Here is a 56,873-nt window from a genome sequence, read left to right on the forward strand (position 1 = left end):
CGGCGCGGGGCCCGGGGTGGAGGAGCGCGGCGGGAGGTCCGGGTCCGGTGGGGAGGGCTCTGTGCCGGTGGCCGGCGAAGGCGTCCGCCGCGCGGAAACGGGTGCCGGGGTGCCGGGCCGGGGGACGGACGGGGACGGCGGCTGCGACGCCCCGCCCGGAGGCGGGGGCACCGCGGGAGAAGGCTGCCTCGTATCGGTCACGCGCGGGCAGCCCCGCTCCTGGTCTCGGGGCGCCGGGCCGGGCCCAGCGCCCACCACGCGGCCAGCCCGAACATCACGGCCGTCAGTACGGTGGAGGGCCCGCCGATGTCCGCGTAGCTGAAGTCCACGATCTGCCAGACCAGCAGTCCGGTGACGACGAGGGCGCAGCCGGCCCCGCGCTGTCCGTCGCGCCCGCGGCGGGTACCGGGCAGCCTGCGCAGGGTGAGGACGAGAAGCGCCGCCCAGCTTCCCGCCAGAGCGGTGAGCCCCAGCACCCCCTGCTCGCTGAGCACGAGCAGATACATGTTGTGCGGGGAGAGCAGCGGCTGACGCTGGAAGCCGAGGCCCGCGCCCGCGGTGTCGCTGCCCGAGGAGAGCCCCAGGGAGGCATGGCTGTCGCGGTACGCGGGGAAGCCCTTCAGCCCGACGCCGGTGACCGGCTTCTCCTGCCACATATGGGTGGCCGCGGCCCACATGGTGTACCGGTCGGCGACGGACTGGTCGGGCGCGTCGGTGACCTGGGTGATGCTGTCGAGCCGTTCGCCGATCATCTGTGAGCCGACACCGAGACCCACGACGAGGACGATCCCGAGCGCCCCGGCGGCGAGGGCGACCACGGCGGCCCTGCGCGGCCCGGAGAACAGGAGCTGGAGGACGACGGCGGCGGCGGTGGCGATCCAGGCGCCCCGGCTGAAGGACAGCGCGAGCGGCACGGTCAGCAGTGCGGCGCAGACCAGGGCGACGGCCCGCTGTGTGCCGGGCCCCCAGGGCCCGCGGAGCGCCCCGTACCAGCGAGGCCCCCCCGTGCCGTCGTCGCGGCCGGGTACGGCCGGCAGCGGAGCCAGCGCGAATCCGACCGCGATGACCAGTCCGTAGGCGACGACCGTGGCCATGCCCATCACATCGGTGGGTCCGAACGTGCCGACCGCCCGGATGTTCTCGCCCCGGTACGAGGCGCCGGTGCCGGTCAGATACTGGGTGACACCGATCGAGCCCTGCGCCAGCGCGAGAGCGACGACGGCCCCGGCGACGAGCCGGAAGTCCTTGCGGTCGCGGATCAGCAGCAGCAGCGCGCCCGGCACGAGGACGAAGATCTGGAGATAGCGCGCCATCCCCGGCAGGGTGGCCGCGGGTTCATCGGCGGTGAGGGCGGCGACGGTCACCCCCAGCACCGGAAGTCCCAGCACCAGCGCGGCGGTCCGGGTCAGCGGCCGGGCCCGCTCGCGCACCAGACGGACCAGGCAGTACAGGACGAGCACCGCGGAGGCCGCGTCGGCCACACTGCCCGACCCGGCGGAGCCGTCCCCCGCCGGAGTGGCGGGGACGGCGATGAGCGCGACGACGGCCACGGCCGGCAGCACCGGCGCGGACCGGTGCAGGAACGCCCGCCAGGGGCCCGCCGGACGCGCCGGTGCCGCCGCACGCGGCCGGCGGGCGCCCGGCAGCAGGCCGCCGACGGCAACGGCGCCGGCGACGGCGTCGGCGGCCATCAGCTTCCCGCCGGACGGACCAGGGAGGCGGCGGTCCGCAGCAGGATGCACACGTCCTGCCAGAGCGACCAGTGGTCGATGTAGTGGTTGTCGAACCGCGACCGGTCCTCGATGGAGGTGTCCCCGCGCAGCCCGTGGACCTGGGCGAGTCCGGTGATGCCGACGGGCATCCGGTGCCGGGCGGCGTAACCGGGGTGGGTCTTGCTGAAGTTGGCGACGAAGAAGGGGCGTTCCGGCCGGGGGCCGACCAGGCTCATGTCACCGCGCAGTACGTTCCAGAGCTGCGGCAGTTCGTCCAGCGACGTACGGCGCAGAAAGCCGCCCACCGCGCTCATCCGGAGGTCGTTGGCGATGTTCCAGCGGGTGGCGGCCTCGTGGTCGTCGGCCGGGCGCAGGGTACGGAACTTCAGCAGGGTGAAGGGGCGGCCGTGCTGGCCCACCCGTTCCTGGCGGAAGAGCACCCCGGGTCCGTCGCCGCACCGTACGGCGAGGGCGCAGCACAGCAGGACCGGCGAGATCGCCAGCAGAACGGGCACGGTGAGCACCACGTCCAGCAGGCGCTTGGCGACCGCGCCGCGGCGGCGCGCGGCCGGCGGCTCCACCCGGTGCCAGGTGAATCCCCACAGATGCCGCGCCATGCCGGGGGCGGGGGCGGTGGTGTCCCACCGGCCCGCGCCGATGAACGAGGTGGCGCAGCCGTACTCGTGGAAGAGCGCGACCAGGGCGGACCGGTCGGTGGTCTCGCGGGAGCCGGTGAACACGGGGCCGGTGAAGGCCGGTTCGGCCGGCCCGGCACCGGGATCGAGACGGGCGACGGACCCTGCATCGCGGGGGCCGAAGCCCGGACCCGAGCCGGAGTCCGGTCCCGGACCCGAGGCCGGCCCCAGTCCCGAGCCGGAGACCGGTCCCGATCCCGATCCGAAGCCGACGAACAGCGCCTCCTGGACACCGTTCTGGATGACGGCCCGGTGGATGCCCTCGGCGGAGGTCAGCACCGGCAGGGCGGGGGCGTCCGTACCGCCGCCGCCCCGGCCGCCGTGGGCGCCCTCGCCCCGGGGAGGAGCGACGATCCCGACGGGCCGCAGCCCGTACTCGGGGTGCTGGGCGAGCAGCGCCGTCAGCCGCCGGGCCGCCGGACCCGTACCGACGACCAGCGCGGACCGCAGCCGGTCGCCCGCCGTCGCCCGCCGTCGGGCGTGGACGAGCGAGCGTCCGCCGCACGCGAGGACGATCTGTACGGCGGCCCCGCCGAGCAGCACCGTGATGTCCAGGGCGCGGGAGGGGAGGAGCCCGGCGAGCACGGCCGCGGCGGCGCACCACGAGGCGGCGATCCGGGCGGCGAGCGCGGGCAGTTGGTCCAGCGCCGACAGGACGACACCGGACCGGTAGAGCCCGCCGAGCGCGTTGAGCGCGGTCACACCGACGACGAGCTGGACGGACAGGACGGCCTCGCGCCGTTCGTCGCCGAGGACGACCGCGGACAGTACGGCGGCGAGCGCGTCCACCACGAGCAGCGGCAGGACGACGCCCCGGGACCGGCTCGCGGGGCGCTGCCGCGGCGGCGGCGCGACCCGGTCGCGGGTGTCCCGGGGAGGGGCGACGAAGACGCGCCCGGTGCGCCGGCCGGTCGCCCTCGCGGGCCCGGACGGCGACGGGACGCTGGTGCTTTCCGTGGTCACTGGGGGATCGGCTCCCTGCGCTCGGGGCGCGGCACGGCGGCGACCTCGCGGTACACGTCCGCGATGGCCTGCGCGGTCTGCCGCACGTCATAGGTGCTGAGTACGTGTTGCCGGCCCTGGCGGCCGATGGTCTCGCGCAGAGCCCCGTCGCGGAGCAGCGTGCTCACGGCGGCGGCCAGCGCGGGCGGGTCCTCGGGCGGGGTGAGACAGAGGGCCTCGCGGCCGGGCGGCAGGCTCTCGCGGGCGCCGTCCACATCGCTGAGGACGACGGGCCTGCCGCTGGCCATGGCCTCCAGCGGGGCCACCGCCATGCCCTCCCAGCGGGACGGCAGGACGACCAGATCGGCCGCCCGGTACCACGGCGCGGTGTCCGGTACGGCTCCCGCGAAGAGCACCGACGGCGGGGCCGTGGCACGCAGGACGTCGGCGTCGGGGCCGTCCCCGACGAGCACCAGCCGTGCCTGCGGCAACTGCCGTACGACCGGCTGCCAGGCCCGCAGCAGGATGTCCTGCCCCTTCTGCCTGCACAGCCGTCCCACGCACACCACGACGGGAGCGGACGGCTCCAGCGTGGCGAGGAGGGGGAGGGAGGCGCGGGCCGCGGCGGTGTCGGCGAGGACGCCGTCGGCGAGCGCGGTGCCGCCGCGGCCGGGGGGCGCGCCGGCCGCCCGGCGGGTGACCGCGGTGCCGGTGTGTCCGCGGGACGTGCCGGCCGAGCGGGCGGCCGGTGGGCCGGCGCTGTCCGGTGTGGTGCCGTACGCGCCCGCGAACCGTCCGACGTCGACCCCGTTGTGGACGACGGACCAGGCGGCGTGGACTCCGGCCCGTTCGCCGGTGCGCCGCTCGGCCTCGCTGACACAGACGACCCGGTCGGTCCACCGGACCGCCCACCGCTCCCAGTGCCTGGCCAGCCGGCCGGTCACTCCGCCGACCGCCTCGAACGACCAGGCGTGCGGCTGGAAGACGGTGGGCACCCCGCCCCGGACGGCGAGCCGTCCCGCGAGACCGGCCTTCGCGCTGTGGGCGTGCAGCAGGTCCGGGCGGACCAGCCCGACCAGCCGCGTGACCTGCCGTACCTCGTCCAGCAGGCCCGGCCCGGGGGCGCGGCCGGCCCGCCAGACATGGACCTCGGCGCCCTGGCGCGCCGCCGCCCCGGCGAGCGGCCCCTCCGGGGGGCAGGCGACGACGACGCGGACCCCGGCGCCCACCTGGGCACCGACCAGATCGAGGACCACCCGGGCCACTCCGCCGTCGACCGGCTGAACGAGATGGAGCGCCGTGAAGCCGGTCCCCGGTCGGTGCCGCTGTGCCTGCACGCGCAACTCTTTCCACTCGTCACTACAGGAAAGCAATCTCTGGAGCGGGCTCAACCGCCCGGCGTCAACTCCGTGCTTCTGCTTCTACGAAAAACGCACCGAGCCACACGGAGTCACGCTTGCTGCTGAATCGAACGCTAAGCCGATCACCGCCAGAGGCAAAAGCACCACGCAGGTCGAACACGTCCGCGTCATAGCCGAGAGTGTTCGTATAAGACGGTTGTCGTTGAATCGGAGGAGCCCCGAACTCCGTAATGCTGGAATTCATCACATCATCTGATGGATTGGACTTGTTGGAGAGCGTCACGCGCTTGCCCCGATTCGTTTTCGCGGTCAGCGCGTCACCGGTGATTCCCCGGTCCCCGTCGTACGCGATCACCCCGAGCCGCCCGGCGCCCCGGGCCGGCACCCGTAGCCCGCGGACCTCGATGCCCGCCTTCGCCCGGCTCGTGGTGAGCGATTGGAATCCGTCCCAGACCGAGAGATGGCGCAGGGGGGCGTCGGCCTTCTTGTACGCGACCACCAGGCTCCAGCCGCCCCAGGAGCCGACCCTGGACCGCCCCATGGCCACATTGATCTGTGCCACGGTGTACATGCCAGGACCGCTCGCGCGGACGATCCGGGTGACATCCGCCGACGCCTGGTAGGCGTCCACGCCCCCTGCCTTACGGTGTCCGATCACCGTGTCGGCGCGTACCGCCTTGTACTGCCCGCCGGGTTCGGCGAGCAGCACCCGGCCGTTGTCCTTGGCCGGCTTCTGCTCACCGGCGAGGAGATTGCCGCCCCAGTACAGCCGGGCGTAGGTGACGCGCGCGCCGGCCGGCGTCCGGAGCTGCGCCCGGGTGGAGTTGTAGGTGTTCGGGTCTTTGTCGACATCCGCGTAGAACATGTCGAACGCCTGATTGGCCGCGGTGCCACCGGCACGGGCCGACGCACAGACCGAAGAGGTATTTCCCGCCGTGCCGCGGCAGGAGATGGCCGAATTGGCCGCGCGTACGATCCCGCCGTGCTGCACCACCTGATAGCGCCGCTCGAAGGGAATACGGGAATCCTCCTTGACCCCCGAGAAGGCTGTCGGCGCGGCGGGAAAAGCCGCTGCCGACAACACGAGAGAGAGCAGGCCGCACAACAAGCCGCGTCTCACAACAAGAACCGCTGAATTACGCATCCACACTCTCCGTCTCGAAAGGCCGAAACAAGAAGGCACCTTTACAGAGCGCGGAGTGAAAATCACGTGAGACGCGCTGAAAAGCGCTCACCGTACAAGAAGACTCCGGGTACGGCCGCTGGGGTTACGCCCCCGGTACCAGACCGGGACGCGCTCCGGGGGGAACGTCACTCATTCGGGTGCGCAACCGATTGCTCCGTACGGCGTTGATGCATGAGTCGGGCAAACGCGCCCGGCGCTTATGTCACCTCTCTTCACGACCGAGGAGCGCTACTCCATGTCGCGTATCGCCAAGGCTGTTGTTCTCTCCACCACGGCCGCAGCCGCTGTCGCCGGCGCCTCCGGCGTCGCCTTCGCCGACGCCGACGCGAAGGCCGCCGCCGTCGGTTCGCCCGGTGTCCTGTCCGGCAATGTCATCCAGATTCCGCTCCACGTGCCCCTGAACGTCTGCGGCAACACCATCGACGCCGTCGGCCTGCTGAACCCGGCCTTCGGGAACGCCTGCGTCAACCGCTGACCTGTTCCGCCGTCTTCGTAGACGTCACACGCGAGAGCCGCTCGTCCCCCCGGGGACTGAGCGGCTCTTCTGCTGGGGGCTGCTGGGGGCGCGGCATACGGAAATCCCTTTCCCGGCGGGGGACTTCGGATCCCAACGAGGCGGCGGCGCATTCGATACGAGAATCGGGCGGGTCCCCTTCATTCGGGTGGCCCGCCCAGAATTCCCCCTGGATGGAGTTTCCGCCGCGCCGAGGAATCGTTACCCATGGCGGGGCCGCACCGGGGAAAACCCAAGGTGCCCTGGCGGAACGAGAGTTGTTCCGCCGTCCGACACCGCAGAGACAGAGCAGAACAGAGAAGGATTCGGCACATGAAGCCCATGAAGCCCATGAAGTTCGCCGCGATCGTCGCCGGTTCCGTGATGGCTCTGGGGGCCGCCGCCCCGGCCTTCGCCGCCGAGGCCCACACCCCCAGCAGTCTGAACGGCGCCCTGGACACCGTGGCCAGCCATGGGCTGCGCGACGGCAAGCCGCTCAACACCAACGCGCTGGACACGGAGAACGAGGGCTCGGTCATCAACGTGGTCAAGAAGGCAACGGACGGGCTGAACCAGGGGAAGGGAAAGGCGAAGGGGAAAGGACAGGGCAAGGGGAAGGGAAAGGGAGGAGCGGGCAAGCTGCTCGGCGGGCTCTCGCTCGGCAAGTGACCCCCGTGGCTCCCGGGGCCGACGCCATGTCGCGGGCGCGGCCTACGCGTTGACCGTGACCGGCACAGTGACCCGGCGGTCGCTTCCGTCAGCGACCCGTCGGTCGCTCCCGTAGTCGCCGCCCGACGGAACGGGCCGGGCCCGCGAGGGCCCGGACCCCGTACCGGTCAACTCGTCCAGAAGTCCCACCAGCGCGTCAGGATCAGCATCCCGATGACACCGGTCCACAGCACGGGCGGCGCCCAGGGGAACTCGACCAGCACGGCGCGCGGACCGGCGGGCGCGGGCAGGATCCGGTGCTCGATGTTGTGAACCGTGACGGAGCAGAACATCACGAGGGTGGCGACCCAGGCCAGACAGCACCACAGGCAGAGCGAGTTGATGCTGTAGAGCGACTGGTACTGGAGCCAGGTGCAGAACCCGACACCGAACAGCGTGCCCGCGTTCAGCCCGAGCCAGAACCAGCGCCGGTACCGCGCCCCGGCCAGCAGCCCCGCACCCACCGCGATCACCACCGCGTACGCGACCAGACCCAGCATCGGATTCGGAAAACCGAACACCGACGCCTGCTCGCTCTTCATGATGTTGCCGCAGGACACCACCGGATTCAGACTGCACCCCGGCGTGAAACCCGGATCCTCCAGCAACTTGAACTTGTCCAGCGTGATCACCCACGCCGCCAGCAGCCCCGCCGCCCCCGTGACCACCAGCAGCAGCGCGAACCCCCGGCCACCGCCCGCCGCCCCGTCGTGACCGTGCGCCCGCTCCCCGACCGCCGTGGCGCGTTCCCGTACCGTCGTCATGGTGTCCGCTCCGTCTCAGCCGCGCAGACTGCGGACCGGTACGAGACAGTGCGCGGCCTCCGCGAGCATTTCCGCGTCCCCGACAAAGGCACGCAGCCGCTCCTCGGTCATCGGCCTGCCCGGAGCGCCGTCCGGCCAGGGACGGACGGCGACCATGAAATAGATCTGTCCGTGATCCCGCGCGTCCTGTTCCCACTCCGGCGGAACGGCGCACTGGGCATTCAGATAGGGCATGGTCAGTACCGCTCGCTGGGCCTCCACCAGCAGCTTGACGGGGATGTGGGGCGCGTGCGCGACATCGACCAGATCGCCGCCGGGACGCAGCCCGATCTCACGGAGGACCGACCTCATCGCCTCCTCGCCGGCCTCGGGACCGCCCCGGCCGTCACCGAGCGAATAGGCAAGCAGAAAAGGCGCGTTGCGCTCGCTGCTGGAGGAATCGGTGGTCCAGGGAATCACCGAGAGGGTGCCCAGAAGCGGCGCGTACCGAGCGCTGCCCGACGCGGTATGGGAAGAGGTCATGTTCCGGCACAGTAGTGGCCCACGGAGAATTTCCGTGAGTCCGCTTCACCCGCGTGGGCTAACGCTCCGGCGACTTCCGCATATCGACGCGGATATCGACGCGGCCCTTTCGTTCCCCAGTACGAGCGTACGAGCATTCTTCCTCTCTCCCTTGCGGGAAAGGGGAGTTGCGGCATTCCGGCCGGAGGGCGGTACGGGAACGGGCCGGTCGCCCGGCCTGTTCACGGGCCGGGCGACCGGCCCGTGAACAGACACCCTTGAACAGACACCCGTGAACAGACGTCCGTGAGCGGACTCCTGCGATCAGACGCCGGTGATCGCCCGGATGCTCTCCTGCACGGCGGCCACCAGGCCGAGCAGCGCCGTCGCGTTGCCCACGGCGGTACGCAGCCGCTCCAGGCGTCCGGCGATCCGCTCCTGGTCCACCTCGCCGCCGGAGGCGAGTTCCTCCTCCAGTTCCTGTGCGGCCGCCCTGGCTTCCCGCCTCCGCTCGGCGGGGAGGAGGTCCATGTCCGGCCCCGTCGCCGTGTCCGCTCCGGGGTCCGGCTCGTCCAGACGGCGCCTGAGTTCGGCGATCGTCTCCAGGGCCGCCCGTACGGCCTCGGCGCTCACGGCGGCCGGGTCCGCCCCCGTGTGGTGCGTGGTCGCCGTCGCTCCCCGGCCCGCCGCCAGCGCGCTGTCGCGCACCTGTGCGTTGCCACCGAGCACGATGCCTTCGTTCACCTGCGGGCCCTCGCCCATGGGACACCCTCCCCGTTCGTCCGACATGTCGTGCGACGTGCGATCCGGCTCCGCCGCCTCATCAGCCCGCCGCGGCCGCCGTGCCCGCCGGGCCGTGTCCGCCACCCCCGCCGAGGCCACCCCCGACACCCGTGGTCATGGCGGCCGCCCCGGCTCCGGCGGCGACGCTGCCGGTCATGGAACCGCCGTACATCATCACGCCGTTGTTCAGGATCGTCGTCCTGCGGGCGTCCAGATCGCTGGTGTCCAGACCGTGGTCCGCGAGGAAGTTCATGACGGAACCGAGCACCTGGAGCTCGACCTGCTTGCCCGCCCTGGTCACATCCACGAACTGGAAGAAGTTGCGGTAGTCGGGGGACGCGGCGACCTCCCGCAGACTGAGGGCCGCGCCGTAGTCGTACCGCGCGTCGTGGCGGATGGCCCAGCGCTGTTCCTCCTCCCACCGCCGCTGCCTCTTGGCCGCGCCCAGTTCCCCGATGACATGCGACACGGAGGCCATGGACACGGCGCCGGCGGCGAGCAGTGCCTCGCCGACCTTGCGCCACCTCTCCTCGTCGCCCTCCACGGCGCCGAGCGAGTCGGCCACCCGGTACTCCTCCCTGACCGGCGGCAGCACCCTGGTGTCCGACTGGAGGTAGAGCGTCCCGCCGTTCACCGCGACCTGGACGAAGACGGTGAGCACCAGATCCGTGCCCCAGCTGCGGATCTGCACGGACAGACAGTGCCGGACCGGGCCGTCGATACGTCCTCGTACGGACTCGACGGTCTTCTGCGGCAGGTGGTCCGTGGGGCGCCTCCGGCCGGGACCCCCTCCCGCGCCCGGCCAGATCTCGGCGCCGCGGAGCAGTTTGGTGTTCCGCACCTCCGAGCCGTGCACGAAGACCTTCTCCCGCACCTCCATGCCCGCGATACCGTCCGCCGAGGCCGGGGACTGGGCGCGCAGCTCCAGCAGATCGGCGCTGAGCCGCTCCACCAGCGCGGAGGATCTGAACGGCACCGCAGGCGGCTTCACGGCGGTGCCCGGGGTCGAGCCCTTCGGTACCAGACGGGTGGCGAACGACCAGGAGCTGGCCTCCACTCCGGACCCGACGAACGGCGAGAAACCGCTGTAGACGATCAGATTGGTGTCATCGGCCGCCTCGCCGCCGACCAGATCGGAGCCGGGCCGCAGCCATTCCCTGACCACCTTCCAGGCCGCCTCGCGCTGCCGGTGGACGCAGTACCAGGGGACACCGATCAGCAGGACCAGGCCCAGCGCGAAGGACGCGAGGCCCGGCAGCGACCAGAGCACGAACTGGCCGATCCAGCAGGCCGTGAACAGCAGGACGACCTGGAGGACCAGCGGGGCCAGGATGGCCGAGAGCACGGTGTCCGAGGGCTTGCTCAGATGCACGGGGCCTGCCGACCCGGCCGGATGGCGCCCCTGCGGGGGCAGGCGCCGGTAGAACTTCCCGCCCAGGAACGTCGACAGGAAGCCGTAGACGAGGGTGGCCACGGGCGACAGGACCAGCGAGAGCAGAAACGCCGTGGCGACGGACCGGTCCCGTACCCGCAGATCACGGAGGGATTCGTCGGCGTGCCGGCGCACATGGTCGAGGTCGACCCCGTACGAGGGGGCCCGCGCCTTGATCTTCTCCTGGCGCATCTCGTTCACCACGAGGCGCGCGAAGCCCTCGTAGAGGCGTACTCCGGTGCACATGTAGCGCGTGGCCGCGTTCTGGTCCTCGGGGACCTGGGGCGTCGGAACCCCGGTGGAGTCCTCCGGGTCCCCCGGCTGCCGCGGCAGGCGCGACGCGCTGCCTTCCCCGATGCCCTGGCCGCGGTCCGCGGATGGCGTGGTCATATTGTTCCCCCTTTTGATCCTCCTCACTGTGCCGCGCCTCATGCGCCTCGCACAGGCGAAATCACCTCAACTCCCCGGCGCATAGGCACATTGGCGGGCGCGCAAGGGGGCGCGGCGCCCTGCCCGGACAGGGCGGTCGCGGTCGGCCCGTCCGTCGTCGCGGGCCCGTGGACACGGACCGCCGGTCGACACGGACCGCCGGTCGACACGGCCGGCCCGTCGACGCGGGCGGGTGGTCAGCCCGTCCGCGTCGTCCGGTCGCGGAGTGCCTGCTCGACGGCGTCCTGTACGCGTGCGTCCTCCCGCAGCGCGCGCCGTACGCGGCCCCGGCGCCGGAGAACGAGCGCCCCGACGACCACGGCGACCAGGACGACGACCAGCAGCAACAGCGTCCACGGGACGGCCCAGCCGTGCGCCGTGGCCTCGACCGGCTTGAGTGGGGTGGTGGAGCCCGACGCCTCGGTGAGCACGGGCGTGAGGGTCGCGGTCGCGGCCAGGCTGACTCCGGGCGCCACGCCGTGCACGGGCACCTTCACCTTCCACTTCTCACCCGGAAGCAGTTCCGGCGGCGGGGCGATGTCGCCCGCCTCGGCCCGCAGCCACCCGAACGGGCCGGAGACGGAGACCGCCTGCCGGGCCGACAGGATGGCGTTGCCGGTGTTGTGGATCGTGTACGTGACGGTGGCGTCGCCCGTGGCGAACGGGTCGAACGTGCCGGCGTAGTCCACATGAAGGTCCTCGACCGCGAGGGCCGGCCTGAGTTCCCCGCTGACCCGCAGCTTGACGCGGATACCGAGGCGCCGGTCCACATTGATGCCCTCGGCCTCGTCGGACTGCTTCAGGGAGGTGAGGATGCCGCCCACATAGTCGCCCGGCGTGGCGTTGGCGGGGACACCGACCGTGAAGGGGACCTCGACGGACTTTCCGGGCTTGACCACGACGCTGCCGCTCCGGGCCCGGACCCAGGCGCCGACGCCGACGGACCTGGTGCCCTTGGTGAGCAGGTCGAGCTGGCCCGTGTCGGTCGTATAGCCGTCGGCGGCGTAGACGGCGAGTTCGAGCGGGGACGTGCCGTGGTTGGCGACGACCATGGCGTCCTTGAGCTGTCCGCCGGGGTTGACGGCGTAGCTGAAGCTGGATCGGTCGTCGCCGTAGCTGTTGGCGGCCGTCCTGACCGTCCAGGTGACGTCGCCGTCGGCGGCCAGAGCCGGGCCGGCGGACAGGCCGGCGGTCGCGAGGGCCAGGAGCAGGGCCAGGGCGACGGTACGGACGAGGGCGGTGACGCGGGTCTTCCGGGGCGGTACGGACGTGTGCATGTCGAGGTTCTCCTGGAACGGAAGGCGGGGCAGGCCACCCGAAGGCGCCTGCCCCGCCGGGTGGAACGGGTCCGGTCAGCTGCTCAGCGCGGTGATCGTGAGCGTGGCGCGGTAGCCACCCTTCTCGACGCTGTCCGGGATCTTCAGATCCAGGTCGGAGCCCAGCTTGGCCGTGCCCCGGGCGTGGCCCTGCTCGGCAGAACCGAGGCCGCGCGAGACGGACAGGCCCTTGCCCTGGTCGTCGAAGCCGGAGACCACCGGCGCGCCGGCCTTGGCACCGGCGCCGGCCACGAGCACGCGCGGCGTCCAGCCGAGGTAGGAGCCGGAGAACGTCTTGTCGGCGTCCTTGAAGTCACCCACGTTGGCCGAGATCGACCACGGGGCGAGCGAGCGGCGGCTGTCCGAGACGACGATCGGGTTGATCTTGCCGTCCGCCTCGAAGTGGTTGCCGTCGCGCTCCTCGGCGGTGCCGAGGTCCACCAGGCCGTTGTAGCCGTCGATCGTCCAGCCGAACTCGCCCGGAGCCGCGTTCGGCACGTTGACCTGGAGGTCCTGGCTGTCGCCGTGGTACGGGTGCACCGAGACCTTGTCGACGAGCGAGCCGACCGGCTGGTCGGCCGGCGTGTTGTTGCACCAGTTGCCGCGCTCGACGGCCGCGTTCGGGGCGGCGCAGGTGCCGCTGCGGACGTTCTCGACGACCAGCTTGTCGTTGCGCACCTGGACCTTGACGTAGGTGCGGACGTGCTCCTGGTTCTGGACCGAGTTGTACCAGTAGCTGTCCGGGTTCAGCGGGTCCGCGCCATTGCCGGCACCGCTCGTGCCGCTGCTGTCCGGCTGCGTGATGTCGTAGTACTTCGAGCCCGAGGCGGAGTTCGCCGTGACGTAGAGGACGCCGCCGGGACCGGGGTACACATCGGCGGCACCGGGCTGCTCGGCCGGGTTCGCCTTCTCACCGTTCTTGATCAGGTAGCTGCGCGAGTAGCTGTGGTCGTGGCCCTGGAGCACCAGGTCGACGCCGAGCTTGGAAAACGTTGTCGGGAAGTCGACCCGGCGGACCTTGTTGTCGGAGTCCTTGGCGTGGTCGGCCGGCGAGTAGATCGAGTGGTGGTAGACGAGGACCTTCCACTTGGCCTCGGTACCGTGCTGGTTGATGACGTCGCTCACGTACTTGATGTGCGCCGCGTCACCGCCGCCGCCCTGGGAGGTGGCGTAGCTGTTGCTGTTGAGGTCGATGAACAGCACATCCTTGTAGATGTACCAGTAGTCACCGCCGGACGTGTTGGACGCCGGGTTCCCGTTGGAGTACAGCGGGCCCGAGCGGTCCGTGTTCGGGGTGGAGAAGTGCTGCTCGTAGGCCTTGCCGCCGACGTCGTGGTTGCCGATGGTGGCGGCCCACGGGTACTGACGCAGCTTGTCGGGGGCCAGGAAGGAGTTCCACTGGGACTCGTTGTTGGCGCTCTCGACCTGGTCACCGCCCGACACCAGGAGTTCGGCGTTCGGGTTGGCCGTCAGCGAGACGTCCACGGTGTCCTGCCAGCCGGCCTGGTCCTTCGCCAGGTCGCCGGAGGAGCCGATCTGCGGGTCGCCGTAGAACAGGAAGTCGTAGTCGCCCTCGAAGTCCTGCGTCTTGAAGGAGTACGCCGAGGACCAGTTGCCCTCGGTGCCGACACGGTAGGAGTACGCCGTGTGCTCCTTGAGGCCGGTGATCGTCGCGTGGCGGTTGAAGCCGCCGCTGGTGGCGATGTTCGCCCCGCCGATGGCGTCGAAGGTGGCGGCGCCGGCGGGGAACCCGCCGTTGACGAGCTCCGCGGTCGGGGCGACCTGGAGCTGCTGCGCGGTGTCGGCGGAGGAGTACCACGTCACGGTCCGCTGGGACTCGTTGGCGCCCACACCGAGGATGATGCCGGTGAGCGTGGCGGGCTCGGCGGCGGCCGCGGGGGATGCCAGACCGCCCCCGAAGGCCACGGTCAGGCCCAGGACTACCGCCGTGACCCCTGTGGCCACGCGGCGCCGCACAGGCCCGGAGGTCTGTGTGGAGGTGCTCAATTTCATGAGTTTTTCGTTCCTTTGTGCACGAGGGGTGCATGAATAGCGATTTAAGGTCTCGCCGCTGGGTGAACCGGCCGCAAATAACGTGTAGGGGGCAGCTGAACTTCCGAGAGGTCTGACTCGGCCTCAGACCCTGAACAGCCGTTGCGCGAACCAGATAAGCCCCATAACGGACACACCGGCGGAGATCGCTCCGGTCGCCCAGAGGCCGGCCGTCGGCGAACGGCGCCGCACCACGGTCAGCAGGGGGAAGACGGCGGCGATGATCGCCAACTGCACGGCCTCGATGCCCACGTTGAACACCAGCAGGGACCAGAGCAGGGACCACGACCACGCGTCGTCGATGCCCAGCGCGCCCGCGAAGCCCAGGCCGTGCACCAGCCCGAAACAGAACACGACCCCGAGCCGGATCCAGCCCGCGCGGTCCAGGCTGAGGTGACCGTGTCCCGCCGTTTCGAGGTCGGCGGCCTGGTTGCCGCGCCGCCAGACCCGCCACAGGTACCAGCCGGCGACCACGGCGATCGACAGCGCGATGACGGGCTCCACGACCCTCGCGGGCACCTCGACCAGCCCGAGGGCGGCGAGCATGAACGTCACCGAGTGCGCCAGGGTGAAACTCGTGGCCGCGAGCACGATCTCCCGCAGCCGCCGTGACCCCGCGATGAGCGCCAGCAGGAACAGGATGTGGTCGATCCCGGTCAGCAGGTGCTCGGCGCCCAGACGGAAGAACTCCCAGAACCGCTCGTACCACGACTGACCGAACGAGAACGACGGATGGCCGGCGTCGAGCGCGGCGCTGCCCGAGCGGCCGTCGATCTCGTAGGTGACGATCGTCTTGGTGCCGGTGACGTACGTCTCGGCGTCGGGGAACAGTCCGCTGCGCAGCTCGTGGTCGTCGCCCGTGGCGGGGCAGTCCCAGTCCAGCAGCAGACCGGCGTACGGTACGCCCTCCCGCCTGCTCATCCTGAAGTTGCCGACCTGTGACGGCGTGCAGGCCTGGCCGCCCGAGGTGACCGAGAGACGCTCGGTGGCATACGTGACGACCGACCGCGCGTGGGAATTGAGCGCCGCGGCCTGCTCGCCGGTGTCACCGGCGTCGAACGCGTCGGTCCCCGCCCGGAAGAGGGGATCGTCGTCCTCGTAGTCGGCGGCGGAGACGACCAGGAGGTCGTACTCCAGCTCCAGCATCGTCCGTATATGACCCTCTTCGCCCGCGGTGGCGTGGAGGTACACGGTCGATGTGAACCCGTGGGCGGACGCCGACTGGCCGGCGCCCAGGAAAGCGATCAGTACCGCAGTGATCCCGACGAGGGTGCGGCGGACCCGTGGTGACATGTGGCTCCTTGAGGTTGCCAGTGCACGCTGCATGTCACGGGTGAACACGATCCGACCCATTGGCGAATTGCGGAAAAACAAGCGCGATAACGACACCCTTGGAGGAAGAGGGCAGGAAATCAGATAGGAGGATGTAGGCGCACCATCCACCACCACTCGGAGGACGATCGCCTTGCGCCCCCACCTTCGGGCCGTCGCCACGCTGGCCGCGGCCGCCGCGCTGGTCACCGGATGCGGCTCCGGCGACGACTGGGCAGAGCCGCACCCCAAGCCCACCGCCATCGGCACGCTCGGCCCGGAGTTCATCGACCCCGCCGCGCCGCCCGCCCCGGAGGCGACCGCCACACCCCGGCCCGGCTCCTGGGCCGGGGTCCACCCGTCGAAGGACTACCGGGTGGTGCTGCTCACCTCGGGGGACGACCGTCCGACCAAGGCCCTGGTGAAGGCGGTGAAGGACTGGGCCGAGGAGGAGCATGTCGACCTCAGAACGGTGGTCGCGGACGCCCCGTCCGATCTCCTCCCCAGCATCACCAAGGCGCTCGGGATGGCCCCCGACCTGATCGTCAGCGCGGGCAACGACCTTGTCGACCCCCTGGCGACGGTGACCCCGAACCACCTCTCGCAGCCGTTCCTCGTCGTGGGCGCGGAACTGGCCGAGCCCACCGACAACGTCACGGCGGTCGACTGGTCCGGCGCGTCGTTCCGCGGCGAAGGGCTCGGCATGTCCTCGACGTACAACCCCGCCACCTTCACCCCCGCCCGCTGCGCGGCCGCCATCAGAGCCGGCGCCGCGGCCGTACTCCACGACCTGACCGGCATCGTGATCTGGCTGGACGACTTCTGAGGCCACCCGCAACGGCCGTTCAAAGGCGGACGCACCCGGACGGCGAGACCACCGGGGCCGTTCGCCTCCCGGCAAACGACAAGATCCCGGTCAGACGGTGACCGTCTGACCGGGATCTCATGAACCGCTCCGGGGTGAACCCGCGAACGGCCTTGCGGTGGACCTGAGGGGATTTGAACCCCTGACCCCCTCGATGCGAACGAGGTGCGCTACCAGTCTGCGCCACAGGCCCTTGCAACGAGTGAAACCTTAGCACCCCCGGCGCCGTGCTCGGAAATCAGTTGGGGCCGGTCACGGGCGGCGGGGCGGGGCGGAGCTACTCGTTCGCGGCGCGGGGGCGGGACTCTTCGTCGTACTGGTCGAAGAGGGGGGTTCTGCCGCGCTCGCGGGGGCGGCGGGGGGCGGGCGGGCGCTGGGGGGCGGGGGCCTCCGGGGCGGGTTCCGCGGTGGAGGAGCGGGCCGCGCTCCAGGTCTCCGGGTCGCCCACCTCGACGCCGCTGGTGGCGCGCGGGGCCACCGGGGCCGTGACATAGGTGGGGAGCGGGACCGGTACCGGCTCCCAGCTCTCACCGCTCGCCGCCGGGCCGCGCTCGCGCTGCTGGTCCACCCACTCCGCGTGGTCGGTCTGCTCGACCAGGGCGCGCCGGCCGGCCTCCTGCGGGGAGACCGTGGGCTCGGGTTCCGGTTCGGGGCGGGGTTCGGGCTCCTCGTCGGGTTCGCCGACGGTGGCCGTCGAGGGCTGATGCCGGCGCGGGCGGTTCTCGCGGAGCCGCTGCGCGGCGGCCTCGGCCCGGCGCCGGTCCATCGTGAACGCGAAACGGCGCCGCTCCTGGGCGCGCAGATGCACGATGTACGTACTCAGGAGTATGGCCGGGACCGCCGGTGCCCAGAGGAAGCCGAGACCGCCGACCGCCGCGACGATCGTGCCCAGCGTGAAGGCGAGGAAGAGGATCACGGTGGTACGCCGGCGGCGCGCCAGGACCTGGAGGCGCTGCGCGCGCCGGGCACGCTCCGCCGCGGCGCCCGAGGGCCGTGCGCGCCGGGCGGGTCCGGAGGCGCGCGCCGGACGTGCCGGGGCGGGCCGGGGTGCCTGGCGCGACGGTGCGGACCTGGCCGGCGCGGGGATGTCCGCGCGGATCTCCACCCGGGCCTCCGTGCGGGCCGGGGGCGCGGCGAAGGCCCGGACGTCGACGGAGCTCATCGACTCCGTGCCGGCGTCCGTGTCCTCGTCGGACCCCGCCTCCTCGGCGGCGCGCCCCCGCAGTTCCTTGGCGTAACGGCGCTCCATGGCCGCCCTTCCGGACAGCAGCCGGATGGCGGTACTGAAGCGCTCCGTCGGACGTGCCTCATTCAGCTCGTCCTGCCTGCGGAGCCACATCGGCACCAAGTAGGCGGCCCAGGCCCCGACGATGACTGCGTAGATGAGGCCGCTGCTGCTCACGGTTCACACCGTAGAGGGGTTCGCACGAGGGCATCGGCCAATTGAGCCGGTGTGTCGCACGATCTGGCTGATATCACGGACTTTTTTTGTGACTGTTCAGATCAGTTTATAGTCATATGCCGATCAATATCGAACAGATATTTCATTTTCTGGGCGTTCCCGGGCGCGCCCGCCGCCACCGTCGCAGGAGCCCGTCGGGCACCTCCTCGGCCGTGAGCACGAACACGAGATGGTCCCGCCACGCCCCGTCGATATGCAGATAGCGCGGGCGCAGCCCCTCCTCACGGAATCCGAGTTTCTCGACGACCCGGCGGCTGGGCCCGTTCTCCGGGCGAATGCAGATCTCCACGCGGTGCAGCCCGACCATACGGAAGCAGTGGTCGACGGCGAGCGCCACCGCCGTCGGCATCACCCCGCGGCCCGCGACCTCGCGGTCCACCCAGTAGCCGACGTGCCCCGAGCACATCGACCCCCAGGTGATCCCGGCGACGGTGAGCTGGCCGACCAGCCGCCCCTGGTACTCGACGACGAAGGGGAGCATCCGGCCCGCGCCCGCCTCGGCGCGCAGATGGCGGACCATCTGGCGGTACGTCGGGCGCTGGGCGACCGGGCCGCCCGGGGGCGGCGGCGGGATCGTCGCCTCCCAGGGGCGCAGCCAGTCGCGGTTGCGCCGGTTCACCTCACGCCAGGCGCGCTGGTCGCGCAGTCTTATGGGGCGGAGGGTGATGTCGCCGTCCACCAGCGTCACGGGCCAGGTGGGGTTCATCCGGAGGTACGGGGGTGATCGCCGCCGTGGATCTGGTCCACGGCGTGGACGAGCAGCCGGCCGAGCACGGCGAGACCGTCGCGGACCCCGCCGGCCGAGCCCGGCAGGTTCACGATCAGGGTCCGCCCGGCCACCCCGGCCACGCCCCGGGACAGCGCGGCGGTCGGGACCTTCACGGCGCCCTCGGCGCGGATCGCCTCGGGGATGCCGGGGACCTCGTGGTCGAGCAGGCGCCGGGTGACGTCGGCGGTGCGGTCCGTCGGGGAGATGCCCGTACCACCGGTGGTCACGATGACGTCGTACGCGGCGGCGACGCCCGCGCGCAGGGCCCGTTCGACGGGCTCCCCGTCGGGGACGACCTCCGGTCCGTCGACCGAGAAGCCCAGCGCGGTCAGGCCCTGGGCGAGGATCGGGCCGCCCGTGTCGGCGTAGACGCCGGCGGCGGCGCGGTTCGACGCGGTGACGACCAGCGCGCGATAGCTCCTCGGCCGCCCCGGGCCGTCGGCGCCGGGGGTGCCGGGGGTGCCGCCGGGGGCGGTGTCCCGGGGGCCCTCGCCCGTGTGCGCGTTCATGACGCGTCCCCGTCCGCCTCACCGCGCGCCGCGTCGCCGGGTGTCTCCGGGCGCGTCCAGTGACCGGATCTGCCGCCGGTCTTCTCCTCGACCCGTACGTCCGTGATGACCGCGCCCTTGTCCACCGCCTTCACCATGTCGACCAGGGTGAGCGCGGCGACCGAGACGGCGGTCAGGGCCTCCATCTCGACGCCCGTGCGGTCCGTGGTCCGTACCGTCGCGAGGATCTCGACGGCGTCGTCCGCGACCGCCAGGTCGAGCGTGACACCCGAGACGGCCAGCGGATGGCAGAGCGGAATCAGCTCGGGGGTCCGCTTCGCGCCCATGATGCCCGCGATTCGGGCGGTGGCGAGCGCGTCCCCCTTGGGCACTCCCCCGCCCCTGAGCAGTTCGACGACGCGAGGCGACACCAGCACGCGGCCACTGGCACGTGCGGTGCGCGCCGTGATCTCCTTCGCCGAGACGTCGACCATACGGGCCGCGCCCGACGCGTCGATATGCGTCAGGTGGCCCTGCTGAGGCGGTCCGGGGGTCTCCCCCCGGGAAAACACGGTCATTGGCTGTGGCGCTCCCGGTCCCGGCCCGTCAGGGCCTGTGTGGGCAGACACGGTACCGCCACATGGGGTCATCAGCCGATCAGGACCACATCGACGTCCGTGCCCGGCTCGACCGAGACGGAGTCCTCGGGAACGACGATCAGCGCGTCGGCGTGGGCGAGTGCGGCGACCAGGTGGGATCCGGTGCCGCCGACGGGGGTGACCGAGCCCGTCCCCGCGTCGTACGCACCGCGCAGGAACTGGCGGCGGCCGGCCGGTGACGCGAGCGGCCTGTCCGCCGTGAGCGTGGCGCGGACCGTCGGCCGGTGCACGTCGTCCAGGCCCATCAGCCTGCGGATCGCGGGCCGTACGAACAGCTCGAAGGAGACGTACGACGAGACCGGGTTCCCCGGCAGGGCGAGCAGCGGGGTGTGCTCCCGGCCGATCGAGCCGAAGCCCTGCGGCTTGCCCGGCTGCATGGCGAGCTTGCGGAAATCGACTCCCCCGCCGTCCTCGTCCTCGTCACCGACGGAGGAGAGCGCCTCCTTGACGACGTCGTACGCCCCGACACTGACGCCGCCCGTGGTGACCACCATGTCGGCGCGGATGAGCTGGTCCTCGATGGTGGCGCGCAGGGTGTCCGCGTCATCGGTGACGGCGCCCACCCGGTAGGCGATCGCACCCGCGTCCCTGGCCGCGGCGGTGAGCGCGAAGCTGTTGGAGTCGTAGATCTGTCCCTCGCCGAGCTGCTCGCCGGGCTGGATCAGTTCGCTGCCGGTGGAGAGCACGACCACGCGCGGGCGCGGCCGGACCCGGACCGAACCGCGGCCGATGGCCGCCAGCAGCCCGATCTGCGGCGGGCCCAGGACCGTACCGGCCGCCAGGGCCAGATCACCGGCCCGCACATCGCTGCCCTGGGAGCGGACATGGCCCCCGGCCCCGACCGGGCGGTACACCCGGACCTCGCCGCCGGCTCCGCCGGGGCTCTCGCCGGCCGGGCGCATGGAGGTGGCCAGCCCGCCGCCCGCCCCGCCGTCGGTCCACTCCACCGGGACGACGGCCTCGGCGCCGGGCGGCAGCGCGGCACCGGTCATGATCCGGGCGGTCTGCCCGGGGCCGACCTCGGGGAGGACACCGCTGCCCGCCGCGACATCGCCGATGACGGTCAGCACGGCGGGGAACTCCTCGGTGGCGCCCGCGACATCGACCGTACGGACCGCGTAGCCGTCCATGGAGCTGTTGTCGAACGGCGGCAGTGCCACCGGCACCGTGACGTCCTCCACGAGCACGCACCCCTGCGCGTCGAGCAGTTGCAGCTCGATGGGGTCGAGCGGGTGCACCGCGGTCAGGATGTCCGCGAGATGGTCGTCCACCGACCAGAGCCGCTCATGGCCGTGGGCCGGTGCCGATTCCGCCGTACTGCTCACGTACTACATCTCCTCGCCGACGTAACTGCGCAGCCAGGCCCGGAAGTCCGGGCCCAGGTCCTCACGTTCGCATGCGAGTCTGACAATGGCACGCAGATAGTCGCCGCGGTCACCGGTGTCATAGCGGCGGCCCTTGAAGACCACACCGTGGACCGGGCCGCCGACCTTCTCGTCGGCGGAGAGCTGCTGGAGGGCGTCGGTGAGCTGGATCTCACCCCCGCGGCCCGGCTCGGTCGTGCGCAGTATGCCGAAGACGGCGGGGTCGAGGACATAGCGGCCGATGATCGCGTAGCTGCTGGGCGCGTCGGCGGCGTCCGGCTTCTCGACCAGGTCGTGCACCTTGACCACGTCCGCGTCGCGCGTGGGCTCGACCGCGGCGCATCCGTACAGATGGATCTGCGACGGGTCGACCTCCATGAGGGCAACGACGCTGCCGCCCTCACGCTCCTGGATCTCGACCATACGGGCCAGCAGCGGGTCACGCGGGTCGATCAGGTCGTCGCCCAGCAGGACCGCGAAGGGCTGGTCGCCGACGTGCGGGGCCGCGCACAGCACGGCGTGGCCGAGGCCCCTGGGGTCGCCCTGGCGGACGTAGTGCATGGTGGCGAGGTCGCTGGACTCCTGGACCTTGGCGAGGCGTTCGACGTCTCCCTTGCGGGTGAGCGCCTCCTCCAGTTCGTAGTTCCGGTCGAAGTGGTCCTCAAGAGGACGCTTGTTGCGGCCGGTCACCATGAGCACGTCGGAGAGCCCGGCCGCCACGGCCTCCTCGACCACGTACTGGATCGCCGGCTTGTCGACGACCGGCAGCATCTCCTTCGGAGTTGCCTTGGTGGCGGGCAGGAACCGGGTGCCCAGGCCGGCGGCGGGGATGACAGCCTTGCTGATCCTGGCGGGGCTGGTCCTGGAGGAGGGCGACTGAGTCATGCCGAACACACTATCTGCTGCATATGGGCAGAAGATGATGCTCCGGTTAACTTTCGCCCCATGCATACGCATACGAGAGGTTTGTGATGTCTGATGGGTGACGACATGCCCGGAAAGGACGCGCTGCGGAGCGAACTCCTCGCCGCGAGGGGCCTGCTGTCCGAGGAGGACGCGCGCGGTGCCGCGGCGGTTCTGGCGGGCCGCGCCCTGGATCTGCCGGAACTGGCCCGCGCCCGGACCGTCGCCGCGTATGTCTCGGTGGGGCGCGAGCCCGGGACGCGCGCGCTGCTGGACGCGCTGCGCGCGCGGGGGGTACGGGTGCTGCTGCCGGTGCTGATGGCGGACAACGACCTGGACTGGGCGCCGTACGAGGGCGCCGGACATCTGGTGCGCGCGGGACGGGGACTGCTGGAGCCGGACGGGGTACGGCTCGGCCCCGGCGCCGTCCTGGACGCGGAGGCCGTCCTGCTGCCCGGCCTCGCGGTGGACCGGCGCGGGATGCGGCTGGGCCGGGGCGGTGGCTCGTACGACCGGGTCCTCGGCCGGCTGGCCGCGGCGGGGGCCGAACCCGCCCTGACCGTCCTGCTGTACGACCACGAGGTGGTCGCGCGGGTCCCGGCGGAGCCCCATGACCGTCCCGTGCGGGCGGTGGTGACGCCGGGCGGTGTCCTGCGCTTCGGCGCCCGGACCGTACGGGCCCGGGGCGAGGGCACGCGGGACGCGCCGGACGAGCGGGGTCACCACGGCGGCTGACACCGCCCGGCGCACCGGCCCGCCGTGTGAGCCGCCGGGCGCGCGGCGCAGGCGGCACGAACGGCCCCGGCAGGAGGCACGGCACCGGTGACACAGGCGGCGTCGGCAACACCGGCGGCACGGGTGGTACCGGCGCCACGGGTGGTAGCGGCGGCCGGGCCGGGACCGTGGGGCGTCGGGTTCACCGCGTACGACCCCGGCCCGGGGGTGGTCCCCGGGCCGGAGGTCGCCGCCGATCGGCTCATCGTGTGCGTCCGTACCGCTACGGCGTCAGCCTGAGGGTGTCGGCCGTGGTGCGTTCCACCGCGTTGACGCCGTAGGACCAGTCGAGCAGCTCGCCCTTGGCCCACTTGTTCGTCTGGTCGGTGTAGTGCGAGCTGTACGCGTGCCCGGAGGCGCCCGTCAGATTGATCCAGCGGGACTTGTCCCAGTCACCGACGTTGACGACCATCCGCATCGACGGGACCCAGACAACCTCGTAGCCGCCCGCCGCGTTCCACCCCGTCGCGTTGACCGCTCCCTCGCCGCCGCCGAGATTCCACGGACCGCGGTTGAGCATCTCCTTGAGGAAACCGGGACCGCTGGTGCCGAGGGTCTGGTTGTCCAGCGTGAGCTGGTGCAGCCGGCCCCAGGTCCAGCTCGACACGTCCTTGCCGAGCTTGGCGGTCAGCTCCCAGCGGGCGTCACTCAGGGCACGTGCGAGCAGCTCGTCGCGGGTCTTGCCGGCCGAGTCCTTGCGGCTGGCGGGGATGCTCCACCAGGGGTTGTCCTGGTCCTCGATGATGCGCCGCACCACCTCGTACCAGCGGTCCCCGCCGTCCGGCTGCGCCAGATCCGGAGCGCGCTGCCCGCACTCCCGTACCCACTGGTCGAGATCGTCCAGCGGACCCGTGCTGGTGGCGGGACGGACGTTGAGGCACTCGCCCTTGACCCGCACCTCCTTGGGCAGCTTGTTGCCGAAGGCGAGCTTGAGGACGTTGCGCCAGACGGCGTTGAAGTAGGCGGCGGCCCCCGAGTCGGGCTCCTGGGTGTAGTCCCAGCCTTCGAGGAGCTTCTGCGCCTCGCGCACCGACGGGTCCTTGACGTCGATCTTGACCAGGATGGGCGCCAGCAGCTTGGCGATCTGGCTGCTGTTGTCCATCTGCATGGTCTGCATGTCGTCGGTCGAGATCTTCCCGCCGTCCTCGATCTTCGTCTCGATCAGGTCGTTGATCCGCTGGCTGCGGGCGCCGTAGCCCCAGTCCTCGGTCAGCGGGTACGGGTACTTCTTCGCGTCGACGACGGCCTGGTTGGCGGTGACGATGTAGCCGCGCTTCGGGTCGTACTCGTACGGCAGCTCGTCGAAGGGGATGTACCCCTCCCAGCGGTACTTGGGGTCCCAGCCCGGGGCCGGCATCCGGCCGTCGCCCTCGGCGCGGATCGGTATGCGGCCCGGTGCCTGGTAGCCGATGTGGCCCTTGGTGTCCGCGTAGATGAGGTTCTGCGAGGGGACCTCGAAGTGCTCGGCCGCCTTGCGGAACTGGGTGAAGTCCTTGGCCTTGTTCAGCTCGAAGACGGCGTCCATGGACCTGCCCGGCTGGAGCGCCGTCCACTGGAGCGAGACGGCGTAGCCGTCGCCGCGGTCGGGCGCGACATCGCCGACGGGGGCCTTCTCGCCGACCTTCGCCAGTTCGGTGTTGCGGTCGGAGACGACCGGACCGCGGTCGGTGGAGCGGACGGTGATCTTCTTGCTCTTGCCGCCCGCGACCTTGATGGTCTCCTCGCGGAGCTTGAACGGCTTCTCGCCGTCGCCGTACTGGTACGAGTCCCCGTCGACCTTCTCCAGATAGAGATCGGTCACATCGGCGCCGAGGTTGGTGAAGCCCCAGGCGATGTCCTGGTTGTGGCCGATGATGACGCCCGGCATTCCGGAGAAGGTGTAGCCCGCCACGTCGTACCGGCAGGTCTCCGAGACGCTGCGGCAGTGCAGGCCCATCTGGTACCAGAGCGAGGGGAGCTGCGGGGCCAGATGCGGGTCGTTGGCGAGCAGCGGCTTCCCGGTGGTCGTGTACGCGCCCGAGACGACCCAGGAGTTGGAGCCGATGCCGCTGCCGTTCGGACCGAGCAGGGCGGGGATCTCGTCGAGGCTGCCGGAGAGGGCTTCGAGCTGGGAGTCGAAGTTCTCGGTGGCCTCCGCCGGGCTGCCGCCGGCCGCGCTGTTCAGGACGGTGCCGGCTTCGCTGTCGGTGCCGGTGCCGGTGCCGGTGCCGGTCCCGTCTGTGCCGGTGCTTGTGCCGGTTCCGTCTGTGCCGAAGCCCGTGCCCGTACCGGTCCCGGTGCCGTCCGTGCCGGTCCCGGTGCCGTCCGTGCCGGTGCCGGTGCCGAGGCCCGGATCCGTGCCCGTACCGCCGCTCGTGCCGTCCGGCACCGTGTCGGTGGGCTCGGCCTCGGGGTCGTACTTCCCCGTGATCGGGTCGATCCCGCCCTCGCTGACGATGGGCTTGTTCCGGTCGTACGGGTACGACGGGTACAGCTCGTCGATCTGCTTCTCGGTCAGCCGGCTGGTCAGCAGCGAGCGGTCTATCTCCTCCTGCATATTGCCGCGCAGGTCCCAGGCCATCGCCTTGAGCCAGGCCACCGAGTCGACGGGGGTCCACTTGGCGGGCTTGTAGTCGTTGGTGAAGCTCAGCGCGGCGTACTCGACCGAGATGTCCTTGCCGTCGCGGCCTTCGAGATAGGCGTTGACGCCGTCCGCGTACGACTGGAGGTTCTTCTTGGTCTCGTCCGAGAGCTTGGTGTCGTACTCGCGCTGGGCCACCCCGCGCCAGTCGAGGGTGCGCAGGAAGGTGTCGGTCTTGACCTGACCCGCGCCGAACATCTCGGAGAGCCTGCCCGCCGTCATATGGCGGCGGACGTCCATCTCCCAGAAGCGGTCCTGGGCCTGGACATAGCCCTGGGCGCGGAACAGGTCCTCGTCGGAGTTCGCGTAGATCTGCGGGACGCCGTAGCTGTCCCGCCGGACGTCGACGGGTCCGGAGAGGCCCTTGAGCTGGATCGACCCCGTGGTCTGGGGGAAGGACGCACGGACGGTGCTGACCCCCCAGTAGGCCCCGTAGCCGACACCCGCGACAAGCGCCAGCACCAGGACGATCACGATCAGACGGGCGCGTCGCCCCTTCTTTTTGACGGAAGGGGGGGCTGTGTTGGCGGGCATCGCTGTCCTTCGAGGGGCAGGGTGGTCCTGGAATGCTGGAGCAACCATAGGCGCAGCCGCTCCCCGCCCCCGACGCGGTGTCATGTAGTGCGACTCATCGGACGGTCACACAGGGATACAAGCTGGTTTCCTGCCGAGATCATGCCGGAAAGTCGCGCCCTGTGGCGACGTGGATCACATCGTGGCTCGTACAGGCGATCGAACGCGTCAAGAAAACGTTAAAGATTAGGTAAGGTAACGAAGTACTGGCCGTCGGAGGAACGATCCGGCGTGCGCGAGGGGAAGGATCGGCCGCTGACTGTCCACCAGCTCAATGAACTCCTGCTCGTCAGCTCACTCGTGCTGCTGATCGCGGTCGCGGCCGTACGGATCTCGTCCCGGAGCGGCCTCCCCAGCCTGCTCCTGTACCTCGGCATCGGCGTCGTCATAGGGCAGGACGGCATCTTCCATGTCAAATTCGACAACGCCGGACTGACCCAGGTCATCGGCTATGCCGCGCTCGTGGTGATCCTCGCCGAGGGCGGTCTCGGCACCAAGTGGAAAGAAGTGAGACCGGCGCTGCCCGTGGCCGCCGCGCTGTCGACCGTCGGGGTCGGTGTGAGCGTCGGGGTGACCGCCGCAGGCGCCCACTACCTGGTCGGCCTGGAGTGGCGGCAGGCCCTGATCGTCGGCGCGGTCGTCTCCTCGACGGACGCGGCCGCGGTCTTCTCCGTCCTGCGCAAGGTGCCGCTGCCCAGCCGGGTGGCCGGGGCGCTGGAGGCGGAGTCGGGTTTCAACGACGCCCCCGTCGTGATCATCGTGGTGGCGCTCTCCGCCTCGGGCCCCGTCGAGCACTGGTACGTCCTCGTCGGCGAGATCGCCCTCGAACTGGCCATCGGCGCGTGCATCGGCCTGGCGGTCGGCTTCCTGGGCTCCTACGGGCTGCGGCATGTGGCCCTGCCCGCGTCCGGGCTCTACCCCATCGCGGTGATGGCCATCGCCGTCTCGGCCTACGCGCTCGGCGCCACGGCGCACGGCAGCGGCTTCCTCGCCGTCTACGTCGCCGCGATGATCCTCGGGAACTCCCGGCTGCCGCACGCGCCGGCCAACCGCGGCTTCGCGGAGGGGCTCGGCTGGATCGCGCAGATCGGCATGTTCGTGCTGCTCGGCCTGCTGGTGACCCCACACGAACTGGGCGACGACTTCCTGCCCGCCGTGATCGTCGGACTCGTGCTGACCGTGGTGGCACGGCCGCTGTCCGTGCTGGTCAGCCTGCTGCCGTTCCGTATCCCCTGGCAGGAGCAGGCGCTCATGTCCTGGGCGGGGCTGCGCGGCGCGGTGCCCATCATTCTCGCGACCATCCCGATGGTGTCGGAGATCGAGGGCAGCCTGCGGATCTTCAATATCGTCTTCATCCTGGTCGTGGTCTACACCCTGGTGCAGGGGCCGACGCTGCCCTGGCTGGCGAGGGCGCTGCAGCTGGGCAGTTCCTCGGCGGCCTCCGATCTGGGTATCGAGTCGGCGCCGCTGGAGCGGCTGCGCGGCCATCTGCTCTCCGTGGCGATCCCGGAGCGGTCGAAGATGCACGGGGTCGAGGTCGGCGAGCTGCGGCTGCCCGCGGGCTCCGCGGTGACCCTGGTCGTACGGGAGGGCAAGAGCTTCGTGCCCTCGCCCGCGACCGTGCTGCGCCGGGGCGACGAACTGCTGGTGGTGGCGACGGATCCGGTACGGGACGCGGCCGAACGCCGGCTGCGGGCGGTGGCCCAGGGCGGCAAGCTGGCCGGCTGGCTGGGGACGGGCACGTCCTCGGGTACGGGGACGGGGCCGGGGACTTCTTCGGGGAACGGCACCGGCACGGGTGCGGGAACAGGCGCGGGGATCGGCGGACGGTCCGGGTGACCCGATGACCGGGTGACGGGGTGACGGGGTGACCGTCGGCCGGCTCGGCGGCTGACTCGGCGGGCCCGCCCGCGTGACGGGGAGGGGCGTGGGCGCGGGGTGGTGCGTGTGGGGTGAGGCGGGCGGGGCGCGGCGGGTCCGCCGCTGGAGTGGGCCCGCCGGGTGGTGGGGCTGCGGTCCACGCAATCGCAGGTACGGAATCGCAGGTACCAGGACAGCGGCGCCGGGGTATTCCGAGGGTGACCGCTGTTCGTACCTGTACGATGAAGGCGCACCTGACTGATCGAACCACCCCTGCCTGACGCAGTGCTGGCGCGACCGTATGGCGGCCGTGGCGCTTCCCGTAGTGGGCCCTGGTATCTACCGCAGTTCCGCGCAAGAGGACAGCTCTCGGCTGCCCCCGTGACCCCGGGGCGCGCTACCAGGCGGCAGAAAGGCAAGGACCGTGTCCCGCAACACGGTCGGCACCGCCGCGCCATCCACGCGGAAGGCCCCGCCCCGCCCCGGCTACGGGCGGCTCCTGCGCACACCCGGTGCCTGGACCTTCCTCCTTCCCGGCTTCGCCGCTCGGCAGCCCTTCGCGATGCTGACGATCGGCATCGTCCTGCTCGTCCAGCACACCACCGGTTCGTACGGCAGCGCCGGGGCCGTCGCCGCGGTCACCGGTGTCTCCATGGCACTCTTCGCACCCCAGAGCGGCAAGCTCGCGGACCGGTTCGGCCAGCGCGCCGTACTCGTACCGGGTGTGCTGGCGCACACGGCCTCCGCGACGGCGCTGATCGTGCTCGCGCTGGCGGACGCTCCCCTGTGGGCGCTGTTCGTCGCGGCCGTCCCCACCGGTGCTTCCGTCCCGCAGATCGGCCCCATGGTCCGGTCCCGCTGGGCCGCCCTGCTGGGCGGCACCTCCGAGCGGGAGAGCCTGCTGCCGACCGCCGCCGCCTTCGAGTCCGTGACGGACGAGTTCACCTTTGTCATCGGCCCCGTCCTCGCGACCGCGCTGTGCACCGGCGTGCACCCGGCGGGCGGACTGATCGCCGAAGCCGCGCTCACCCTGGTGGGCGGGCTGCTCTTCGCCGCCCGGCGGAGGACGCAGCCGCCGACTGGTCTCCGTGGCGCCGCCGCCACGGGAGAGCCGCGTGCGTCCGCGCTGTCCGTCCCCGGGGTGCGGGTGCTGGCCGTGGCCTTCCTTGGCATCGGCTCGGTCTTCGGTGGCATGCAGGTCTCCCTCACCGCGTTCGCCGAGGAGATGGGCGCCCCCGGGGTGAACGGTCTGCTGTACGGGATCTTCGCCGCCGGCAACATGCTCGCCGGGGTCGTGTGCGGCGCCGTCGCCTGGAAGATCGGGCCCCGGCGCAGGCTGCTGCTCGGATACACGGGACTGACACTGGTCGCCTCCACTCTCTGGGCCGTGCACTCGGCGCCGCTGCTCGCGGCGCTCGGGCTGCTGGCCGGGCTCTGTATCGCACCCGCGCTGATCACGGGCTACACAGTGGTCGAGTCGCTGGTGCCCGCCTCGGCCCGCACCGAGGCGTTCACCTGGCTGACCGGCGCGGTCGCGCTGGGCCAGGCCGCGGCGGTGACCGTCGCGGGACAGCTCGCCGACGCCCAGGGCGCGAGCGCCGGATTCCTGGTGCCGCTGGTTGGTACGGTGCTGGCGCTCACCACCCTGGTGGCACTGCGTTCCCGGCTGGCCCCGAAGGGCTCGGGGCGGGTGGCCGCGCGTGGGATGGGTCACCGCGTGCCGACGGCAGTGGACTGATCGCGCGGAATACGTCACTATGGAGCGTCGTTAGCACTCATTGAGTGAGAGTGCCAGGAGGAGCAAGTGCCGACCTACCAGTACCAGTGCACCGAGTGCGGCGAGGGCCTTGAAGCGGTGCAGAAATTCACCGATGACGCCCTGACCGTATGCCCGAACTGCCAGGGACGCCTGAAGAAGGTGTTCTCCGCGGTCGGCATCGTCTTCAAGGGCTCCGGGTTCTACCGCAACGACAGCCGTGGCTCGTCGTCGAGCAGCGCGCCTGCTTCGACGAGTTCGTCCGGTTCGGCCTCCTCGGGGACCAAGTCGTCGTCGGAGTCCAAGGCCGCGGCGTCGGCCTCCTCCTCGGCCTCCGGTTCCTCCGCGTCCGGCTCGGGATCGAGCTCGGGCTCCGGGTCCTCGACGTCGAGCAGCGGCTCCAGCGGCTCTTCCGCCGCCTGATCCCGCGGCTGATCGCGTCCGTTCCCCTTCCGCCGGGACCCCGCCGTTCACCACGGCCGGGGTCCTTCGCGTATGCCTGTGACGTGCCGCTACTGTGACCGGATGGCGAACGCAGAGATCGGCGTGATCGGTGGCTCGGGTTTCTACTCCTTTCTGGAGGATGTGACCGAGGTCCGGGTGGACACTCCGTACGGACCGCCCAGCGACTCCCTCTTCCTCGGCGAGATCGCCGGCCGGCGGGTGGCGTTCCTTCCTCGGCACGGCCGCTCGCACGGCCTCGCCCCGCACCGCATCAACTACCGCGCCAATCTGTGGGCCCTGCGTTCCGTCGGTGTGAAGCAGGTCCTGGGACCGTGTGCGGTGGGCGGACTGCGCACGGAGTACGGGCCGGGCACGCTGCTCGTACCCGATCAGTTCGTGGACCGTACGAAGACACGGACCCAGACCTACTACGACGGGGTGCCGCTGCCGGACGGCAGCGCGTCCAAGGTCGTCCATATCTCGCTCGCCGACCCGTACTGCCCCGAGGGACGTCGGGCGGCGCTCGCGGCGGCGCGGGCGCACGACTGGGAGCCGGTGGACGGCGGGACGCTCGTGGTGATCGAGGGGCCGCGGTTCTCGACCCGGGCGGAGTCCCGGTGGCATGCGGCGATGGGCTGGTCGGTGGTCGGCATGACCGGACACCCCGAGGCCGTGCTCGCTCGTGAACTGGGCCTGTGCTACACCTCCATGACGCTCGTGACGGATCTGGACGCGGGTGCGGAGACGGGCGAGGGGGTCTCCCATGAGGAAGTCCTCCAGGTCTTCGCCGCCAATGTCGACCGGCTGCGCACCGTGCTCTTCGACGCGGTGGGCGGACTGCAGCCGAGTGAGACGCGGGACTGTCTCTGCTCGCATGCGCTGGACGGGATCGACACCGGGCTCAAACTGCCCTGATCAGGGGTTGCCCCGGTCCTCCGCCCAGCATGCGCGGAGAAACCGGATTCGGGCGGGCGAGGGCCCGAACCACTCGTGCGGGTGGCGGAGTTGTCCACAAGCGACAGCCCGTCCACAGCCCACGGCGGGATCGTGGCGGAGCGTGAATCGTGAGGAGCGATCGCAAGAACTCCTCACCTCAGGCGGTGGTCGCCCATGTCCCCTTCCTTCTCGTCCTTCTCGTCCTTCCCGCACGACCCGCGTGATCCGTCCGTTCCTCCCGCGGCTCCTCCCACGGTGTCTTCCGCGGCTCCTCCCTCCCGCTCTCCCCATTCCCATTCCCGACCGCTTCCTCTTCCTCTTCCTCCTCCCTCCGCGCCGGAGCCGCGCGGTGTGCCGCCGTTCGGTCCGCTGCGGGTGCGCCGTTCCGGACAGCGGCTGCGCCGGGCCCTGTTGAGACAGCGGCGCACGACCGCGGCCGGTCTGGCCATGACGGCCGCCGCGCTGGCCGCCACCGGCGCGAGCGGTGCGGTCGGTGCCTCGGCCGGTCCGGACACACCCGCGCAGCCCTCCGTCGACGCGGTGGCCGTGTCGCCGCCCTCGTCGCGTTCCTTGCCGTATCCGCCGCCTTCGCCGTCCGGGCGACAACCCGCGCGGCGGCCGGGGGAGTTGGTGTCGGCGGCGGTCCGTATCGCGGACGCGGAGACGGTCCGGCTGCTGCGGCGGGGCGACCGGGTCGATGTGATCGCCGCCGCGATCGCGCCTGGGCCGGCGGGGGTGGCGGACGCGGAGCCCGAGGCGCGGGTGGTGGCGGCAGGGGTCAGGGTGGCCGGGATCCCGAGGACACGGGGAACCGCTTCGGACGGCGGAGCGCTGATCGTGCTGTCCGTGCCCCGTGCCACCGCCACGGAACTGGCGGCGGCGAGCGCCACCTCCCGACTGGCGGTGACGGTGTGCTGAGCAGGGCGGCGCCGGGACACCGCACGCCGGGCCGGGGCGTGTTGGGTCGCACTGGCGAGCTGTGGCGTCGCCTGATCGCGGGGGCGGACTGGACAGCGCGGGTACGCGCCGCCTTAGGTGGCGGAGCAGATTGTCACTCGAACCGCACATGTGAAGAAAGGCTCACTCGTGGGCAAGGAAAAGGAGAGCGTGCTGGCGGGCTTCAAGGCCTTCCTGATGCGCGGCAACGTGATCGACCTCGCGGTCGCCGTTGTCATCGGCGCCGCGTTCACCAATGTCGTGAACTCGGTCGTCAAAGGGATCATCAATCCCCTGGTCGGCGCGTTCGGCACCAAGGATCTGAACAAGTACAGCTCGTGCCTCAAAGCGCCCTGCGAGACGAACGCCGCGGGCGAGGTCGTCACCGGCATTCCGATCATGTGGGGAACGGTGCTGAGCGCGGTCCTCACCTTTGTGATCACCGCGGCCGTCGTGTACTTCCTGATGGTCATGCCGATGGCCAAGTACCTCGCCAGGCGGGCCAGGCATCAGGCCGCCAAGGAGCAGGTCCAGGAGGTCATGGAGGTCAGCGAGCTGGAGGTGCTGAAGGAGATCAGGGACGCCCTGGTCGCCCAGCGCGGCGGGCCGGGACCGACCACCCCCTAGCTGCCGGGGCCGCAGAGGGCGGCGCTCAGATGTGGTGGGGCGGCTTCTCGTCCAGGAAGCGGGCCAGGTCGGCGGCGCTGTCCCCGCTCCCGGCGGGCCGCTCCCCCCAGCCGCCGTCCGTGTCGTCCGAGGACTGCTGGTCCAGCGGATCGTCGAAGATCAGCGCCGGATGGGGCCGGGGCGAGCGGGGCGGCGGGGACTGCTCCGCGGCGCGCGGTTCGGGGGTGGGGGCGGTGCTCATACCTCCAGGGTACGGGGGCGCGGCGCGCGTCCGGCCGGTCGCGGGACCCGGCCCGGCGGGTGGTGCCCAGGGCGGACGGCGCCGTGAAAGTCCCGGCGGCGCCGCTCCCGCGCACGGTCCGGTCGCCGCTGCGGCGGCGCCTCAGGAGCGGCGCGACACGACAACTCCTGCTGTCGGTATCCGCACTGGCGTACAACGCATGTACGTTCGTCGGGTCCTGGGCGGTTTTCGTCCCGGGGATGGTGGCGGCGGTGGCGGTCGGGGTGATACTCGCGGCCCGCCGAGGGACGCGTGGTACGGATGGGGTTCATGGCAATCAATGACGCACTGACCGATGTGGCGGGCCTGCGGGTCGGACACGCCCGGGTCACGGGGGCCCGTGCGCTCACCGGCACCACGGTCGTCCTCGCCCCGCAGGGCGGGGTGGTGGCCGCCGTGGACGTACGGGGCGGGGGGCCGGCCACCCGGGAGACGGACGCGCTCGACCCGCGCAATATCGTCCAGCGCATCGACGCGATCGTGCTGACGGGCGGCAGCGCGTACGGGCTGGACGCGGCGTCCGGCGTGATGGCCTGGCTGGAGGAGCGGCGGCGCGGGGTGCGGGTCGGTCCCGATCCGTCCCAGGTGGTGCCGGTCGTCCCGGCCGCCGGTGTCTTCGACCTGGGGCGCGGGGGTGACTGGCGGATACGCCCGGACGCGGAGACGGGCCGTGCGGCGGTGGAGGCCGCGGCCTTCACGGCGAGCGGGGCGCCGGTCGCGGAGGGCAGCGTGGGCGCGGGGACGGGTGCCCTCGTCGGTCCGCTCAAGGGCGGGGTCGGCACGGCGAGCACGGTCGTGGAGTCCGGCGTGACCGTCGCGGCCCTGGTCGTGGCCAACGCGGCGGGCTCGGCGGTCGATCCGCTGACGGGCGCGCTGTACGGGCGCTATTTCAGCGGTCGTACGGAGTATCCGAAGCCCGAGGTCCATGTGGCCGCTCAACTACGGCTGGCCGAACTGCGCGAGCGGAACACCCCGGCGCCGCTCAACACCACGCTCGCCGTCGTCGCCACCGACGCCGAACTCTCCCGCGCCCAGGCGCAGAAGCTCGCGGGGACGGCGCACGACGGTATCGCGCGCGCCGTCCGCCCTGTGCATCTCCTCAACGACGGGGACACCGTCTTCGCCCTATCGACGGGCAGACGGCCTCTCGCCGAGGGGGATCCGCTCGCTCTCAACGAGCTCCTGGCGGCGGGCGCGGACGTGGTGACCAGGGCGATCGTACGGGCCGTGGAGGCCGCGAAGAGCGTCCGGGGGCCCGGCGGGACCTTCCCCTCCTACAACGAGCTGTACGGGCTCGACTGACGGGCGCGGAAGCCGAGTTGATGGGGGGCGCACGGGAACTTGACGTCCGCCCCCTTCGTTTTCCCAAACCTGGGACGCGATGTCAGCCCCAGGCGCTACGTTATGCAATCACCAAGTGACATGTGGCGACGGCCTGGAGACCCATCTTGAACGATCCCTACGAGACAACCGAGACGCACCTCGAGCGACTCCTGGGTCGGGCACTCAACTCCTTCGACCTGCCCGACGCACTGGTCGAAAAGCTCGGCCATGCGCTGGCGCACGCCAGCTCGCTGTGTTCCGCGCACCACAGTGCCGGACTGCACCGCGAGACCTACCGGCACACCTATCTGCTCAACGACGGCGGCTCGCTCACCCTGTGGGAGCTGGTGCACAACACCGGCCGGGACGGCGCGCGGCTGCACGAGCTGTACGCGGAGGAGTCGGAGGTGCGGCTCGCCGCGTCCCGGCTCTTCCATCCCAGCGGTCCGGGAGCGGCCCGGACGGCCGGCGACGGATCCGACGGTTTACCGCCGGTGGCGGGACCCGAGGCACTGCCGTCCGACGACAGTCTGGCCATGGACGAGGTCGCGGCCGGTCTCCTCGCGGAACTCGAATCGGAGCGCACGGCCGAGATCGATGCCCATCTGGCCCTGCTCCGGGGGCTGCGTGCGCTGCCTCCGGTGCCGCGGCCCCGCAGATACTTCCCGGACAACTCCCCCGACCACGCCCGCCGGGTGCTGCGCCGGGCGGAGAACGACGACCGGCCGGGCGAGGAGACCGCGCGCCTGCTGCGCAGGGCCTTCGCGCACCACATCACCCAGGTCTTCGGCCGGCAGTGCCAGGTCGAGGGCAAGGACGCGGGGTTCATGCTCTACGAGCACGCGTTCCTGCTGATCGACGGCAGCGAGATGAGCCTCTGGGAGGTCGAGCACACCGCGACGCCGGACGGCCGGCACATGTGCGAGGTGTACGAGACGGAAAGCACCGCGCGCGAAGCCATGGAGCTTCGCGCACGGGTGCTGTGAGCCGGGACGGGAACGGAGCGTGGTGCGGTGAGGCCGGTGCGGTGAGACGGAAGCCCTGAGACGGAAGCGCTGAGATCTCCTCCGCGGTGGCCGACGACGGTCACAGGAGCGCCCTGAAGCCGCTCAGACAGCCACCGGGAGCTCGGCCCCGGCCCCGGCTCCACCGGCTGTCCCGTCCTCGGGCCGCGCGGCCTCCTCGCCCTGGCCGGGACGGCCCGTCTTCCGGGCGCCCTTGAGCAGGACGACCAGTCCGGTGCTCACCGCCGTACCGACCGCGATGGCGACCAGATAGAGGAACGGGTTGCCGATCAGCGGGATCACGAAGATGCCGCCGTGCGGTGCCCGCAGGGTGCACTCGAAGAGCATCGAGAGCCCGCCGGTGACCGCGCCGCCCGCCATCGCCGACGGGATCACCCGCAGCGGGTCGGCTGCGGCGAAGGGGATCGCGCCCTCGGTGATGAAGGAGGCGCCGAGCACCCAGGCCGCCTTGCCGTTCTCCCGCTCGGTACGGGTGAACAGCTTGCCGCGCGCGGTCGTGGCCAGCGCCATCGCGAGCGGCGGGACCATACCCGCGGCCATCACGGCGGCCATGACCTTGAGGCTGCCCTCGTTGGGGTTGGCGAGACCGCCGACGGCGAAGGCGTACGCGACCTTGTTCAGCGGGCCGCCCAGGTCGAAGCACATCATCAGGCCGAGCACGACACCGAGGATGATCGCGTTGGCCCCGGAGAGCCCGGACAGCCAGTCGGTGAGCGCCTTCTGGAGCGAGGCGATGGGCTTGCCGACCACCAGGAACATCAGGAAGCCGACGACCGCGGAGGAGATGAGCGGGATCACGACGACGGGCATGATGCCGCGCAGCGGGGCGGGCACGCGCACCCGCTGGATGGCCATCACGGCGCCACCGGCGATCAGACCGGCGGCCAGGCCGCCGAGGAAGCCCGCGTTGACGGTGAGGGCGATCGAACCGCCGACGAAGCCCGGCACCAGACCGGGACGGTCGGCCATGCCGTACGCGATATAGCCCGCGAGGACGGGCACGAGGAAGCTGAACGCCAGACCGCCGACCTGGAACAGCAGGGCCGCCCAGCTCGTGTGGTCCGTCCAGACGAAGTGCTCGGCGACGGAGGGCGCCTCGTTGATGGTGTAGCCGCCGATGGCGAAGCCGAGGGCTATCAGAAGCCCGCCCGCGGCCACGAAGGGGACCATGTAGCTGACGCCGGACATCAGCCACTTGCGCAGCTTGGTGCCATAGCCCTCGCCCGGCTCTCCGGCCCGGTCGACCGGCGTGGAGTGCGAGCCTCCGGCGCCGGCTCCACCGGCCGCGCCGGTGATCTCGCCGCGCTCGGCCCTGCCGCGCACCTCGGCGATCAGTTCGCCGGGCCGGTTGATACCGGCCTTGACGCCGACATCGACGGTCGGCTTGCCCGCGAAGCGTTCCTTCTCCCGTACCGGCACATCGTGCGCGAAGATCACGCCGTCGGCGGCGGCGATGACGGCGGGGTCGAGCCGGGTGAACCCGGCGGACCCCTGCGGCTCGACGATCACCTCGACACCGGTCTGCCGCCCGGCCTTCTCCAGGGCCTCGGCGGCCATATAGGTGTGCGCGATACCGGTGGGGCAGGAGGTGACGGCGACGATCCGGAAGACACGGCCGGCGCCGGGCTCGTCCGGCCCGGCGGCGGTGGCCCCCGGCCCGCCGACCGGCGCCCCCGGCCCGGCCCCGGTTCCGGCACCGGTTTCGGCACCGCTGTCAGCACTGGCATCGGTACTGGCATCGGTCCCGGTCCCGCTGTCAGCGTGGGCCTCGGTGTCGGTGTCGGTCCCGGTCCCGGCCGTCGGTCCGTCCGCCAGGGCGGCCGGTACGGCGGGCGGGTCCGGCACGGCCTCCGGCTCCGCGCCGGCGGCCGCAGCGTCAGCGGCCCCGGTGCCGGGGCGGGCGTCACCGCGGATCAGGAACGCCGCGTCCGCCGGGTCCGTCGCCGCGCGCAGGGCGGTGGTGAAGTCCTCGTCCATCAGCCGACGGGCCAGGGCCGAGAGGATCGTCAGATGGGCGTCGTCGGCGCCGGCCGGGGCCGCGATCAGAAAGATCAGATCCGCCGGGCCGTCGGGGGCGCCGAAGTCGACCCCCCGGGCCGAGCGGCCGAAGGCCAGGGTGGCCTCCGTCACATGGGTACTACGGCAGTGCGGAATGCCGATCCCCCCGTCGAGGCCCGTGGGCATCTGCGCCTCACGCGCGGCCACATCGGCCAGGAAGCCGTCCAGGTCGGTGACCCGGCCCAGGGTCACCATCCGTTCGGCCAGCGAGCGGGCCGCGGCTTCCTTCGTCTCGGCGGCCAGGTCGAGATCGACCAGGTCCGCGGTGATCATCTCGCTCATCGCGGGCTCCTTCGCTCGCATATCCGCCCGTCGCACAGCGCGCCGGACGGGGAAACCAGGGAAAACACAGAAACCGGAGGGAAGAGAAGGGAAAACAGGCGGGAGTGGGAAGAAGGCGGGGACGAGGAAGGCGGGGACGGGGGGCGGCTCATGAGGCGGGCTCCGTGAGAGGGCGGTCCATCGGTACATCGGCGGTCACCGTGACCGCCGACGGGTCCAGGTCCGCGGGCGAGGGCATCACGCTGCCGGGGAGCTGGACCGCCGCCGCGCCGTGCGCCACCGCGGACGCCAGCGCCTCCGGGCCCTCGCCGCCCGCCGTCAGAAAGCCGGCCAGCGAGGCGTCGCCCGCACCGACGTTACTGCGGACGGCGGTGACGGCGGCGGAGCCGAAGTACGTCCCCGCCTCCGCGACCAGGAGCTGGCCGTCGGTGCCGAGGCTGGCGAGGACGGCCCCGGCACCGTACGTACGCAGTTCCTCCGCCGCCTTGACGGCGTCGCCGACCGTGGCGAGGGGGCGTCCGACGGCCTGGGACAGTTCCTCGGCGTTCGGCTTGACGACATCGGGCCGCTCGCGCAGCGCCGCCAGCAGCGAGGGCCCCGAGGTGTCCAGCGCGATCCTGGCCCCGTCGAGATGGGCACGGGCGACCAGCTCGGCGTACCACTCGGGCGCGAGCCCGCGCGGCAGGCTGCCGCAGCAGGCGATCCACGCGGCGGCGCCGGCGTGGCTGCGGACCACGGAGAGCAGCGACCGCGACTCCACGGAGGTCAGCTCGGGGCCCGGGGCATTGATCTTCGTCAGGGTGCCGTCGGGTTCGGCGAGCGCGATATTGGAGCGGGTCGCGCCCGCGACCGGCACCGGCGCGACCTCGATCCCCTGCCCGGCCAGCAGTTCGGCGACGAGCGCGCCCGGCGCACCGCCCAGCGGCAGTACGGCGACGGTCCGCCGGCCGGCCGCGGCGACGGCGCGCGAGACATTGACGCCCTTGCCGCCGGGGTCCACGCGTTCGGCCGTGGCCCGCAGCACTTCGCCGCGGTCCAGGGCGGGGACCTCGTAGGTACGGTCCAGGCTCGGGTTCGGGGTGACGGTGAGGATCATCTCCGCACGCGCCCTAGACGCTCAGCACTTCGGTGCCCGCGGCCTCGACCGCCGCGGTCTCCGAAGGGCCGAGCCCGCTGTCGGTGATGAGCAGATCGACATCGGCGAGGGTGCCGAAGCGCGCGAAGTGCTCCTGGCCGTGCTTGGCCGAGTCCGCGAGCAGCACCACCCGCCGGGCGGCGCCGACGAGCGCGCGCTTGACGGCCGACTCGGCGAGATCAGGGGTGGTGAGACCGCCGTCGGGCGAGAAGCCGTTGGTGCCGAGGAAGACGACATCCGCGCGGATCTCCCCGTACGCCCGCAGGGCCCAGGCGTCGACGGCCGCGCGCGTACGGTGCCGTACCCGGCCGCCGACCAGATGGAGATCGATCCCGGGATGGTCGGCCAGCCGGGCGGCGGCGGGGAGCGCGTGGGTGACGACGGTGAGCCCGCAGTCCAGCGGGAGGGCCGCGGCGAGCCGGGCCACGGTCGAGCCGGCGTCGAGGATCACGCTGCCGTCCCGCGGCAGCTCGGCGAGCGCCGCGTGCGCGATACGGTCCTTCTCGTCGGCCGCCGTGGATTCGCGCTCCGCGAGATCGGGCTCGAAGTCGAGCCGCCCGGCCGGGATGGCCCCGCCGTGCACACGCCGTACGAGCCCGGCCCGGTCGAGGGCCTTGAGATCACGCCGTACGGTCTCGGCGGTGACCTGGAACTCCTCGGCCAGCGAGAGCACATCGACGCGCCCGCCCTCACGGGCCAGACGCAGGATCTCCTGCTGGCGCTCCGGTGCGTACATGTGGGTTTACGTCCGCTCTGTGCCCGAACCTGTGGTTTCGGCGCCACGCTACGCCGCGATTTCCAGAAAGTAAACAGATCCGGGCACGACACAGACGGGAACAGGACAGACGGGAACAGGAGGGAACAGACAGAAACAGACATGAGCAGGCAGGATCGGAGGTCCGCGCCATGCCGGAGGGGCGCGAGGGACGCCGGAGGGGCGCCCCTCGCGCCCCTGGGGGGCCGCTGGGGCCCCTAGTGGGCCTCGGCGCTCCGGTCCGGCCGGGAGGGCAGTGCGAACATCACCACGAAGATGACCGCGAGCACCGCCACCACCCACCACAGCGCGTGCTGGAATCCGGCCGCGAAGGCCGCGCCCGTGCCGGACACCGCCCCGGTCACCCCGGCCACCCCGGGCGCCCCGGCGCCCCCGGCCGCGAGCCGGTCGTCGACCACCCCGAAGAACACCACCGACACCAGTCCGAGCCCCAGCGCGTTGCCCATCTGCTGCGTGGTGTTGATGAGGCCGGACGCCGAGCCCGAGTGCTCACGTGGCACTCCGGACAGCACCGCGTCGGTCAGCGGCGCCACGATCAGGCCCATGCCGAGTCCCATCACGATCAGCGGCGGCGCCATCTGCCAGGAGTGGATCCCCGGGCCGTACCGCTCCGCCTCCCCGATGTAGAGCAGGAGCCCCGCCACCATCGTGAGCGTCCCGGCCTGGAGGACCTTGCGCCCGAAGCGCGGTACGAGCTTCTGTACGGAGAGTCCGGCCGCCACCGAGACCGCGACCGAGAACGGCACACCGGTCAGCCCGGCCCGGAGCGGGCTCCAGCCGAGGCCGATCTGCATATAGAGCGTCCAGACCAGGAAGAAGATGCCGAGCGCGACACCGAAGGTGAGCTGTACGGCGATCCCGGCGGCGAAGCTCTTCACCCTGAAGAGCGACAGTTCGACCAGGGGCGAACCGTCCCTGCGTGTCTTGCGCCTCTCGTACGCGACGAAGCCGGTGAGTACGACCAGGCTGCCGGCCATGCAGAGATGTCCCCACAGCGGCCAGCCCAGCTCACGGCCGCGCGTGAGCGGATAGATCAGCATCAGCAGGGCCGTGGTCACCAGCACCACCCCGACCAGATCGAGTCGGAGCGCCTTGGGAGCCCTGGACTCGACGATGAACTTCCGGCCCAGCACCACGCCCGCGACACCGACCGGGAGATTGATCAGGAAGATCGGACGCCACTCGAGGCCGAGAAGATTCCACTGGGTGAGCAGCGCGCCCAGCAGCGGTCCCGAGACCGCGCCCAGGCCGACGATCGCGCCGAACATCCCGAAGACCTTGCCGCGTTCATGCGCCGGGAAGGTGACATGGATGATCGCCAGCACCTGCGGCACCATCAGCGCGGCCATCGCGCCCTGGAGCAGCCGGGACGCGACCAGCATCTCCGGACCCGCGGCGAAGCCGCAGAGCGCGGAGGCGATCGTGAAGCCCGTGATACCGATCAGGAAGAGCCGCTTACGGCCGTATATGTCACCGAGCCTGCCGCCCGTGATCAGTCCGGCGGCGAAGGCCAGCGCGTATCCGGCGGTGATCCACTGGATCGCGCCGAACGAGGCCCCGAGATCCCGCTCGATGCTCGGAATGGCGATATTGACGATGGTGACATCGACCAGGTCCATGAAGGCCGCGGTCATGACGACGGCCAGAGCCAGCCAGCGACGACGGTCGGCGGCGCCCGAGGGGGCGGAGGAGCCCGAGGGACCGGAGGAACCCACGGCGTCGGAGACATCAGGGGCGGCAGAACCATCGGGGCCGGACCGGGGAGGCGCAGCGGAAGCCGTATCCAGTACGGCGCGGGAAGAACTCATACGGAGCACGCTAGAAACCATCTGGGCCAGATCATGTCCTAGATACGGCGCACCATGGATCCCATGACCGATACCCCGGCACGGCTCCTCAGTCTGCTCTCCCTCCTCCAGACGCCCCGCGAATGGCCGGGCAGCGAGCTGGCGGAACGGCTCGGGGTCAGCCCGCGCACCATCCGCCGCGACATCGACCGGCTGCGCGATCTCGGCTACCCCGTCGAGGCGTCCAAGGGGGCCATCGGCGGCTACCGGCTGGTCGCCGGTACGGCCATGCCGCCCCTGCTCCTCGACGACGAGGAGGCCGTCGCCATCGCGGTCGGCCTGCGCGCCGGGGCGGGCCATGCGATCGAGGGCGTCGACGAGGCCTCCGTACGCGCCCTCGCCAAACTGGAGCAGGTGCTTCCGTCCCGGCTGCGGCACCGGGTCTCCACCCTCCAGGCCGCCACGATCCCGGTCACCCGGGGCGACGGCGCGACCATCGACCCCCGCACCCTGACGGTGATGGCCGGCGCCGTCACGGGCGGCGAGCGGCTGCGCTTCGGCTACCGCTCCGGGGACGGTACGGAGACGAAACGGCAGGTCGAGCCCTACCGGCTCGTCTCCACCGGCTGGCGCTGGTATCTGGTCGCCTATGACCTCGGGCGCGAGGACTGGCGTACGTTCCGGGTGGACCGGGTCAGTGAGCCCTTCGCCACCGGCGCCCGGTTCACCCCGCGTGAGCTGCCCGACGGGGACGCGGCGCAGTTCCTGAGACGGTCGATGGCGCGCAGGGGGCGGCAGGCGGAGACGGAGGTGGACGTGGAGGTGAGCTTCGCGGCGCCCGTGGAATTCGTGAGGGCCCGGCTTCCCGGCTATCTCGGCACGCCGGAGCCGACCGGGCCCGGCTCCTGCCGGCTGCGCACCACGACCAGTGACTCCCTGGAGTGGCTGGCCCTGCGGCTGGCGCTGGTCGGCTGCGAGTTCACCGTGCGTCAGCCGGGCCCGCTGGCGGACTGTCTGCGCACGCTGGGAGCCGCGCTCATCCGCGCGGCACGGCCCGAGGGAGGGGCGGTTGCCCAGGGGACCGAGGCCGGACAGAGGTGAGCGCCGGACAGAGGTGAGCGCCGGACAGAGGTGAGCCCCGGCACCTGGGGGGGGTTGGTGCCGGGGCTCGTCTATGGGGGCCGACGAATCGACCGGTGCGTACGAAGAGACAGTACGAGTAAGGGGGACACTACGGCTACTGGACGGCGACGTCACGCCGCCGCGTCGAAAAGACCTCACGCCGCCGCGTCGAACCCTGTATCCCGGGCCATCTTCTTCAGCTCCAGCAGAGCGTGCTTCTCTATCTGCCGGATCCGCTCACGCGTCAGACCATGCTGCTTGCCGACCTCGGTCAGCGTCCGCTCACGGCCGTCCTCGATGCCGTACCGCATCTTGATGATCGAGGCCGTCCGCTGGTCCAGCTTGCCTATCAGGTCCTCCAGCTCCTCACTGCGCAGCAGCGTGAGCACGGACTGTTCGGGCGACACCGCCGAGGTGTCCTCCAGCAGATCACCGAACTGGGTGTCGCCGTCGTCGTCCACCGACATGTTCAGACTGACCGGGTCACGCGCCCAGTCGAGCACATCGTTGATCCGCGCCGGGTTCGTGCCCAGCTCGGCGGCCACTTCTTCGGGCTCGGGATCCCGTCCGTTCTCCCGGTTGAACTCCCGCTGCACACGGCGGATCCTGCCCAGCTCCTCCACCAGATGGACCGGCAGCCGGATCGTGCGGGACTGGTCCGCTATGGAGCGCGTGATGGCCTGACGGATCCACCAGGTGGCGTACGTCGAGAACTTGAAGCCCTTGGCGTAGTCGAATTTCTCCACCGCGCGCACCAGGCCGGCGTTGCCTTCCTGGATCAGGTCGAGCAGCGGCAGACCACTGCGCGGATAGCGGCGCGCCACGGCGACCACCAGACGGAGGTTCGACCGTATGAAGATGTCCTTCGCGCGCTCACCGGCGGCGACCAGCGCCTCCAGCTCCTCACGCGAAGCCCCACCGGCCTCGCTCTCGACCTCTCCGTCGAGGATCTGCCGGGCGTACACCCCGGCCTCGATGGTCTGGGACAGCTCGACTTCCTTTGCGGCGTCGAGCAGCGGCGTACGCGCTATCTCGTCGAGGTACATGCCGACCAGGTCGCGGTCGGCGATCTCCCCGCCTACAGCGCGAACACTGCTTGCCGCTTTCGTGCCGCCGGAGGCGGCGGTACGACGGGCGACGGCACGGGTTGCCATGCGAGCTCCCTTACTGAACTGAGTAGGTCGCGACACCCATTCGGGTGCCCTGCATCCGAAGGAAACAACGACTGGAATCCGGACAGAATTCCCATGGCGTACATGCATTTTCTGATCATGCAGTACCCTGTGCCGCCGACCGGGGTGGACAGAAGCCTCAGAGGGGGACAGAAGCGCAGGTCAGGGCGGAATCGAAGGCTGCCCGGAGCGCTCTCGCCGACGTTTGCGACCGCCGCGCCCATGAGACGGCCGTCACATTCGGCGGGAGCCCGACCGGCGGTCGGCGCCTTCACCGCCGGCACCCTCGCCAACGCCTTCATCTCCGCATCCACCTCCCCCGAGGAGCGACCGCCCGTGAGCGGTCGACTGATCCGCTCCTACCCCGGAAGACGGCCCGTGCCTCCCCCGGGTTGAGCGGACGGCTGCCCGGACGGCCCCCTCCGGGGACCTTCGCGCACAGGCCCTCCACGCACGGTTCCTCCTCGGAGAGGCCCTCCGCGCACGGTCTCTCCTCGTACAGGCCCTCCTCGCACAGCGCGCCGACCCTCCTCAGTGACAACGCGCGAACTCAGCCGAATTGCACCGACCTCTTCGCCAGACCCATCCAGAAGCCGTCGATGACGCTCCTGCCACTGTCCAGCTCACCCTCCGCGGCACCGAGCGTCACGAACAGCGGCGCGAAGTGTTCGGTACGGGGATGGGCCAGCCGCCCCGCCGGGGCCTTCTTCTCGAAGTCGAGCAAGGCATCGATGTCCTGCGCCAGCAGCGCCCGCGTTCCCCAGTCGTCGAACTCGGCCGACCAGCCGGGCACCCCCTCGCCCAGATGCCGCAGCGCCGCCAGATTGTGGGTGAAGAACCCGCTGCCGACGATCAGCACGCCCTCGTCACGCAGCGGCGCCAGCCTGCGTCCGATCTCCAGCAGCTCACGCGGGTCGAGCGTGGGCATGGAGACCTGGAGTACGGGAACGTCGGCCGCCGGGAACATCTCCACCAGCGGCACATACGCCCCGTGGTCGAGCCCCCGGTCCGGCACGTCCACCACGGGCCTGCCCGCGCCGCGCAGCAACTTCCGCACGGACTCGGCGAGTTCCGGAGCGCCCGGGGCGGCGTACCGTACCGCGTAGTAGTGCTCGGGGAAGCCCCAGAAGTCGTAGACCAGGGGGACGGACTCGGTCGCGCCCAGCGCGAGCGGGGCCTCTTCCCAGTGCGCGGAGACCACCAGGATCGCCCTGGGGCGGGGCAGCTCGGCGGACCAGGCGGCCAGTTCCGCGGGCCAGACGGGATCGTCGGCGAGCGGTGGGGCCCCATGGGAGAGATAGAGGGCGGGCATACGCTCCGCGACGGCGTTCATGGCGACTCCCGGACTGTGTCGGCTGCGGCTCGGTCTTCCCGCTCAGGGCAATTCGCTTGAAACCTCAAGCATTCAACTCATACAAGCCTATCCGCGTCTAGTTTAACTTTCAAGAATGAGTAGAGTGGAATACATGACCACGGCATCCACCGGCAACGACGCCGGTACGGGCGGGGAGCCACGCTGGCTCAACGACGAGGAACAGCGCGTCTGGCAGGCATACCTCCAGGCCACCACGCTGCTGGAGGACCATCTCGACCGCCAGTTGCAGCGCGACGCCGGGATGCCGCACATCTACTACGCGCTGCTCGTGCATCTCGCGCGGGCGCCCCGGCGCCGTATGCGGATGACCCAGCTCGCCAAGGACGCCAAGATCACCAGATCGCGGCTCTCCCACGCGGTGGCCAGGCTGGAGCAGCACGGCTGGGTGCGGCGCGAGGACTGTCCCTCCGACAAGCGCGGGCAGAACGCCTTTCTGACGGACCAGGGCAATGACGTGCTGAAGCGGTCCGCGCCGGGTCATGTCGCCGCCGTACGTCAGGCGATCTTCGACCGGCTCAGCCCCGAGCAGGTCAAGCAGCTCGGCGAGATCATGCGGGTGATGGCGGAGGGACTCCAGCCGGAGGGTACGGGCGCGGATCTGCCCTGGCGCCGCTGAACCACGGCGGCACCAGGGCAGGTGACCACGAGAGCCGTCGGCCGGCGACGGCCGGCCGACCCGCGAGGGCCGACGGCCGACCGCCGACGCGCCAGGACCGATGCGCGAGGGGCGACGCGCCAGGACCGATGCGCAAGGGCCGCTGCGCGAGAGCCGACGCGCCAGGGCCGGTGCGCGAGAGCCGACGCGCGAGAGCCGAAGGCCGCCGGCCGACCGGGCGTCAGTGCATCACGACCGGCACCTTCGCCGCGTCCTCCGCGCTGTCGGCCCCCGAGGTGACCGTGGAGGCACCCGGACGGCCGGTGTTGATGAAGGTCACGGCGATCGCCGCGGCGACCGCCAGGATGCCGACCGCCCACCAGATGGCGCTGGAGTAGCCCTCCACCATCGCCCGCAGCTCAAGGAGCTGACGGTTGTCCGTGGTGGCCGCGTGCGAGGTGACGTACGCCGTCGTGGCCGAGGCCGCGATCGTGTTCAGCAGCGCCGTACCGATCGCGCCGCCCACCTGCTGCGAGGTGTTCACCATCGCCGAGGCGACCCCCGCGTCCCGCGGCTCGATGCCGTAGGTGGCGAGCGACATGGCCGGCATGAACGCCGTACCCATGCCCAGACCCAGCAGGATCTGCGCCGGCAGGATCAGGCCCGCGTACGAGGAACCGATCTCCATCTGCGTCAGCAGCAGCATGCCGAGCGCGGCGACCAGGAAGCCGGGGCCCATCAGCAGCCGCGGCGGCACCCGGGTCATCAGCCGCGCGCCGATCTGGGTCGAGCCCGTGATCATGCCGGCGATCATCGGCAGGAACGCGAAGCCGGTCTTGAGCGCCGAGTACTCCTTCACGACCTGGAGGTAGTAGGTCAGGAAGAGGAAGAGCCCGAACATCGCGATGATGGCGAGGCCCAGCGAGAGATAGACACCGCCGCGGTTGCGGTCGGCGATGACCCGCAGGGGCAGCAGCGGCGACTTGACCTTCGACTCGACCCCGACGAACGCCAGCAGCAGGACGACGGAGGCGACGAAGAGCGAGATGGTCATGGAGTCGGACCAGCCGTGGGACTCGGCGCGCGTGAAGCCGTAGACCAGCGACACCAGGCCCAGCGTGGAGAGCACGACACCGGGGATGTCCAGCGGGGAGCGGTTGCGGGTGCCCACGGGCTCACGGATCACGAAGTACGCGCCCAGGGCGGCCACGATGGCGAACGGGATGTTGACGAAGAACGTCCAGCGCCAGTCCAGGTACTCGGTGAGCACACCGCCGAGGATCAGGCCCACGGCGCCGCCACCGCCGGCGATGGCTCCGTAGATGCCGAACGCCTTCGCCCGCTCCTTGGCGTCGGTGAACATCACCGCGAGCAGCGACAGCGCGGCGGGCGCGAGCAGCGCGCCGAAGAGGCCCTGGAGCGCGCGGGAGCCGAGGAGCATCGCCTCACCGGAGGCGGCGCCGCCGAGTGCCGACGCGGCGGCGAAGCCGAGCAGACCGACGACAAAGGTGCGCTGGCGTCCCCACAGGTCGGCGATGCGTCCGCCGAACAGGAGCAGACCGCCGAAGGCGAGCGCGTAGGCGGTGATGACCCACTGACGGTTGCCGTCGGATATGCCCAGGTCCCGCTGGGCGGAGGGCAGCGCGATATTCACGATGGTCGCGTCGAGCACGACCATGAGCTGCGCGAGCGCGATGAAGACGAGCGCTTTCCACCGGGCGGGGTCCGGGAGTGGCGCTCCGGAGGGCTCCGCTGACATGGCCGGTTCGGCCGAGGCCGCTGATTTTGACATGGAGGTATCCACCTAAGGGTGCGGTAAGACGAAAATGTCGGTAAGCACAGGCGACGCTGCCGCACTTACGAGGTCATGGAGTCACCACGGCCACCGGGTGGCCGAGTGATGGACAGAGAGGTCTGGGGAAGCCGGTACGGGAGGCGAACCGGTGCGGTGGACCAGTGCGGCGCACCGCCACGGACCGCGGGTACGGACCGCCGCGGCCGGCCGCTGGTGCGGACCGCTCACGGGTCACTCGGTACGGAGCACTGGGTACGGAGCGCGGGGCGCCGGGTACGGAGTGCCGGGGTACGGATCGGATCGCCCGGCACCCGCCGGGGCGGCGCCGGCGCTTCGGGACGTCCGGGACGTTCCGCGGCCGGTTCCGCCCGGGTGCCTGGGCGGCCCGTACGGGCTTCGGTTCACGGCCGCCGGGCTGGGCCTCCGGGGCCGGAGTTTCATGGTTCAGGGGCGCGTCACGGAGCGGCGCGGCGCAAATCCTCCAGTGTCGCGGCCGAGCCGGGCAGTGCGGACCGGGCGGGCGCCTCCAGGCCGTCGAGGAAGAGCTGGAGATGCCGGTGGGTGAACCGGTCCATGTTCAGGCAGCCGGTGCCGGGCAGCGGGCGGGTGAGCTGGGACAGCGCGACCATCAGATCGCCGACGGCGACATCCTCACGGAGCTGTCCCGCCTGCCGCGCCCTCTCCATCAGCGCTTCGACGGCCTTTTCGAGGCGTTCACGCCCGGCGTCCAGATCAGGACGCCCCCGGCCGAACGCGCTCGAAAGCATGGGGCAGAGCGCCCCGATCCGCTCGTCCGCCGCCGTGTGCACGAAGGTACGCAGCGCGGTGAACGGGTCGGGCTCCTCGACGACGATCCGCTCCGCGTGGTGTGCGGCGCGGGCCATGACGAAGAGCACGACATCGTGGACGAGGGCGTGCCGGTCGGGGAAGTGCCGGTAGAGCGTGGCGTTGCCGATCCCGGCACGACGGGCGATCTCGTCGAGCGGGGCGTCGGCCCCGTACTCCACGAACATCTCACGGGCCGCCGCGACGATCCGCTCCCGGTTGCGCAGAGCGTCCGCGCGCGGCCGGGTGGCACGGCGCGCTTCGGGTTCGGCGGCGATGGTCGCGGCGGTGGTCACGTCGGGCCCTTCCCTCGGTTCTCGTCGGTTCTGGTTGGTCTGGTTGGTCTGGTTGGTTCTGGCTGGTCTGGCTGGTTCTGGTGGGCGGCGGGCCCCGTCTTCCGAGGACTCCGTCCCCGTTTTCGTCGGGACGTAGATGCAAACGGGGAAGCCGTCCCCGGTTATTTCGATCGCCCGTGTGACCTGAGCCACACATACCTGCGCAGGGGAGAGAACCCACGATCGGGCGCACCCAGCGAGCGCCGACACGCCGACCGGCGGAGGGTGATTCGAACGGAGTGCAGTCAGGACGGCCGACTGCCGCGGACCCGAGGGCGACCGCATGAAGCAGACGCGTCGGATACGCAGAACCGGCGGCAGTGCCGGAAACACGGGCCATGCCACCGGTGGCGGCGGTGCCGCCGACGACGACGGCAGTGGCAGTGGCAGACCCGGCGGCGGCCGTGGCGGACCCGGCGGCGGAAGCAGCCGCTGGGGCGGCTGGGGCGGCCACACGGGTGACATAGGTGACACGGCTGACACCAGTGACGCAGGTGACATAGGTGACGCGGGCGATACGGGTGATACGGGTGACGACGACGGCGCGGGCCGGCCCGACGGTGGCGGGGACGGTACGGCCGTCGCGGACCGCGGCGGCGGACGGCACAGGGCTTCCCACCGTCCCCGCCGTCTCAGCGCCCTGGCCGGGCTCACCGCCCTCACCCTCGCCGCGCTGACCACGGCCAGCGGCACGCTCCCCGGCCCCAGCCGTGCCTCGGCGGGCTCCGTGGCCGCGGGCCGGGACGCCTCCCTCGCCTCCTGCCGCATAGCGCCCGCCACGACCGTGCAGATGTCGGAGGGGCTGCCCACCCCGCCCGGCTACTCCCCCTCCACCGGCACGGTCCGGGCGCTCAATCTCATGATCGACTTCCCGGACGCGCAAGGCCCGGGAAAGGCGCTCGACCGGCTCGGCGAGTTCTTCCCGAAGACGTCGCAGTGGTTCAGGACCAGTTCGTACGGGCGGCTCGACTACCGCGCCGAGGCCCCCCTGACCGAGTGGCTGCGGATGCCGCTGGCGTTCGCGGCGTACGGGATAGAGCGCGGGGCACCGTACGAGCCCGGCTACCGGCGGCTCGTCGAGGACATCGTGACCGCCGCCGACAGCCGCATCGACTTCGCGGCGTACGACCTGGTCAATGTCCTGGTCACGCCCAACGCCGGCCCGTCGGCGCTCGACACCGTCCTGTCCGTCACCTTCTCCGGCAACGCGGACGCCCCCGAGGCCGACGGCGCGCCGCTCGCCAACACGTCCTTCGTCTACAGCCGCCAGGACGACGGCTCGGGTTCGTACCGCGAGACCGGCTACCGGGTGCTGCCGCACGAGAACGGCCATGTCTTCGGGCTTCCCGACCTCTACACGATGGACGGCGGCAGCTCGGTCGGGCACTGGGACATCATGTCCGAGGACTGGGGGGCCAACAACGATCTGCTGGGCTGGCACAAGTGGAAGCTCGGGTGGCTCGACGACGAGCAGATCCGCTGCGCGTCGGTGTCCGGGGTCAGTGAGTATCTGCTGGAGCCGCTGGCGAGGACCGGCGGCCCCAAGGTGACCTTCGTACCGGTCTCCAAGGAGTCCGGGTACGCGGTGGAGGTGCGGACCCGGGAGGGCAACGACGAGGCGGTCTGCGAGCCCGGCGTCCTGATCTACCGGGTGGACTCCACGGTCGACACCGGGCACGGCCCGATAGCCGTCGCGGACAGCCGCGAGCACAGCGGCGGCTGCACCCGGCGCCCCAATGTGCACGCGGAGCTGTCGGACGCGCCGTACCGGCCGGGCGAGAGCTTCGTCGACAGCGAACACGACATCCGGATCACGGTGATGGCGAAGGAGCCCGGCGGCAACTTCAGGGTGCGGGTGTCCCGGCCCTGAACACGCCGTCGGTCCTGGGTGCCCCGTCGGTCCCACGCACCCCGTCGGCCCCGGGCCCCCCGCCGGTCCTCAGCGCCTCGACGGCCTCGATCACCTCGGTCCGCAGCTCGCCCTTGAGGATCTTGCCCGCCGGATTGCGCGGCAGAGGGTCCTCCCGTACGAGCACATGGGCCGGGACCTTGAAGGCGGCGAGACGGGCGGCGACCCGCGCCCGCAGCTCCTCGACGACCGGCCCCGCGACCGGCCCCGCGACCGGCCCTGCGTCCTCCCCGGCGACCGGCCCCGCGACCGCCCCGCCGCGCGTCCCCGCGCCGGCCCCGGCGTCCTCCCGGGCACTCGCACCGGTGTCCGGCCTGAGCCGTACCACCGCCACGACCTCCTCGCCCAGCACGGGGTGGGGAACGCCCAGCACGGCGGCGTCGGCCACCTCGGGCTGGTCGTGGAGCACGGCCTCGACCTCCACGCAGTAGACGTTCTCACCGCCCCTGACGATCATGTCCTTGATCCGGTCCACCACCGTGACCCGCCCGTCGCGCACCGTCGCGAGGTCCCCGGTCCTGAACCAGCCGTCGGGTGTGAAGGCCTCCGCGGTGGCGGCCTCGTCGCGCCAGTAGCCGCGGACGAGCGCCTGGCCGCGCAGCCACAGCTCACCGACCCGCCCCTCCGGCACGGGCCCGCCCCCGGGAGCCGCGATCCGCACCTCGGTGGCGGGCGTCGGCCCGCCGACGCTGTCGGGGAACCGCCGGTACTCGTCACCGAAGGCCGCCAGCACTCCGCCGCAGGTCTCCGTGAGGCCGTAGCCGTTGCGCGGCTCGACGCGCTCGCCGTAGCGGGCGGTGAGCCGGCCGACCAGCGCGGGCGGGGCGGCGGCGCCCCCGGTGCTGAGCAGCGTGAGCGACTCCAGCGCGTCGTGCTCGGCCGCCGTGCCCTGAGTAGCCGTGCCCTGCGCGGTCGTGTCCTGCGCGGCTGTGCCCTGCGCGGCCGTGTCCTCCTGCGCGGCCGTGTCCTCCTCCTCCGCCGCGTCCAGAAGCTGGAGCGCGGTGGCCGGGACACCCACGTAGTACGTCACCCCGTGGGCGCGGATCAGCCTCAGGGCCCGGCGCGCGTCCCAGCTCCGCATGAGGACGAGCGTGCCGCCGACGGACATGGCCGAGTAGAGACTGGTGAACGCCGCCGCGTGGAAGAAGGGGTACGTCATCAGCGTGACGGGCGCGGGCCCCTGACCGGGGATCCGTCCGCGCGCGAGGGCGGAGGCGGCGGCGTGGAAGCGCGGATTCATGGCCGCGCCGGCCTGAGCGAGCTGGGTGGCGACGGCGCCCTTGGGCCGCCCGGTGGTCCCCGACGTGTAGAGGATGGTGGCGTCGTCCTCGGCCCGTACCTCGACATCGGGCGGCGCGGCGTACGGATCGGGGGCGGGCAGGTCCTCGTACCGCTCGGTCAGCTCCCCCGCACCTCCGGAGCCCGCACCTCCGGAGCCCGGACCTCCGGCGCCCGGACCTCCGGCGCCCTGGTCACCGTCGCCCGGATCACCGTCGCCCGGGGCACTGTCACCCAGGTCACCGTCGCCCTGGTGGAAGACGAGGGTCCGGACGCCCTCGCGCGCGGCCCAGCGCGCGACGCGCGGCAGCCGCTCACCGTCCACGAGCAGGACGCGCGGTGCGCAGTCGTCCAGGGCGTACGTGAACTCGTCCTCCGTCCACCAGGCGTTGAGGGGTACGGCGACCAGCCCGGCCAACTGGGCCGCCCAGAAGGCGATCTGCCACTCGGGGTGATTGCGCATGGCGACGACGGCCCGGTCGCCGGGGCGCAGCCCGTAGACGTCGAGCAGACGGTTGGCCAGGGCGGAGGCGGCGGCGAAGAACTCGCCGTAGGTGTACGTCCCGCTCTCCGCCACCAGGAACGGCCGGTCGCCGTAGGCCCAGGTCGTCTCGACGAACTCGCGCAGGGTGCGGGGTCCGTCGGCGTACATGAGCGAACCGTTCTCGGCCCGTACGACGGCGAAGGGCGCACCCGGCGCGGTCAGGATGTGCGGCTCGGGCACCTCGGTACCTCTCTCAGCGTCCGGAGGGCTGCTCAGCCCGCCGCGACGCTACTCCACCGCCGGCTCAGGGTCGAAACGGTCCCCGCGGCCGACTCAGTCGACCTCGCTGCCGCACGTGATGTTGAACGCGGTCGCGGTCATCGACCGGGCGCGGTCGGAGGCGGCGAAGGCGGCCACATCGGCGACGTCCTGCCGCGTCGCGGCCCGCTGGAGCAGGGTCCGCCGCACGATGTCCTCGACGATGGCCGCGCCGCCCTCGAAGTCCTCGGGAAGGGTGTCCACGATGCCCGACGTCTGGATGGTCAGCGCGCGGATCCCGTACCGCCCCAGCTCCGCGGCGAGCTGTCTGCGCAGCGCTTCGACGGCCTGGAACGCCACTTGCAGCCCGCCCAGATTCCACTCGGGGCTCGGGTCGCCGTACCCCCCGAACATCAGGATCACGCCCGACCGGCGGGGGATCATATGGCGCGCGGCGGCCCGTGAGGTCAGGAAGTTGGTCCGCAGGGCGTTCATGACGGGCTGCTGGAAGTCGGCGAACGGCATCTCCACGAGCGGGGTGCCCTGCACATCGCCGTGCGAGATCAGATTGAACGAGATGTCGATCCCGCCGGTCCGCGCGGCCACCTCGGCCGCGTGCGCGTCCACGGCCCGTTCGTCGAGCGCGTCCACCACGGCGGCCTCGACGGCGCCTCCCTCCTCCCCGATCTCGGTGGCGACCCTCTCCAGTGGCACGGGGGTCCTGGCGGCGAGGAAGACACGTGCCCCTTCCCGTGCGAAGGTCCGGGCCACCGCGCTGCCGATGGCCCCGCTGCCGCCGTAGATCACCGCGGTCTTGTCCTTGAGCAACATGGGTCCGCTCTCGTCGGGGCGTCCGGCTTTTGCCTCTGGGGCAACGCCGCGTACGGAGATCATTACCGGGTGTGAGGATCCCGTAACTCCGCTTTATTCCGGATGACTCGATTCGGCAATCGCCGCTGGCTGAAGTTGTAGTCACAAGCAGCGGCGAGGTGTCACCACCTCGGCGCCTCGCCCGGAGGACTTCATGCCTGAGATCTATTTTCATGTGCGCTGGCCCGATGGCGCGACCCAGCGCTGCTACTCCCCGTCCACGGTGGTCGAGGACTACTTCACGGCGGGCGGTGAGTACGAGCTCGCCGACTTCGTGGAGCGTAGCCGGACGGCGCTCGGTATCGCCGGTGAACGGGTACGGGAGAAGTTCGGGTTCCACTGCACCGGCGCGTCCGAGCAGCTCGCCGTGATCGAGCGGACCGCCGCCGGCTACGCCTCCGCCGCCCGGACTGCCGGGGCCGCGGGGGCCGTCCGAGCCACCCGAGCCGCCGGGCCTACCGGGGCTACCGGAGCTGCCGGGGCCAGGGTCACCGTCGAATCGCTCGTCAACGCCGACGGGAGCCCGCGATGAGCCCGGCGGCGCGGCTCGCCGGGGCCCCGCGCCTCACCGAGGTCCCGCGACTGGCCGAGGCCCCGCGACTGGCCGAGGCCCCGCGACCGGCTGAGGCCCCGCGACCGGCTGAGGCCCCGCGGGGGGCCGGCGCCCCGCGGCTCGCCGGGGCCCACTATCCGGTGGCGGTGGTCGGCGGCGGACAGGCCGGTCTGTCGGTCAGCTATCACCTGACCCGCCACGGAATCGGTCATGTCGTGGTCGAGGCGGACCGGGTCGGCCACGAGTGGCGTGAGCGCCGCTGGGACTCCTTCTGTCTGGTCACCCCGAACTGGCAGTGCAAGCTGCCCGGCTTCCCCTATCAGGGGGACGACCCCGACGGATTCATGGTCCGTGACGAGATCGTCCGGTACCTCCAGGACTACGTGGCCTTCTTCCGGCCGCCGCTGGTGGAGGGCGTAGCGGTCACCGGGCTGCGGCGCGCCACCGACGGGCGCTTCGAGCTGACCACCGACGGGGGGAGGTTCACCGCCGACCAGGTGGTGGTGGCCACCGGTCCCTACCACCGTCCGTCCGTCCCCCGGATGGCCGAGCGCCTGCCCGCCGGCGTCACACAGATCCACTCCTCCCGCTACCGCAACCCGGACCGGCTCCCCGAGGGCGCCGTCCTGGTCGTCGGCACCGGCCAGTCCGGCTGCCAGATCGCCGAGGACCTGCACCTCGCGGGCCGGCGGGTGCATCTGGCCGTCGGCAGCGCGCCCCGGGTCGCCCGCTTCTACCGGGGCCGGGACTGTGTGGCCTGGCTGGACGAGATGGGGCACTACGCGAAGGGCATCGACAGCTTCGACGACGCCTCGGCCGTCCGGATGCGGGTCAACCACTACGTCACCGGGCGCGACGGCGGCCGGGACATCGATCTGCGGGCCTTCGCCCGGGACGGGATGCGTCTGTACGGGCGGCTGACCGGTGTCAGCGGCTCCACCGGTACGACGCTGGAGTTCGCGGACGACCTGAAGGCCAACCTGGACCGGGCGGACGGGGTGGCCGAGTCCATCAAGGACGCCATCGACGCCCATATCTCCGCCCATGGCCTCCAGGCCCCCCACGAGCCCCGGTACGTACCGGTGTGGGAGCCCTCCGGGCACGAGGCCGAACTCGATCTGGCGGAGGCCGGTATCACCTCCGTCGTCTGGTCCACCGGCTTCACCCGCGACCACCGGTGGATCGAGATACCCGCCTTCGACGGCCGCGGGTACCCGATGCACCGGCGCGGCGCCACCAGCGTCCCCGGTCTGTATTTCCTGGGCCTGCCCTGGCAGTACTCATGGGGCTCAGGACGCTTCGAGGCCGTCGGCCGGGACGCCGGACACCTCGCCGACCACATCGACGCCAACCGCCGCCTCGCCGACGTGTGCGGCACGCTCACCGGTGCGCCGGCCTCCGTCACCTCCGCCCTCCCCCTGGGCTGACAGGAGCCCCTCATGGTCTTCGCCCCACCCCGCCGGAGTGTCCACGACGCCCACCGTCATATCGGCGTCCTGCCCGCGTACCCCTTCTACGGCGGCCCGCCCGTGAACCCGGACACCACCGCCCGCGCCACCGTCAAGCGGTTCCTCGCCGATCTCGACGCCGAGGGCACAGAACGCGCCCTGGTGATCCCCAACTACGGGGTCCCGGACCCCGCCGTCGCGTTCTCCTTCAACGAGCTGGCGGTCGAGGCGGCCCGGAGCGACGACCGCGTCCGCGCCGGGCTGTGGGTCTCCCCGCGCCCGGAGGACGCCGACCGCACCGGGCAGGCCCTCGCCCTGGCGGGAGAGGACGGCGTACGGGCCCTCAAGCTCAGCTTCCTGCTCGGTGGCCGCCCCACCGACCCGGCCTGCCGCCCGCAACTGGACCGTGTCTTCGCGACGGCGGAACGGCACGGACTGGTCGTCCATGTCCACACCTCCCCGGGCGCCGCCTCCGACATCGACGAGGTCGGTCACCTGGTGGACTGGTACGCCGACCGGGTCCCCGTCCACCTGGTGCACTTCGGCGGCGGGATGAGCGGCCACATCAAGCTCGCCGGTTCGCGGTTCTTCGACTGGATCGAGTCCGGCAAGCGCGTCTACACCGACCTCTCCTGGGCCATCGGCTTCACCCCGCGATGGCTGGCCCAGGAGATCGAGCGGCGCGGCATCGGCCATGACCGGGTGCTCTTCGCCAGCGACCAGCCGTGGGGCGACTTCGCCGGCGAGTACGCCCGGCTCGCCGAGGCGACCGGCGGGGGCGAACTGGGCCGGCTCGTCTTCCAGGACACCTTCGCCGCGCTCTACGACTGACCGCGCCGGCCGCCCGCGACGACCGGCCGCACCCGCGCCCGACCGTCCCCGCCCGGCCGCCGGCCGCCACCGGACAACCGACTCCCCGCCACTTCCCGTACCCGACCGACCGGCCCACCGCCCGACCGCCCGACCACCCCGACCGCCCGACCGCCCGAGCAAGGAGACAGCAATGACCGAGACCGCCCCCACCACCGAGCTGACCGACGTCGAGCAGAAGTCCCTCACCGAGATCCCGCACCCCTCGCTCCCCGAGGGCTCCAGCATCTACGGCTCCACCAAGGTCTTCCCCGACTACCAGGCCGAGGACGGCGAGACCTACTTCACCCTCGTCCACGGCATCGCCCACGAGTCCTCGGTGTCCTTCGTCGCCGTGCTCCAGGCCACCCGCGCCCTGCGCAAGGGCTTCGAGGCCGCCATCTACTTCTACGGCCCCGGTTCGCTCAACTGTCTTGCCACGCGCGGCTTCCCGACCGTCGGCAACTCCGCCTTCCCCGGCGAGCACAACATCAACAACCAGCTCAAGACGTTCCTGGCCGAGGGCGGCAAGGTCTACTGCTGCCGCTTCGGCCTCTCCCTGCACGGCGCCCGTGAGGAGGACCTGATCGAGGGCGTCATCCCCACCCACCCCCTCGAC

48 protein-coding genes and 1 tRNA gene (1 of these 49 only partly in view) are annotated in these 56,873 nt (G+C 71.6%); 19 read left to right on the forward strand and 30 right to left on the reverse strand.

Annotated features, from left to right (window positions below):
- Positions 1–197: 197 nt before the first annotated feature.
- The 4 genes from ACFYYH_RS21520 to ACFYYH_RS21535 all read right to left on the reverse strand — a co-directional run bounded on the left by ACFYYH_RS21520 (position 198) and on the right by ACFYYH_RS21535 (position 5,854).
- On the reverse strand, positions 198–1,691 hold the full coding sequence (locus ACFYYH_RS21520; RefSeq protein WP_388553293.1) for an O-antigen ligase family protein: 1,494 nt from the start codon (positions 1,689–1,691) through the stop codon (positions 198–200).
- Positions 1,691–3,370, reverse strand: a complete 1,680-nt coding sequence (locus ACFYYH_RS21525) for a sugar transferase (protein WP_388553295.1) — start codon at positions 3,368–3,370, stop codon at positions 1,691–1,693. Before ACFYYH_RS21525 ends, ACFYYH_RS21520 begins: the two co-directional genes overlap by 1 nt.
- A complete protein-coding gene (locus ACFYYH_RS21530) occupies positions 3,367–4,686 on the reverse strand; it encodes a glycosyltransferase (RefSeq protein WP_388553298.1) in 1,320 nt (439 codons plus the stop codon). The genes ACFYYH_RS21525 and ACFYYH_RS21530 overlap by 4 nt, the downstream gene beginning before the upstream one ends.
- A gap of 64 nt (positions 4,687–4,750) precedes the next feature.
- Positions 4,751–5,854, reverse strand: coding sequence for a DUF3344 domain-containing protein (locus ACFYYH_RS21535; protein WP_388553300.1), 1,104 nt, complete (start codon positions 5,852–5,854; stop codon positions 4,751–4,753).
- A 277-nt stretch (positions 5,855–6,131) separates the two neighbouring features.
- Between ACFYYH_RS21535 and ACFYYH_RS21540 the strand changes: the two genes are divergently transcribed.
- Positions 6,132–6,371, forward strand: a complete 240-nt coding sequence (locus tag ACFYYH_RS21540) for a chaplin (protein ID WP_388553302.1) — start codon at positions 6,132–6,134, stop codon at positions 6,369–6,371.
- Positions 6,372–6,722: 351 nt separating this feature from the next.
- Positions 6,723–7,058: a hypothetical protein gene (locus tag ACFYYH_RS21545; protein WP_388553304.1), complete on the forward strand. Its 336-nt coding sequence runs from the start codon at positions 6,723–6,725 to the stop codon at positions 7,056–7,058.
- A gap of 167 nt (positions 7,059–7,225) precedes the next feature.
- On the opposite strand, the gene ACFYYH_RS21550 is transcribed toward ACFYYH_RS21545, so the two are convergent.
- From ACFYYH_RS21550 to ACFYYH_RS21580, 7 genes are all read right to left on the reverse strand, one after another.
- A complete protein-coding gene (locus ACFYYH_RS21550; protein ID WP_388553306.1) occupies positions 7,226–7,861 on the reverse strand; it encodes a vitamin K epoxide reductase family protein in 636 nt (211 codons plus the stop codon).
- Between the two features lie 15 nt (positions 7,862–7,876).
- Complete coding sequence (locus tag ACFYYH_RS21555) at positions 7,877–8,383, reverse strand: DUF5949 family protein (protein ID WP_388553309.1); 507 nt, start codon at positions 8,381–8,383, stop codon at positions 7,877–7,879.
- Between the two features lie 303 nt (positions 8,384–8,686).
- The gene (locus ACFYYH_RS21560; RefSeq protein WP_388553312.1) at positions 8,687–9,124 is read right to left on the reverse strand and encodes a hypothetical protein; all 438 of its coding nucleotides are present in this window, start codon (positions 9,122–9,124) and stop codon (positions 8,687–8,689) included.
- A 61-nt stretch (positions 9,125–9,185) separates the two neighbouring features.
- The gene (locus tag ACFYYH_RS21565) at positions 9,186–10,967 is read right to left on the reverse strand and encodes a hypothetical protein (protein WP_388553314.1); all 1,782 of its coding nucleotides are present in this window, start codon (positions 10,965–10,967) and stop codon (positions 9,186–9,188) included.
- 236 nt (positions 10,968–11,203) lie between these two features.
- Entirely contained in the window at positions 11,204–12,283 is a 1,080-nt protein-coding gene (locus ACFYYH_RS21570; RefSeq protein WP_388553316.1) for a WxL protein peptidoglycan domain-containing protein, read from the reverse strand.
- Positions 12,284–12,358: 75 nt separating this feature from the next.
- The gene (locus ACFYYH_RS21575) at positions 12,359–14,335 is read right to left on the reverse strand and encodes a fibronectin type III domain-containing protein (RefSeq protein WP_388553318.1); all 1,977 of its coding nucleotides are present in this window, start codon (positions 14,333–14,335) and stop codon (positions 12,359–12,361) included.
- Positions 14,336–14,458: 123 nt separating this feature from the next.
- A complete protein-coding gene (locus tag ACFYYH_RS21580) occupies positions 14,459–15,667 on the reverse strand; it encodes a HupE/UreJ family protein (protein ID WP_388553320.1) in 1,209 nt (402 codons plus the stop codon).
- A gap of 172 nt (positions 15,668–15,839) precedes the next feature.
- Between ACFYYH_RS21580 and ACFYYH_RS21585 the strand changes: the two genes are divergently transcribed.
- Positions 15,840–16,511: a hypothetical protein gene (locus ACFYYH_RS21585; RefSeq protein WP_388553322.1), complete on the forward strand. Its 672-nt coding sequence runs from the start codon at positions 15,840–15,842 to the stop codon at positions 16,509–16,511.
- 158 nt (positions 16,512–16,669) lie between these two features.
- Here ACFYYH_RS21585 and ACFYYH_RS21590 read toward each other — a convergent pair.
- From ACFYYH_RS21590 to galU, 7 genes are all read right to left on the reverse strand, one after another.
- Positions 16,670–16,743, reverse strand: a tRNA-Ala gene (locus ACFYYH_RS21590).
- A gap of 84 nt (positions 16,744–16,827) precedes the next feature.
- Entirely contained in the window at positions 16,828–17,952 is a 1,125-nt protein-coding gene (gene glpR / locus ACFYYH_RS21595; protein WP_388553324.1) for a gephyrin-like molybdotransferase receptor GlpR, read from the reverse strand.
- A 142-nt stretch (positions 17,953–18,094) separates the two neighbouring features.
- Complete coding sequence (locus tag ACFYYH_RS21600; protein WP_388553326.1) at positions 18,095–18,718, reverse strand: GNAT family N-acetyltransferase; 624 nt, start codon at positions 18,716–18,718, stop codon at positions 18,095–18,097.
- Complete coding sequence (locus ACFYYH_RS21605) at positions 18,715–19,290, reverse strand: molybdenum cofactor biosynthesis protein B (RefSeq protein WP_388553329.1); 576 nt, start codon at positions 19,288–19,290, stop codon at positions 18,715–18,717. Before ACFYYH_RS21605 ends, ACFYYH_RS21600 begins: the two co-directional genes overlap by 4 nt.
- Entirely contained in the window at positions 19,287–19,847 is a 561-nt protein-coding gene (gene moaC / locus ACFYYH_RS21610) for a cyclic pyranopterin monophosphate synthase MoaC (RefSeq protein WP_388553332.1), read from the reverse strand. Before moaC ends, ACFYYH_RS21605 begins: the two co-directional genes overlap by 4 nt.
- 71 nt (positions 19,848–19,918) lie before the next feature.
- Positions 19,919–21,253 carry a gephyrin-like molybdotransferase Glp gene (glp, locus tag ACFYYH_RS21615; RefSeq protein WP_388553334.1) on the reverse strand — a complete coding sequence of 445 codons (1,335 nt, stop codon included), beginning with the start codon at positions 21,251–21,253 and terminating at the stop codon, positions 19,919–19,921.
- 3 nt (positions 21,254–21,256) lie between these two features.
- Positions 21,257–22,177 carry a UTP--glucose-1-phosphate uridylyltransferase GalU gene (gene galU, locus ACFYYH_RS21620; protein ID WP_388553336.1) on the reverse strand — a complete coding sequence of 307 codons (921 nt, stop codon included), beginning with the start codon at positions 22,175–22,177 and terminating at the stop codon, positions 21,257–21,259.
- Between the two features lie 93 nt (positions 22,178–22,270).
- Here galU and ACFYYH_RS21625 point away from each other — a divergent pair, with 93 nt between their 5' ends.
- Entirely contained in the window at positions 22,271–22,930 is a 660-nt protein-coding gene (locus ACFYYH_RS21625; protein ID WP_388553338.1) for a 5-formyltetrahydrofolate cyclo-ligase, read from the forward strand.
- A 262-nt stretch (positions 22,931–23,192) separates the two neighbouring features.
- On the opposite strand, the gene ACFYYH_RS21630 is transcribed toward ACFYYH_RS21625, so the two are convergent.
- The gene (locus ACFYYH_RS21630; RefSeq protein WP_388553340.1) at positions 23,193–26,123 is read right to left on the reverse strand and encodes a penicillin acylase family protein; all 2,931 of its coding nucleotides are present in this window, start codon (positions 26,121–26,123) and stop codon (positions 23,193–23,195) included.
- 270 nt (positions 26,124–26,393) lie between these two features.
- Between ACFYYH_RS21630 and ACFYYH_RS21635 the strand changes: the two genes are divergently transcribed.
- From ACFYYH_RS21635 to ACFYYH_RS21660, 6 genes are all read left to right on the forward strand, one after another.
- Positions 26,394–28,001: a potassium/proton antiporter gene (locus ACFYYH_RS21635; protein ID WP_388553343.1), complete on the forward strand. Its 1,608-nt coding sequence runs from the start codon at positions 26,394–26,396 to the stop codon at positions 27,999–28,001.
- Between the two features lie 445 nt (positions 28,002–28,446).
- Complete coding sequence (locus ACFYYH_RS21640; RefSeq protein WP_388553346.1) at positions 28,447–29,760, forward strand: MFS transporter; 1,314 nt, start codon at positions 28,447–28,449, stop codon at positions 29,758–29,760.
- A 66-nt stretch (positions 29,761–29,826) separates the two neighbouring features.
- Positions 29,827–30,201 carry an FmdB family zinc ribbon protein gene (locus ACFYYH_RS21645; protein WP_388553348.1) on the forward strand — a complete coding sequence of 125 codons (375 nt, stop codon included), beginning with the start codon at positions 29,827–29,829 and terminating at the stop codon, positions 30,199–30,201.
- Positions 30,202–30,303: 102 nt separating this feature from the next.
- Positions 30,304–31,137 (forward strand): S-methyl-5'-thioadenosine phosphorylase, encoded by an 834-nt coding sequence (locus ACFYYH_RS21650; RefSeq protein WP_388553350.1) that lies wholly within the window; start codon positions 30,304–30,306, stop codon positions 31,135–31,137.
- A 372-nt stretch (positions 31,138–31,509) separates the two neighbouring features.
- Positions 31,510–32,076 (forward strand): hypothetical protein, encoded by a 567-nt coding sequence (locus tag ACFYYH_RS21655; RefSeq protein ID WP_388553352.1) that lies wholly within the window; start codon positions 31,510–31,512, stop codon positions 32,074–32,076.
- Between the two features lie 216 nt (positions 32,077–32,292).
- The gene (locus tag ACFYYH_RS21660; RefSeq protein WP_388553476.1) at positions 32,293–32,721 is read left to right on the forward strand and encodes an MscL family protein; all 429 of its coding nucleotides are present in this window, start codon (positions 32,293–32,295) and stop codon (positions 32,719–32,721) included.
- A 25-nt stretch (positions 32,722–32,746) separates the two neighbouring features.
- Here the strand turns inward: ACFYYH_RS21660 and ACFYYH_RS21665 are convergent, their stop codons facing one another.
- Complete coding sequence (locus ACFYYH_RS21665) at positions 32,747–32,962, reverse strand: hypothetical protein (protein WP_388553354.1); 216 nt, start codon at positions 32,960–32,962, stop codon at positions 32,747–32,749.
- A gap of 309 nt (positions 32,963–33,271) precedes the next feature.
- On the opposite strand from ACFYYH_RS21665, the gene ACFYYH_RS21670 reads away from it, so the two are divergent.
- Together ACFYYH_RS21670 and ACFYYH_RS21675 are read left to right on the forward strand one after the other, a co-directional pair.
- The gene (locus ACFYYH_RS21670; protein WP_388553356.1) at positions 33,272–34,303 is read left to right on the forward strand and encodes a P1 family peptidase; all 1,032 of its coding nucleotides are present in this window, start codon (positions 33,272–33,274) and stop codon (positions 34,301–34,303) included.
- 146 nt (positions 34,304–34,449) lie between these two features.
- Entirely contained in the window at positions 34,450–35,310 is an 861-nt protein-coding gene (locus ACFYYH_RS21675; RefSeq protein ID WP_388553358.1) for a DUF6227 family protein, read from the forward strand.
- A gap of 123 nt (positions 35,311–35,433) precedes the next feature.
- Here the strand turns inward: ACFYYH_RS21675 and ACFYYH_RS21680 are convergent, their stop codons facing one another.
- The 4 genes from ACFYYH_RS21680 to ACFYYH_RS21695 form a co-directional block, all read right to left on the reverse strand.
- Positions 35,434–37,689: a fructose-specific PTS transporter subunit EIIC gene (locus ACFYYH_RS21680; RefSeq protein WP_388553360.1), complete on the reverse strand. Its 2,256-nt coding sequence runs from the start codon at positions 37,687–37,689 to the stop codon at positions 35,434–35,436.
- Positions 37,690–37,837: 148 nt separating this feature from the next.
- A complete protein-coding gene (pfkB, locus tag ACFYYH_RS21685) occupies positions 37,838–38,785 on the reverse strand; it encodes a 1-phosphofructokinase (RefSeq protein ID WP_388553362.1) in 948 nt (315 codons plus the stop codon).
- A 13-nt stretch (positions 38,786–38,798) separates the two neighbouring features.
- Entirely contained in the window at positions 38,799–39,560 is a 762-nt protein-coding gene (locus ACFYYH_RS21690; protein ID WP_388553364.1) for a DeoR/GlpR family DNA-binding transcription regulator, read from the reverse strand.
- 236 nt (positions 39,561–39,796) lie between these two features.
- Positions 39,797–41,407, reverse strand: a complete 1,611-nt coding sequence (locus ACFYYH_RS21695; RefSeq protein WP_388553366.1) for an MFS transporter — start codon at positions 41,405–41,407, stop codon at positions 39,797–39,799.
- 63 nt (positions 41,408–41,470) lie between these two features.
- On the opposite strand from ACFYYH_RS21695, the gene ACFYYH_RS21700 reads away from it, so the two are divergent.
- Positions 41,471–42,487, forward strand: a complete 1,017-nt coding sequence (locus tag ACFYYH_RS21700) for a helix-turn-helix transcriptional regulator (RefSeq protein ID WP_388553368.1) — start codon at positions 41,471–41,473, stop codon at positions 42,485–42,487.
- 176 nt (positions 42,488–42,663) lie between these two features.
- On the opposite strand, the gene ACFYYH_RS21705 is transcribed toward ACFYYH_RS21700, so the two are convergent.
- Together ACFYYH_RS21705 and ACFYYH_RS21710 are read right to left on the reverse strand one after the other, a co-directional pair.
- On the reverse strand, positions 42,664–43,662 hold the full coding sequence (locus ACFYYH_RS21705) for an RNA polymerase sigma factor RpoD/SigA (RefSeq protein ID WP_388553370.1): 999 nt from the start codon (positions 43,660–43,662) through the stop codon (positions 42,664–42,666).
- Between the two features lie 568 nt (positions 43,663–44,230).
- The gene (locus tag ACFYYH_RS21710) at positions 44,231–45,013 is read right to left on the reverse strand and encodes a dioxygenase (protein ID WP_388553372.1); all 783 of its coding nucleotides are present in this window, start codon (positions 45,011–45,013) and stop codon (positions 44,231–44,233) included.
- Positions 45,014–45,137: 124 nt separating this feature from the next.
- Here ACFYYH_RS21710 and ACFYYH_RS21715 point away from each other — a divergent pair, with 124 nt between their 5' ends.
- Entirely contained in the window at positions 45,138–45,671 is a 534-nt protein-coding gene (locus ACFYYH_RS21715; protein WP_388553478.1) for a MarR family winged helix-turn-helix transcriptional regulator, read from the forward strand.
- Between the two features lie 220 nt (positions 45,672–45,891).
- Here the strand turns inward: ACFYYH_RS21715 and ACFYYH_RS21720 are convergent, their stop codons facing one another.
- Together ACFYYH_RS21720 and ACFYYH_RS21725 are read right to left on the reverse strand one after the other, a co-directional pair.
- Positions 45,892–47,409, reverse strand: coding sequence for an MFS transporter (locus tag ACFYYH_RS21720; RefSeq protein ID WP_388553480.1), 1,518 nt, complete (start codon positions 47,407–47,409; stop codon positions 45,892–45,894).
- Between the two features lie 491 nt (positions 47,410–47,900).
- Positions 47,901–48,566, reverse strand: a complete 666-nt coding sequence (locus ACFYYH_RS21725; protein WP_388553374.1) for a TetR/AcrR family transcriptional regulator — start codon at positions 48,564–48,566, stop codon at positions 47,901–47,903.
- A gap of 322 nt (positions 48,567–48,888) precedes the next feature.
- Between ACFYYH_RS21725 and ACFYYH_RS21730 the strand changes: the two genes are divergently transcribed.
- On the forward strand, positions 48,889–50,475 hold the full coding sequence (locus ACFYYH_RS21730) for a M6 family metalloprotease domain-containing protein (protein ID WP_388553376.1): 1,587 nt from the start codon (positions 48,889–48,891) through the stop codon (positions 50,473–50,475).
- On the opposite strand, the gene ACFYYH_RS21735 is transcribed toward ACFYYH_RS21730, so the two are convergent.
- Positions 50,450–52,516 (reverse strand): class I adenylate-forming enzyme family protein, encoded by a 2,067-nt coding sequence (locus ACFYYH_RS21735; RefSeq protein WP_388553378.1) that lies wholly within the window; start codon positions 52,514–52,516, stop codon positions 50,450–50,452. The two genes, ACFYYH_RS21730 and ACFYYH_RS21735, sit on opposite strands and share 26 nt — an antisense overlap.
- 93 nt (positions 52,517–52,609) lie before the next feature.
- On the reverse strand, positions 52,610–53,365 hold the full coding sequence (locus ACFYYH_RS21740; protein ID WP_388553380.1) for an SDR family NAD(P)-dependent oxidoreductase: 756 nt from the start codon (positions 53,363–53,365) through the stop codon (positions 52,610–52,612).
- Between the two features lie 193 nt (positions 53,366–53,558).
- Here ACFYYH_RS21740 and ACFYYH_RS21745 point away from each other — a divergent pair, with 193 nt between their 5' ends.
- From ACFYYH_RS21745 to ACFYYH_RS21760, 4 genes are all read left to right on the forward strand, one after another.
- Entirely contained in the window at positions 53,559–53,936 is a 378-nt protein-coding gene (locus ACFYYH_RS21745; protein WP_388553382.1) for an MSMEG_0570 family nitrogen starvation response protein, read from the forward strand.
- Entirely contained in the window at positions 53,933–55,384 is a 1,452-nt protein-coding gene (locus ACFYYH_RS21750) for an MSMEG_0569 family flavin-dependent oxidoreductase (protein WP_388553384.1), read from the forward strand. The genes ACFYYH_RS21745 and ACFYYH_RS21750 overlap by 4 nt, the downstream gene beginning before the upstream one ends.
- Positions 55,385–55,396: 12 nt before the next feature.
- Positions 55,397–56,236 (forward strand): amidohydrolase family protein, encoded by an 840-nt coding sequence (locus ACFYYH_RS21755; protein WP_388553386.1) that lies wholly within the window; start codon positions 55,397–55,399, stop codon positions 56,234–56,236.
- Positions 56,237–56,408: 172 nt separating this feature from the next.
- A protein-coding gene (locus tag ACFYYH_RS21760; protein WP_388553388.1) for an MSMEG_0572/Sll0783 family nitrogen starvation response protein crosses the window boundary here: on the forward strand, positions 56,409–56,873 show its 5' portion. The gene runs 66 nt beyond the window's last position; only the first 465 of its 531 coding nucleotides appear in the window; the start codon lies at positions 56,409–56,411; its stop codon lies beyond the right edge, outside the window.

Source organism: Streptomyces sp. NPDC002018 (assembly GCF_042890865.1).
In the GTDB taxonomy this organism is placed as follows: Bacteria; Actinomycetota; Actinomycetes; order Streptomycetales; family Streptomycetaceae; genus Streptomyces.

Excerpts from the sequence above, each read along its gene's own strand:
- ACFYYH_RS21630 (WP_388553340.1), bottom strand. The coding sequence starts at position 26,123 with ATGCCCGCCAACACAGCCCCCCCTTCCGTCAAAAAGAAGGGGCGACGC.
- ACFYYH_RS21755 (WP_388553386.1), top strand. The coding sequence starts at position 55,397 with ATGGTCTTCGCCCCACCCCGCCGGAGTGTCCACGACGCCCACCGTCAT.
- ACFYYH_RS21720 (WP_388553480.1), bottom strand. The coding sequence starts at position 47,409 with ATGTCAGCGGAGCCCTCCGGAGCGCCACTCCCGGACCCCGCCCGGTGG.
- galU (WP_388553336.1), bottom strand. The coding sequence starts at position 22,177 with ATGACTCAGTCGCCCTCCTCCAGGACCAGCCCCGCCAGGATCAGCAAG.
- ACFYYH_RS21695 (WP_388553366.1), bottom strand. The coding sequence starts at position 41,407 with ATGAGTTCTTCCCGCGCCGTACTGGATACGGCTTCCGCTGCGCCTCCC.
- moaC (WP_388553332.1), bottom strand. The coding sequence starts at position 19,847 with ATGACCGTGTTTTCCCGGGGGGAGACCCCCGGACCGCCTCAGCAGGGC.
- ACFYYH_RS21545 (WP_388553304.1), top strand. The coding sequence starts at position 6,723 with ATGAAGCCCATGAAGCCCATGAAGTTCGCCGCGATCGTCGCCGGTTCC.
- ACFYYH_RS21535 (WP_388553300.1), bottom strand. The coding sequence starts at position 5,854 with ATGCGTAATTCAGCGGTTCTTGTTGTGAGACGCGGCTTGTTGTGCGGC.
- pfkB (WP_388553362.1), bottom strand. The coding sequence starts at position 38,785 with ATGATCCTCACCGTCACCCCGAACCCGAGCCTGGACCGTACCTACGAG.
- ACFYYH_RS21710 (WP_388553372.1), bottom strand. The coding sequence starts at position 45,013 with ATGAACGCCGTCGCGGAGCGTATGCCCGCCCTCTATCTCTCCCATGGG.
- ACFYYH_RS21665 (WP_388553354.1), bottom strand. The coding sequence starts at position 32,962 with ATGAGCACCGCCCCCACCCCCGAACCGCGCGCCGCGGAGCAGTCCCCG.
- ACFYYH_RS21580 (WP_388553320.1), bottom strand. The coding sequence starts at position 15,667 with ATGTCACCACGGGTCCGCCGCACCCTCGTCGGGATCACTGCGGTACTG.
- ACFYYH_RS21650 (WP_388553350.1), top strand. The coding sequence starts at position 30,304 with ATGGCGAACGCAGAGATCGGCGTGATCGGTGGCTCGGGTTTCTACTCC.
- ACFYYH_RS21670 (WP_388553356.1), top strand. The coding sequence starts at position 33,272 with ATGGCAATCAATGACGCACTGACCGATGTGGCGGGCCTGCGGGTCGGA.
- ACFYYH_RS21705 (WP_388553370.1), bottom strand. The coding sequence starts at position 43,662 with ATGGCAACCCGTGCCGTCGCCCGTCGTACCGCCGCCTCCGGCGGCACG.
- ACFYYH_RS21740 (WP_388553380.1), bottom strand. The coding sequence starts at position 53,365 with ATGTTGCTCAAGGACAAGACCGCGGTGATCTACGGCGGCAGCGGGGCC.
- ACFYYH_RS21600 (WP_388553326.1), bottom strand. The coding sequence starts at position 18,718 with ATGAACCCCACCTGGCCCGTGACGCTGGTGGACGGCGACATCACCCTC.
- ACFYYH_RS21540 (WP_388553302.1), top strand. The coding sequence starts at position 6,132 with ATGTCGCGTATCGCCAAGGCTGTTGTTCTCTCCACCACGGCCGCAGCC.
- ACFYYH_RS21750 (WP_388553384.1), top strand. The coding sequence starts at position 53,933 with ATGAGCCCGGCGGCGCGGCTCGCCGGGGCCCCGCGCCTCACCGAGGTC.
- ACFYYH_RS21570 (WP_388553316.1), bottom strand. The coding sequence starts at position 12,283 with ATGCACACGTCCGTACCGCCCCGGAAGACCCGCGTCACCGCCCTCGTC.
- ACFYYH_RS21605 (WP_388553329.1), bottom strand. The coding sequence starts at position 19,290 with ATGAACGCGCACACGGGCGAGGGCCCCCGGGACACCGCCCCCGGCGGC.
- ACFYYH_RS21555 (WP_388553309.1), bottom strand. The coding sequence starts at position 8,383 with ATGACCTCTTCCCATACCGCGTCGGGCAGCGCTCGGTACGCGCCGCTT.
- ACFYYH_RS21745 (WP_388553382.1), top strand. The coding sequence starts at position 53,559 with ATGCCTGAGATCTATTTTCATGTGCGCTGGCCCGATGGCGCGACCCAG.
- ACFYYH_RS21700 (WP_388553368.1), top strand. The coding sequence starts at position 41,471 with ATGACCGATACCCCGGCACGGCTCCTCAGTCTGCTCTCCCTCCTCCAG.
- ACFYYH_RS21680 (WP_388553360.1), bottom strand. The coding sequence starts at position 37,689 with ATGAGCGAGATGATCACCGCGGACCTGGTCGATCTCGACCTGGCCGCC.
- ACFYYH_RS21575 (WP_388553318.1), bottom strand. The coding sequence starts at position 14,335 with ATGAAATTGAGCACCTCCACACAGACCTCCGGGCCTGTGCGGCGCCGC.
- ACFYYH_RS21625 (WP_388553338.1), top strand. The coding sequence starts at position 22,271 with ATGGGTGACGACATGCCCGGAAAGGACGCGCTGCGGAGCGAACTCCTC.
- ACFYYH_RS21690 (WP_388553364.1), bottom strand. The coding sequence starts at position 39,560 with ATGTACGCACCGGAGCGCCAGCAGGAGATCCTGCGTCTGGCCCGTGAG.
- ACFYYH_RS21560 (WP_388553312.1), bottom strand. The coding sequence starts at position 9,124 with ATGGGCGAGGGCCCGCAGGTGAACGAAGGCATCGTGCTCGGTGGCAAC.
- ACFYYH_RS21520 (WP_388553293.1), bottom strand. The coding sequence starts at position 1,691 with ATGGCCGCCGACGCCGTCGCCGGCGCCGTTGCCGTCGGCGGCCTGCTG.
- ACFYYH_RS21565 (WP_388553314.1), bottom strand. The coding sequence starts at position 10,967 with ATGACCACGCCATCCGCGGACCGCGGCCAGGGCATCGGGGAAGGCAGC.
- ACFYYH_RS21730 (WP_388553376.1), top strand. The coding sequence starts at position 48,889 with ATGAAGCAGACGCGTCGGATACGCAGAACCGGCGGCAGTGCCGGAAAC.
- ACFYYH_RS21660 (WP_388553476.1), top strand. The coding sequence starts at position 32,293 with ATGCGCGGCAACGTGATCGACCTCGCGGTCGCCGTTGTCATCGGCGCC.
- ACFYYH_RS21550 (WP_388553306.1), bottom strand. The coding sequence starts at position 7,861 with ATGACGACGGTACGGGAACGCGCCACGGCGGTCGGGGAGCGGGCGCAC.